Origin of the sequence: Streptomyces sp. CA-142005, from assembly GCF_050942335.1 — a bacterium.
Classification (GTDB): Bacteria; Actinomycetota; Actinomycetes; order Streptomycetales; family Streptomycetaceae; genus Streptomyces.
In genome coordinates, this window is sequence record NZ_CP192078.1 from 3,778,278 (window position 1) to 3,835,482 (window position 57,205).

Below are 57,205 nucleotides of genomic sequence, written 5' to 3' on the forward strand. Positions count from 1 at the left end.
TGGCGGGATGTCGGTGACCAGCAGGGGCCCGCGCCGCGCAGCACCCGGGGCAGGGACACCCGGTGGGTCCCCGACAGCGGAGGGAGGCTGCCGAAGTGCTCTTCGGGGATCCGCACACGGGGATCGCGGTGCACGATGCACACCCGCTCCACCCGCCCGCGCTCGCCGACGAGGTCGACCGCGCACCAGTCCGCCAGCTGCCGGGTCAGCACATGGCACGCCCGGCGCAGACCCTCGTCCGGATCGAGGGTGCCGGCCAGCGCTCGGCCGGCGTCGGCGAACAGGGTCAGCTCCGGCGCCGCCCTGTCGAAGCGTGCTCTCGTGACCTTCTTCGTGGTGGTCGGCAGGTGCACCGGGCCCGGCGACGGCCGCGTCGCGTACCCGCCGTCCTGCTCGGCGCGTGGCGGGGCGGGGAGAGTCGTCGCGATGAGCTGGGCGACGAACACGGTGCGCCCGTCGACCGCCTCCCGGGTCTGGATGTCCAGGCGGATGGGGATCAGCCGGCCGTCCCGGTGCAGTGCGGGAACCGGTATGGGCGGGGGGCTCGCCGGTCAGCAGCTCGGCGGTGTCCACCAGATCCGGTGCGACACCGTCCAGCACCGAGCGTACGAAGCGCCGGGCCACGGCGGCGTTCTCCGGCGCCGGAGACAGGCGTCGCGACGGCACCCCGGGAGGAATGGGGCTGCCCAGACCGGCCGGGTGCCCGGAAACCCCTGCACGAAAAGGGCAGAAGCCGCTGTCCAGGCCGGTCAGGGACCGTTGTTCTGCTGCAGGCCCTGCTCGGTCCAGATCGTCTTGCCGGTGCGGGTGTAGCGAGTGCCCCAGTGGTTGGTCATCTGGGCGATGATGAACAGGCCGCGGCCTCCCTCGTCATCGCTCGCGGCGTGCCGCAGATTGGGCGAGGTGTGCCCGGTGTCGGAGACCTCGCAGATCAGGGCCCGGTCGCGGATCAGGCGTACCTGGATCGGGCCGCCGACATAGCGGATGGCGTTGGTGACCAGTTCGCTGACGATCAGCTCGGTGGTGAACGCCAGGTCGCCCAGTCCCCAGTCGCCGAGCTGCTTGCTGACGGCGGTGCGGACGGTGGCCACCGCCGCCGGGTCCGGGACCACCGCCCACTCGGCGTACTGGTTCCGGTCGAGCAGGCGGGTGCGGACCATGAGGAGTGTCGCGTCCACGTCCACCGCCCCGGGCAGCAGGGTGGTCACGGCCCGGTCGCACAGCGCCTCCAAGGACGCCTCACCGTCGGCCAGGAGGCGGGAGAGCCGCGCGAGCCCGGCGTCGCGGTCGTCGGCCGACTGCAGGAGGCCGTCCGTGAAGAGGGCGACGAGGCTGCCCGGCAGGAGGTCCAGTTCCGTGCTCTGGTAGGGCAGGCCGGCGGTTCCCAGCGGCGGTCCTGCCGGCAGCTCCGGGTAGTCGACGGCGCCGGTGTGCGGCTGGACGACCGCCAGCACCTGCTCTCCGGCCCGCGCGACGCTGCACTTCCCGGAGAAGGGCTCGTACACCGCGTACAGGCAGCTCACGCTCAGGACCGGGTCGGCGTGCGGCCGCGGGTGGTCCGGGTCCGGGCCGGCCGCGCCCTCGTGCGCGGTCTGCTCGAACAGGTCGGCCAGGCGGGACAGGACCTCGTCCGGGGTCAGGTCCAGCCGGGCCAGAACACGCACCCCCGTACGCAGGCGCCCCATGGTGGCCGCGGCGCGCAGGCCATGGCCGAGCACGTCCCCGACGACCAGGCCGACCCGGGTCCCCGACAGGGGGATGACGTCGTACCAGTCGCCGCCCACCCCCGACCCGCTGTCCGCGGGCAGGTAGCGGCTCGCCGAGTCGACGGCGGCGTGCCTCGGCAGGCAGCGCGGAAGCATGCTGCGCTGCAGTTTGAGGGCCACGCTGTGGCCACGGGTGACCATCGGCATCAGCAGCAGACCGATCAGCAGGGCGCCCAGGCCGAGGACGGTGACCCCGCCCGTCCTGCCGATGAGCGGCAGGTCGACGGCGGTCGTGCCGTACCCGGGGTCGGCGTAGACCACGAAGGCGGCGTACAGGAACAGCGAGGCCATCATCAGCCCGCCGAGCCCCGGCAGTACGCCCCTGAAGACGAGGTTTCTGGCGCTGCGGGTCAGGACCTTGCGGTAGTGCCAGACGCAGGCGAAGCCGGTCACCCCGTACTGGAACGCGATCGCGAGACCGACCGAGTCGATCGAGTCGGCCAGGATGTTGTGGCTGACCGACGACAGCAGGACGAACAGGACGAGGGAGGCCGCTCCCATGCCGAGGGTCCCCCAGGTCGGGGTGAGGAACCTGCGGTGGACCCGGGCGAGCCGGGAGGGAAGCGCCTTGTGGACCGCCATGGAGAAGACGGTCCGGGCCAGGGGCAGGATGGTGGTCTCCGCGGAGGCCAGCGCCGAGGTCAGCACCATGAGGATCAGCAGTCTCGACAGCAGCAGCCCCGTGCCGTGACTCCCGAACACGGCCGCCCCCAGCCCGGACAGCACGTCGTCCGAGTTGTGGGTGTTGCCGAGCCCGACGCCCGAGGTGCCGACGCCCGCGAAGGCCTGGGCCGAGGTGGACACGAGCGCGTACATGATCAGCAGCAGCACGGTGGAGATGACCGCGGCACGCCCGGGGATGCGCGCGCTGTCGACGGTTTCCTCGTTGACCGCGAACGACGTGTCCCAGCCCCAGTAGATGAAGACCCCCGCGAGAAGGCCCGCGGTCAGGGCCCTCACCGAGGGCACCTCGAAGGGGTTGAACCAGGAGGCCGCGACGTGGATCGCCGTCGCGGGTGGGTCGGTGTAGACCCTGACCAGCGCGGCGACGGCGAAAAGGACCAGCATCGCCACTTCCAGGCACAGCAGCCAGCGCTGGACGGCCGCCGAGACCTCGATGCCGACGTAGCAGATCGCGGTCAGCACGGCGATCCAGACGATGCCGGCGAGCGTGGTGCACAGCCGGTTGTCCGCCAGTCCGTCCAGGCCCACCAGGCGGAAGCCGTAGGCGGCGGCGATCGCGGCGAGGTTCGCCATGACGATGATGTTGGCGACGATGAGGCCCCAGCCGCCCATCCATCCGGTGCGCGGTCCGAAGGCGCGGGTGGCCCAGGTGAAGGTGGTGCCGCAGTCGGCGTTGCTCGCGTTGAGCTCCCGGAAGGCGTACGCCACCAGCAGCATCGGTACGAACGCCAGCATCGTGATGATCGGGGCCTGCAGTCCGACCCCGGCCACGATGATGCCCAGCGTGGCGGCCAGGCTGTACGCCGGGCCGGTGGAGGCAAGGCCCATGGCCACCGAGGAGAAGGTGCCCAACGCGTTGTTCTTGAGCCCTTTCCGGCCGACCCCCGTCCCGGGAGCGGGGCGGCCGTCGAGCACGGCGCCGTCGAAGTGCCTCACACTTGATTCCAACGCCGGGCCGCTCCCCTCCGCAACAGCGCGGCGGCGGCCGCCGGGGTTCGGTTTCACGGGCCCGCACGTCCGGGTGGGTGAAAGCAACGGGGCATGTCCTGGAACCCCGCGCTCTCACACGCTCAGCGTGATCGCGGCGGCGACGCCTCCGAGCCCCAGAGCGAACGCGGCTTCGGGCCAGCCGCCGGCGCCCCAGGGGAAGAACCGGTCGACGGCCAGCCGGCCCGGGCCGGTCGCGGCGATGGAAAGGGCGACGACGGCGATGGCGACGCTGTACTCGACGCCGCCGTGGACCTCCCACAGTCCGTGGGCCCCGGTGACGGTCGCCATGGCGTTGATCATCGTGCCGATGAGGGCCGCGGCCGCGAGCGGCGTGAACAGTCCGACGGCCAGGCCGAGGCCACCGAGGAACTCGGAGAGACCGCCGATCACCGCGAAGACCTTCCCCGGGTGGTAGCCGAGCTGGGCGAACCCCTTGCCGGTGGCCGTCAGCCCCTGCCCCCCGAACAGGCCGAAGAGCTTCTGAGCGCCGTGTCCGGCCATGAACAGCCCGAACGTCAGCCTGATGAGCAGGAGTCCCCAGTCGCCGGCGGACAGCCACTGCGCGGGCTCCCGCCGTGTCGCGGATCGGGTGGCGGCCGAACGCCCACCCGAGTTGTCCTTCGTCATCTGAGTGCTCCGGTACGGAGGGCCGAATCGGGCGTTGCACACCGGCCTGAACAGGCATCGGCTCACCGGTCGGCGGTGAGGAACCCACACTCCCCGGCAGGGTGCGTACCGCCCCTACCGATGCTTCCGCACCAGCAACCACTCCGCACATCGGATGACCGGCCGGCAACCGACGTTCCGCCTCCCGGGTCTCCTGCTCACCCGCGCAGGGCGGAGGCGGGGGCGACGGCCAGGCGGGCGTAGCAGGCCGAAGGTCAGCCCACAGACCATCAGGAGTGCCCGGTGAGAGGCAGGGACCTCAGGACAGCGGGACGCCGGCGATCGCGATGCGCTCCATCACTCGACGCTGGGGGTAGTAGTCGTTGACGGCGTAGTGCTGGACGGCGATGTTGTCCCAGACCGCGATCGAGTCGGGCTGCCAGCGGAACCGCACCTGGAGCTCGGGAACGCGCGCCTGCAGGCCGAGTTCGTGGAGCAGTTCCCGGCTCTCGTCCTCGGGCAGTCCGACGATGCGGGTGGTGAACGGCTCGTTGACGTACAGGGTCCTGCGCCCGGTGCGCGGGTGCCGCACGACGACCGGGTGCTCCACCGGAGGCAGGAACACGCGCAGCGCCTCGATCTGCTGCGGGGTCATGAACGTGCCCCAGCTGGGCTCCCAGTCGTGTACGGCGGTGAGGCCCTCGATGCGCTGCTTCATCGCGTCGCCGAGGTTGTCGTAGGCGGCGCCCATGTCGGCCCACATGGTGTCGCCGCCGGCCGACGGGACCTCGACCGCGCGGAGTATCGAGCCCAGGGCGGGCGCGGCCATGAACGAGTGGTCGCTGTGCCAGATGTTCTCCTGGCCGATGGCCGTCGCGTCCTTCGCCAGCCGTGAGACGCCGACGGTGTCGCCCTGGGGGAAGAACGGATTCGGCTCCGGCTCCCCCCACACCGCGGCCAGGGCCAGGTGGGCTTCGGCGCCGAAGTCGTGCTGGTCCCGGAAGAAGATCACCTTCCATTCGAGCAGCGCCTGCCGCAGTTCCTCGGCGAGTTCCTCGCCGATCGGCCGGGACAGGTCCACGCCGCCGATCTCCGCACCGATGTGCGGAGTCATCGGCGCGATCCGCAGCAGCCGGTACTCGGCCGGCTCCGTACCGGGCGCGGTCCGCTCCAGGACACGCCGGCCGAAGTGGATCAGCGGCTTTTCCAGGAGCGGGTTCTTGTCGGCTCGGGTGGTCTCCATGCGGTCCTCCACGGTCGCATCAGAAAATCGTTACGCGCAGTATCGATATTTCACGAGGCCTCGGCAAGAGCTTCCCCATGACCATTTCGCCGCGCCCCCACCAGCCTGCAGCCGCACCCCGGATGAGTCGGCCGGAACAGCAGGCCTTCCGAATTCACGGCGAACGACCCTTGCCGTCTCACCGACCCGTATCGATACTGCACGTAACGATTCCCGGCCGCCGCGACCGACGGCCTAACCGGTGCGCCCTGATCCGCCGGCGCCCTCTCCCCATGTCGACGGTCGCGGTGACCACGGTCGCCGAAATCGTCCCGGCCCGCCGACGCGGCGGCGCCCTCGGCCTGATGAACGCCGTCGTCACCACGGGCGGACTGATCGCCCCCGCGCTGACGGGATACCTGGTCGACACCCAGGGCAGGACCGGCTACCAGCACGCGGTGCTCCTCGCGGCCGCACTGCTCACGCTGGGAGGCGCAGCCGCTGTGACACTGATCCACCCGGCCCGCGACGCTCGGCGCCTGGCCCCATGACGAACGGTCCTCAGGTACCCGGGTGACCGACCGCCCGGACGAGCAGATCCACCAGGTCCTCCACGAAGTGCGCGTTGGGCAGTTCGCGCTCCGCCAGCAGGCGGTACACCAGCGGCGCCGCCACCAGCGTGGCGGCCGACCGGATGTCGACCTCGGGCCGCACCTCCCCACGGGCGATGCCCCGCTGGAGGATGCGGCGCGTCTCGGCCATCAACCGCTCCGTGTAGTCCACGTACTCCCCGCGGGGCCCGCCCGCCTCGGCGGCCGAGGCCATCAGTTCCGTCAGCAGCCGCGCCGTACCCGGCAGCCGGTACGCCGCCAAGCGCGCCGTCAGCACCTCGCGCAGCTCGGCCCTGACATCACCCAGGTCCGGCACCGACAGCGGGCCGATACGCGACTCCGCCGCCGCGATGATCAAGGCCTGCTTGGACGGCCAGCGCCGGTAGATGGCGGGCTTGCTCACCCCGGCGCGCGCGGCGACGGCATCCATCGTCACCGCCTTCACGCCCTGCTCGGTCACGATCTCGATCACCGCCTCGAGCGTGTCGTCCGTGACCCGCTCCTGCCGCGGCCGCCCCGGCCCCCGCTCGGCCCTCTGTGTCTGTGCCCCGACCATGCTCCGAGAATACGGGGGCGCGGCAAGCGCCCCCATCGTGATCGGCAGGGCGAGGCCCCGGGCGCCCGACAACCGGGACGTGTGCCTGGAAGAGGATGGCTGGAACCCACTCCACCTCTACCGGAGGCCCTCAACCACCCGTTCGAGGGCCTACCTCACGTCAGTGCGCGCCGGTCGGGCCGATCGGCTCTGCCGGCACCCCGTCCCAGGTGAACCGGTAGCGATTCCACTCCCGGTCGAAGGTGAGACCGATGTCGACACCGGCAATGCCGTAGTTCTGCCGAAGGCACTCCACGACGGCAGCGGCGGCGGCTTCCTCCTGGTAGTCGGTCAGCAGGGGGACGTCCCAGTCGTCGACCCGCACCAGCAGGGCATCGGCTCCCCCGCTGAGGAGGTCGAGGCTCACCTACGCCGCGGTCTACCTCGCCTTCTGGCACCAACTCGCCACGGGCGACGAGTTCGTCGGCGACCCCACCGCCCGTACAGCCTGGTACGCCCTGTACATCACGGTCGGCGCCCTCCTCCTCTGGTATCGCGTGCTCACCCCGGTGCGGCTCAACCTCCGGCACCGCATGCGGGTCGAGTCGGTCGTGCAGGAGGCGCCGGGTGTGGTCTCCGTGCTGATCCGGGGTCGGCGGCTGCACCGGCTGGGCGCCGAGGCGGGGCAGTTCTTCCGCTGGCGGTTCCTCACCAGGGGGCTACGGTGGAGCGCCAACCCGTACTCGCTCTCGGCCCCGCCCCGCCCGGACCTGCTGCGGATCACCGTCAAGGCCGTCGGCGGGCACAGCGCGGCGCTCGCCAGGCTGCGGCCGGGCACGCGCGTGTGGGCGGAAGGCCCGTACGGGGCGATGACCGCGGCCCGCCGCAGCCGCGGCAAGGTACTGCTGCTCGCGGGCGGCGCCGGCATCACACCCCTGCGGGCCCTGTTCGAGACTCTGCCCGGCGCACCCGGCGACCTGACGCTCCTCTACAGGGCCCGCACGGCCGAGGAACTGGCGTTGCGGGACGAGTTGGAGGAGATCGCGGACGAACGCGGGGCCCAGCTGCTGTACGCGGTCAACAGCCCGGACGGGCGACGACCCGCGATCACCGCGAGGATGCTTCGCAGGATCCTGCCGGACATCGCCCGTCACGACGTGTACCTGTGCGGTCCTCCGGGACTGGCCGAGGAGTCCTACGCCGCACTCCGCGAGGCAGGGGTCCCGCACCGCCGCATCCACCACGAGTCCTTCGAGTTCTGAGGCGGAGCTGTGACACTCCATACCCCTGACGCGCTGGGGGTCTCATGAGGAAGAGGCATCCGTTCCGTCACGCGCTGCTGGCCACCGTCGGCACCGTCTCCGGCATTGTGCTGCTGCTCGCGCTCAAGCCGCCCACTGACCCCTCGCCGGCACAGGCCGAGCCCGCGATGACGTCGAAGGCCGCCGTGTCCCCGTCCCCGTCGGTGTCCTCGCACTCCGTGTCCTCGCACTCCGTGTCCGCGTCACCGTCGCCGTCGAAGACACCGAAGAAGCAGCACACCGCGTTCTCTTCCCCCTCCACGAGTACGTCGCACGCGACATCGGCCGCCCCCACGAGAACCAGCAGCGCTCCCTCCGCCCCGAAGACCACCTCGGCCGCCGCCACCACTCGTACCGTCACCGGCGCCACGGCCCAGACGAAGTACGGCCCGGTCCAGGTGCGGATCACCCTCACCGGCAGCAAGATCACCGGGGCCAACGCCGTCCAGTCTCCCGACGAGACGGCGCGCAGCAAGGACATCAACTCCACGGCCGTCCCCAAGCTCAATCAGGAGACGCTGCAGGCGCAGAGCGCGGACATCGACACGGTGTCCGGCGCCACGTACACCAGCGCGGGCTACAAGCAGTCCCTGCAGAGTGCCCTGGACCGGGCCGGCGCCTGAGCCGGGCAGCGCACTCAGCGGAGTGGCCGCCGCGGCGGCCCCGAGCCAGGCCGTCGGTGCGCTCGGCCTGGACAGACCACCGCTCATGGGCCCGGTAACGGCGCGCCGACAGCCCACCAGTGCCGCGCGTTCAGCGACCCGCACGGTCCGGGCAGAGGAACGCCTTCGCATGTCCCGCCGACGCGGTCTGCCGGGTGGGTGTCTAGCGCAAGATCCGGAAAGTCATTACCATGCGCACGATCCGGCCACAGTCGGATCGGTCAGACGATCTTCCCTGGAAGAGCGGGAGCACACTCAGCGGCGAGAGCCCCGTTCACCCCTAGGAGGGAATGGTGTCGCAGCCCCTTAAGCCCTCAAGTCGCCTCACTGGCTGGTTTCCATCGGCCACCACTACAGTGCGTGTCCAATCCGGTTGAGCACTGTTGATCCCTCAGAGGGAAGTAGTTCACGCCGCGGCAGGGAGATCTAGTGAAAGACGTCGGGTCGGTGCGAACTACCGCATTCCGGGAAGATGAGCCCGATTCCGGCGCCTTCCAGGCCAGCGCGAGCAGCGTGCAGGCGGGCTTCTACTCCTGGGAGATCGCCACAGGCGAGGTGAGCTGCGATCCGCTCACCCTCGCGCTGCACGGCATGCCCGAGAACGGCCCGTCGGACATCTCGAGCTTCCTGGCCTCCGTGCACGAGTCCGATCTGGCCGATGTGCGCGATGCCTTGGGTCTGATAGCGGAGTCCTGCGGCAACTACCAGATCGAGTACCGCGTCAGTTCCAAGGACGGCCGGCACCGGTCCCTGGAAGCCCGGGGCCGCGTCCTGCCCGGCGCCGACGGGCTACCGGCCCGCATGGTCGGAGTGGTCATGGACACCACGGCCGTCCATGAACGCCACGAGGCGGAGAAGCGGCGGTTGTACGAGCGCGCCACCCGCGACCGCTGGATGCGGGAGCTGACCTCGGCTCTGGCCGCCGCGGTGACGGTCAAGGACATCATGACCGCTGCACAGGCAGGATTGCGTACGTTCGGAGCGGACGCGCTGGCGGTGGTGGCCCCGGAGGGAAACCGGTTGACCGTCGTCGCCTCGTGCGCCGACGTCGAGCAAGATGAGGACTCCCTGCGAGTCCTCGACGCCACGGCCCGCACACTCGTGGAGGAGTCACTCGATTGCAGGGCGCCCATTCTCATCGGCTCCGCGGACGCACTGATCGCCGGTCATCCGCACCTGGCGCCGCTCGCGCATTCGGCCGCGCAGGCGTGGGCGGCACTGCCGGTCACGGACTCGCGCGGCCGCGTCAGTTCCTGCCTCGTCAGTTTCCCCGAGCCGCAGGAATTCCTGCCTGAGGAGCGGGCCCTCCTGGTCGCCGCCATGGGACTGCTCGCCCAGTCACTGGAGCGAGCCGGCATGTACGAGTCGGAGCACGCACTCGCCACTGAGCTCCAGCGTGGCATGCTGCCGCGCGGACCGCTCACGGTGCCGGGTGTGACCATCGCCGCCCGCTACCAAGCCGCCACCTCCGGCATGTGGATCGGAGGCGACTGGTACGACGCCATCAGCCTGCCCGACGGCGGCGTGGCTCTGGTCATAGGAGATGTGCAGGGACACAGCGTTCACGCCGCATCTCTCATGGGGCGGCTGCGTACCGCCGTACACGCCTACGCGAACGAAGGACACGCGCCCGCGGCCGTCCTCGAACGCACCAACCGCCTGCTGGCCGAACTGAACGCCGACCCGGACAGGGCGCTGTTCGCCACATGCTGCTACATGGCACTCAACCCCCTCGACGGAACGCTCCGGGTGTGCCGGGCGGGTCATCCGGCTCCAGCGCTGATCACGCCCCGCAAGCCGCCGCGCCTCCTGGAGGTCCCCGGCGGTCTCCCTCTGGGAATCGACCGGGAGCAGCGGTACCCCACCGCCCGCCTGCGCATCGCCCCGGGCAGCGTGCTCGCGCTGACCACCGACGGACTGCTCGAGGCCGTGAACAAGGACATCGATCAGGGCACCGAGAGGTTTCTTCGAGGTCTGCAAGGCGCCCCCACGGCAGACCTGGAGACTCTTGTCGACGACCTCCTCGACGGTACGCAGAAGGCTCATGGCCTGGGCGACGACGTCGCCCTGCTCCTGGCTCGTCTGAACCGGCCCGGCCACCGCAGCTGACCCGGCCCATACCCCGCCTGTTCACAACAGGTCCGGATCGCTGGACACTTGTATCAGCCGCCAACCGAATTCGCCCGGTCTGCGGTGCCGCCCCGCGCAGGGAAATGAGCGCCGCCCGAAACGAGACCTCTGTCGAACGCCGTGAGCAGGCAGGGTAATTTACGTCGGTGGCTAGGGCTGCCCGGTCATGCTCCATGCCGGCCTTGGGCATGCAGCATCGCCAATGTCGCTGGATGTCGCGAATGGCAGAGAACTACCGAGAAGCGAGCTGACGTATGGACAAATTCCGGATTCCGGACCTCCATATACCCGTACCGGCAGCGCTCAATCCGGAACTACAGGAGGCCACGGCGGCCGCTGAGGCGTGGCTGGACGAGTTCGGCCTGGTGCCCACCGAGGAGGCACGCCGACACGTGCACCGCACCCGCGTGGACCGGCTCACTGCGTGGCTGTGCCCGAACGCCTCACGGGAGGCGCTGACGCTGATCACCCAGTGGAACGCATGGCTGTTCCAGTTGGACGACCAGTTCGATGACGACCCGGTGCGCGGTTACCAGCCCGAGCGGTGGCGGGAGGCGTTCGGGCCGCTGTTCGCCGTCTTCGACGGAACCGTTGCGGCCGGGCGACTGGCGCGCTCCCTGGCCGATCTGTGGCGCCGTACGACGGCTGTCCGCTCTTCCGCATGGCAGCGACGATTCATCCCGCACCTGTTGTGGTATTTCGACAGCTACCGGGCCGATATGATCCATCGGGAGGAAGGGCGCGTACCCGGCCTGCAGCAATATCTCGCCCACCGCCGCGCCTCGTTCGCGTTCGACGCCGTTCTGGACCTGATGGAAATGGGTACCGGCGTCGACCTGTCCGACCAACTGCATGCGAACCCGGCCTTCGCGGACATGCGAGAGGCGGTGATCTACGCGAATGCCTGCATCAACGATCTGTACTCGCTACCCAAAGAACTCGCGCATGACTATGCGTTCAACGCCGTCACGGTGATCTGCCATCATCACCGGTGCAGCCTCCAGGAGGCGGTGGAGCGAGTGGCAGTGATGCAGGCCGGATATGTCCAGCGCATCCTCGATCTCGAACAGGTCCTACCCGAACGGCTGACGCGTTCCGGCCTCGTCGACGACGTCGTCGACGAGGCGCTGCGCTGCGTCAGGGACTTCCACGCGCTCACCGCCGGGAACGTCGCCTGGTCGAAGGAGACCGGGCGGTATGCCGAGATAGAGGCCAAACCGACCTACCTGGCGGACCTGTTCATTCCGTAGGACCCGACGGTCACCCCGCGGCCGCTCCACAGGGCGCGCAGGCGTGCCGCGCTGAGACATCGGTCGGATGGAAAGTTCCGCGCACGCCTCTTGACCACTGATACCTACCGGTCAGTACGCTCACGCCACCCTCGATGACACCGGTGTCCTCTCTCCCGTGCGGCTACGGCGACCGGCCCCTCGGCATGCCGCCGCACGCCTGTAGGCACAGTTCCCGTGACCCGGGAAACGCCCCAGCGCTGTCCTTTCCCAGAATGCGCCGTCGAGCGCTGTCCCGAACCCCACCCGAGAGTCCGTCGTGAACAGAACCCTTGCGAGCGTAGCCGTCGCCGCGGCTGGCGCCCTTTTCGCCGTACAGGCCGCCCTTCCCGCCCAGGCGTCAAGCAGTTCCACCTTCAACTCGACCAGCAACCCCATCCTGTTCGTCCACGGCTACACCGGTGACGCCAGCAACTGGAACACCATGGCGGGCCGCTTCAGAACCGACGGCTGGCCGTCCTCGTACCTCGACCAGTGGTCCTACGACTGGCGCCAGTCGAATGCCACGACCGCCCAGCAGCTGTCCACCGAAGTCGACCGTCTCCTCACGGCCACCGGCGCCAGCAAAGTCGACATCGTCAGCCATTCCATGGGAGGGCTTTCCTCGCGCTACTACCTCAAGAACTTCGGCGGGACCTCCAAGGTCGACGCCTGGGTGTCACTGGGCGGACCGAACCACGGCACCGACAGCGCCAATAGCTGCTTCGACACCTCCTGCACCGAGATGCGTATCGGCTCCAGCTTCCTCGCCGCCCTCAACTCCGGCGACGAGACACCAGGCTCATCCCGTTACGCCACCTGGTGGTCGCCCTGCGACACGGTGATCAACCCCGACAGCTCCGTCTCCCTGACCGGCGCGGACAACACCCAGACCGCCTGCCTCAGCCACACCGACCTGCTCACCGACGCGACGGTCTACGCCCAGACCCGGGACATGATCAATCATTGACCGCTCCCCCCTGCCGGCAGGGGCCGCTCACCGCGGCCCCTGCTACCGTCTCCAGCGCCGGCACAACAGTCCACCCGCGGCACGGTGACCGTGAGCAGCTCGCGGTCTTCACCCAAGGGCTCGCAGCCATCCTCGAGGTGACCGAGGCGGAGCAACTGTTGGATATCCCCGGCTACCTGCTGCGGACCCCCTACCAGCGGATTGACCGGAGGGGTCCCGCTGCAGTACTACGCCGTTGACGCCGCCATCTAGCTGACAAGCCTGCAGGGGGCGGTCGCGGCGATCCGCCGGACCTCGGACGCTCGGGCAGTGGCGCCTGGTGGACCACCGCGAAGATCGTGGCGTCGCCCTCACGGGACATGGCGGCCGGAATGATCGCGCGAGCGCCGCGGTACTCGGCCGCCAGCCGCAGCTGCTGCTGCTCTGCGGCGTGTCGACGGTCAGAGGCAAAAGCCTTCATTCCGGTTGGCCCCACCTGGATCTGCGTGTCCATGACCGGACAAGGTCAGCACTATGTAGGAGCCCCGTGTCGTCACTCCACTTCGATGCCGTACTCCTGGACGAGCTGCTCCAGCCCACCTGTGTACCCCTTCCCTCCAAGCACGAAGTCCCAGTCGCCATTGGGCCTGAGCCGGAAGGAGCCGAGCACCAATGCGGTCTCGCCGGAACGGCCATCGGAGACTTCGAGCCGACCGAGCTCAGTCATTGCCGGGTCCAGCAACCGAATACATGCATCGGTGAATCCGGATAGGTCGGCTTCCGGGTCCACCTCCGGATCAACGGCCGCCACAAGCACGAACCGATCAGCCGCTTCCGGGAGCGCGTCGAAGGAAACACGGAGCGCTGCCTTGTCCGGTGCCGCAGCTGGCACTGTGCGTACCGAGCCGTCCGGCGTCTGCGGGTTGTTGAAGAAGACGAAGTGGTCTTCGCTCAGGACTCGGTTACCACGGCAGACGAGAGCGCATACGTCCAGTGCGTCACTCCCGGACCACGTCATGCCCAACACGTTGTGGTTGTCGGGCGCTGTTGCAGGACTGGACGGCGACGGCTGCGCTGGAGTCGCTCGCCCTCCCTCCCCCAGGCGCCCACGAAGCCCGTGCCGGTGCAGGAGGTCGACGAGTTCACCGCCCGAGATGAGCTCCAAGGGCTTGCCCCGGGCGAATGCGTGTGAGCCGGGGCCGAAGCCCGCCGTGGTCACCAGCACTCCCTTGTTGGCGCCGACGTCCTGGACCGTCCCGTACAGGTCACGCACCGCGGTGGGCGGCACCGTGCTGCGGTAGCGCTTCACCTGTACGACGATCTTGCCGCCTCGTATGGGCGTCGGGTCCAGCGCATCCACATCCACGCCACCGTCATTCGAGCGCTGGGTCATCACAGCCTGCATGCCCATGGCACGGAACAGGTCGGCAACGAGCGACTCGAATTCGATCGGATCCATGTCATACAGATCCGGCTCCTCATCACCGCCGTGCGCGATGACATGGTTTCCGACATCCTGAGGCTTGCGGCCCGGGCGTACGGAAGTGAGCTGATCAGGGCGGGACGCGAGCTGACCCCTCAACGCGTCGGTCAGACAGCTGACCGCGTCCACCTGTTCCAGGTGCAGGCCGGTGAACGCCGCCCGCTGGGCCATGACGGTCGCAAGGAAGATGTGCGTGCGTCGGCCCGTGGCCGGATCGTGGGCGTCGACGAAACCGTTCAGGGCCACCGAGTCGAGGATGCTGTACTCGTCCGCCGCGAAGAGCTGATGCAGGACCAGCAGCAGGCTCTGTGCGAGCACCTCTCGATACAGCCCACGACGCTGGGTAACAGGACGTGCGGTTTCCTTGTCCTCGTCCTGGGCGGGCGCGTACCTCACGGATTTCGCCTCGGGGACCACGTCATATCCGGGCAGCTCCCAGTCCAGCACAAGCTGTCGCGCCGCCGAGTCGAAGGCTGCCGCGACCTGCCGAGGGAACCCTTCCGGCCAGGCAGGCGAGGAGTAGAGAGCCGCTGAGAAGTACTCGACCACGGAGTCAGGGTCTCCCCGCCTGACACCCTCGGTCACCTCGACGATGCTGGCATTGTGCCGACGCACCTCCACACGCTGAGCCCCAGTCCTCTGCTCGTAGTCCCGCTGGAGGGCAGCCAACTGCTGCTGTCGCTGGGCCTCGGCAGCTTGCGCAGCGTGCCAGTCCCGTTCAAAACGAGCCCGTGCCTCCGCCTCGGCCTGTGCACGCCTGTTTGCGGTCCAACCCCCCTGCGCCTGGTACTGACTCGGATCCGGCATGCGCACGGGCCAGGCGAGCTGTCCCGGATCGAACGGCGGGATCTCTTCCGCGCGCATCAGGGACGAGGCTCTGAAGGCCGGCGCCTGGCAGCCCGCGGTCAGCAGCCCTTGCAAGGTGGCGACCTGCGCGTCCAGCTCCTCCGTGCGCCGCCTCGCCTCTGCCTGTCGGTACTGCCGGTACTCCTGCGTGGCACGTCGTTGATAGGCCCGCGCCTGCCGTGCCTCTTCCCGGCGCCGTCTGGCTTCGGCTTCCACTTGACGCTGGTGCTGACGCTGCGCTTCTGCCCAGGCACCGACAAAACCAGCAGAGCGACGACTCATGCGCTACAGGCCCTCCCCAGGATGTCGGCAGAGCCGACCAAGCTCTGGTTGCCCCCACAACCAGTAGTAACCAAACGACTTTACCCAGCAATCGCTGGTACGGACATCAACTTGCCAAAGGCAACTTGCACCGGCAGGTCCGGCAGGTCACGACACAACTGTGCCCCCTCCGAAGCGAAGGGGGCACACATGGTCGCCACGTGGCCTGTGCGCGGCCGCACAGGCTCAGACCCACTCCACTTCAGAGTGGATGCCCCACGACCTTCCAGGACCCGGCAGAGGCGTGCGAGGGCGCTCCTGCGGCGCCTGCCGACGGCTCGAAGCTTGAGTTCCGAGAGCAGCCAATGCAGCAGCCAACTCGTCCTCGCTCGCCCCCGCCGGCGCCTCCATCACCCGATCGAGTGCCTCGCCCACCTCAGTGCGCGTGACCACTCGAAGCCGGCGTCTGACCTGCGTTCTTGACCGTCAGCGGCAGCAGCTTCTTGCCGGTCGGGCCGATCTGGATGTGGGTGTCCATCTGAGGACACACGCCGCAGTCGAAGCAGGGCGTCCAGCGGCAGTCCTCGACCTCTGTCTCGTCGAGGGCGTCCTGCCAGTCCTCCCAGAGCCAGTCCTTGTCCAGGCCGGAGTCGAGGTGGTCCCAGGGCAGGACCTCCTCGTAGCCGCGCTCGCGGGTGGTGTACCAGTCGACGTCCACGCCGAAGGGCGCGAGGGCCTTGTCGGCGCAGCTCATCCAGCGGTCGTAGGAGAAGTGCTCGCGCCAGCCGTCGAAGCGGCCGCCGTCGTCGTACACCGCGCGGATGACGGCGCCGATTCGGCGGTCGCCCCGGGACAGCAGGCCTTCCACGATTCCCGGCTTGCCGTCGTGGTAGCGGAAGCCGATCGAGCGGCCGTACTTCTTGTCGCCGCGGATCTTGTCGCGGAGCTTGGCGAGGCGGGCGTCCGTCTCCTCCGCGCTCAGCTGCGGGGCCCACTGGAAGGGGGTGTGGGGCTTGGGGACGAAGCCGCCGATGGAGACCGTGCAGCGGATGTCGTTCGAGCCAGAGACCTCGCGGCCCTTCTGGATGACGTGCGTCGCCATGTCGGCGATCTGGAGGACGTCGTCGTCGGTCTCCGTCGGCAGACCGCACATGAAGTACAGCTTCACCTGGCGCCAGCCGTTGCCGTAGGCCGTGGCGACCGTGCGGATCAGGTCGTCCTCGGAGACCATCTTGTTGATGACCTTGCGGATGCGCTCCGAGCCGCCCTCCGGGGCGAAGGTCAGGCCCGAGCGGCGGCCGTTGCGGGTCAGCTCGTTCGCCAGGTCGATGTTGAAGGCGTCGACGCGGGTGGAGGGCAGGGAGAGGCCGATCTTGTCGTCCTCGTAGCGGTCGGCGAGGCCCTTGGCGATGTCGCCGATCTCCGAGTGGTCCGCGGAGGAGAGGGAGAGCAGGCCCACCTCCTCGAAGCCCGTCGCCTTCAGGCCCTTGTCGACCATGTCGCCGATGCCCGTGATCGAGCGCTCGCGCACCGGGCGGGTGATCATGCCGGCCTGGCAGAAGCGGCAGCCGCGGGTGCAGCCGCGGAAGATCTCCACCGACATGCGCTCGTGGACCGTCTCGGCCAGCGGGACGAGGGGCTGCTTGGGGTAGGGCCACTCGTCCAGGTCCATGACCGTGTGCTTCGACACGCGCCAGGGGACACCGCTCTTGTTCGGGACGACACGGGCGATACGGCCGTCCGGCAGGTACTCGACGTCGTAGAACGCCGGGATGTACACCCCGCCCGTCTTCGCCAGGCGGAAGAGGACCTCCTCGCGGCCGCCGGGGCGGCCCTCGGCCTTCCACTCGCGAATGATCCGGGTCATGTCGAGCACGGCCTGCTCGCCGTCGCCGATCACGGCCGCGTCGATGAAGTCGGCGATCGGCTCCGGGTTGAACGCCGCGTGGCCGCCGGCCAGGACGATCGGGTCGTCGTCCGTGCGGTCCTTGGACTCCAGGGGGATTCCGGCCAGGTCCAGGGCGGTGAGCATGTTGGTGTAGCCCAGCTCCGTGGAGAAGCTCAGCCCGAGCACGTCGAAGGCGCGGACCGGGCGGTGGCTGTCCACCGTGAACTGGGGTACGCCGTGCTCGCGCATCAGCGCCTCCAGGTCCGGCCACACGCTGTAGGTGCGCTCGGCGAGGACGCCCTCCTGCTCGTTGAGGACCTCGTAGAGGATCTGGACGCCCTGGTTGGGCAGGCCGACCTCGTACGCGTCCGGGTACATGAGCGCCCAGCGGACATCGCACTCGTCCCAGTCCTTGACGGTGGAGTTGAGCTCTCCGCCGACGTACTGGATCGGCTTCTGCACGTGGGGGAGCAGAGCTTCGAGCTGCGGGAAAACCGACTCGACAGGCATCTCGCGAACCTTCATGAGCTGACAGGGGTGACCATCAAGCGTAACCCGGCCGAAGGGCTCCCCCGAACGCTCAGCCGGCCGCCCCGGAGCGGATCTCCTTCCACAGTCCGGGCAGCTCCGCCTCAGCCTGGGCCGCCCGTGCCTCCTCGCGTCCGTACAGCACCCCGTATGTGAAGGTGCTCTCCCCCGTCGCATGGGCCACCGCGGACAGCTCGCGCAGGGTCAGGCGGGTCATGACGCTGTCCTGGTGGTCGCCGAGGAGGGTGGTCAGGGACTTCATGGCCTTGGTGAGGAAGCCGGCCGGTTTTCCGAGGGCCGGGGTGGCGGCCTCGGCCGCGTACCGGGTGCGCTTGGCCTTCTTGCGGGCCTCGTGCACGGCGACGTCGCGTTCCGCGCCGGGCGGGACGCCGATCGCCCGCTCGACCAGGGCGGACAGGGTCGCCAGGTCCTTGTCCATGGCCTTGGCGAGGACCTTCTCCGGCTTTTTCCCGGCGGCCTTGCGCAGTGGCGAGTCGGCGAGGAGCGCGTCCAGGGTGTCCAGCAGGGTCAGATAGCGGCGGGAGTCCAGCACGCCGGTCAGATGGGCCTGGGCGCCGCCGCCGCCGGCCTCGGCCCAGGAGGCGAGGCGTTCGGGGACCGGTCCGACGACCAGGTCGGGCGGGAGGGCGTCCAGGTCGGCCGTCAGGCGTTCGGCCATCACCTCCTGGTCGCGGTCCACGCCCAGCTCGCCCGCGAGCCACTTCAGCTCGTCGGCGACGGGGTCGGTGACGGTGCGGTCGAGGACGGAGCGGAAGCTGTGCAGGGTGCTGCGGGCGCGGCGGGTGGCGACCCGCATGCGGTGCACGGAGTCGGGTACGTCCCGGCGGACGGCGGGGTCGAGCTCTACCAGCACGTCCCGCTGGGCGCGCAGATAGGCGAGAACGTGGTCGCCGGCCGTCACCGGCGGTGCGGGCTTGGCCTTCCTGTGGCGCGCTCCCCCTGTCTGCTCCAGGGCCCGGGCGAGCTTGGACGGCGACTTCGAGGGGCGCACGCCCGCCCTGCGCAGCCGTTTCTCCACCAGGTCCAGGAAGGCGGGGTCACCGTCGTCGGCCAGTTCCACCTCGATCTCGGTCCACTGGGCGGCCCCGCCCTGCGCCCCGAGCCGCTCGGCGGTGACGGCGTCGACGCTCGCCTCGGCCAGCAGGGTGCCGTCCGCGTCGACCAGGTGGCGCACATCGCGGGCGGAGCGCAGCCGGACCAGCGGGACCAGTTCGGCGTCCCTGACCCGGGACCGGGCCAGGGCGGCGATCTCCTCCGGGACGGTGTCGGAGAGCGGGGCCCTGATCTCGTCCCGCACGCCCGGTTCGACCGGGAACTTCAGATGCCAGCCGGCGTCCGAGCCGCCGGTGCGGCGGCGCAGGGTGAGGGCGGCGGCGGTCAGGCGCTGGTCGGCGGTGTCGTAGTAGGTGGCGTCGAGCTCCACCAGGCCCTTGTCCAGGACGGCGGCCACTCCGCCGACGCCGGTCAGGTCGGGCAGCCCGCTGTCGTCGGACTCGTACTTGCGCTCGATCTCGCGTTTCGCATCCGCCATGGATCGAATCTAGTTGTCCGCGCGGTGGTGCGGCAGGGGTGGTCCCGGGTGAATGGCCGGAAAACTCCCGTCATCCACCCGGTGAACCTCCACGCGCATCATCCGTATCGCCGGGTAACCGCAGGCCACCGCCGGACCGCCGGAGGCCTACGCCGACATGGGTCTTTGGACCTTGATCGACTGCAGCAGTCCCACGGCCATCCAGACCGCGAACATCGACGAGCCGCCGTACGACACGAACGGCAGCGGCAGTCCGGTGACCGGCATGATGCCGAGGGTCATGCCGATGTTCTCGAAGGCCTGGAAGGCGAACCAGGCGACGATCCCGGCGGCCACGATGGTCCCGTACAGCTCGGTGGAGTCGCGGGCGATGCGGCAGGCCCGCCACAGCACCACGCCGAGCAGGAAGATGATGAAGCCGGCGCCGACGAAGCCCAGCTCCTCCCCCGCGACCGTGAAGACGAAGTCCGTCTGCTGCTCGGGCACGAACTGGCCGGTGGTCTGCGAGCCGTGGAAGAGGCCGGCGCCGGTCAGGCCGCCGGAGCCGATGGCGATACGGGCCTGGTTGGTGTTGTAGCCGACGCCCGCCGGGTCCAGGTCCGGGTTGGCGAACGCGGCGAAGCGGTTGATCTGGTACTCGTCCAGGATGTGCAGCTGCCAGATGGCGACACAGCCGATCACGCCGGTGATGAGCAGGCCGAAGACCCAGCGGTTGGAGGCGCCGGAGGCGAGCAGCACGCCCAGGATGATCGCCACCATGGCGAGCACCGAGCCGAGGTCGGGCATGAGCAGCAGGATCAGGCACGGTACGGCCGCGAGGCCCAGGGACTGCGCCACCGTCCGGTGGTCCGGGTACGGCTTGTCGCCGGCGTCCACCCGGGCCGCGAGCATCATCGCCATGCCCAGGATGATCGTCACCTTGAGGAACTCGGCGGGCTGCAGCGAGAAGCCGCCGATGACGAGCCAGTTGCGCTGGCCGTTGATGGTGGCGCCGAGCGGGGTGAGGACCACCAGGGCCAGCAGGACCGACAGGCCGTAGAGCATCGGCACGGCGTTGCGCAGGGCGCGGTGGCCCAGCCAGAGCGTGCCGAGCATGAGGGCGAACCCGATGCCGAGGTTCATCAGGTGCCGTTCCAGGAAGAAGTAGGGATCCCCCTGGTTGATCTCGGTGCGGTTGCGGGTCGCCGAGAACACCAGCGCGGACCCGATCAGGGACAGCGCGAGGGCGGCCAGCAGTATCGGCCAGTCGAGCCTGCGGGCCAGCGAGTCACGGGCGAAGATCCTCGTCCAGCCGGCCCGCTCGGGGCCGTACCCGGAGACGGAGAAGCTGTTCGCGCCGGTCATGAGGGCATCCTCCGGCTTCCCCGCTTGGGGATCCTGCGTGGTCGCCTGCGGGTGTCGCGGTTGCCCGTGGTGGGCGGGGGCGAGGTGGCGGGCTGCTGGTCGGCGCCGTTGCTGGGGTTGTCCTGCTGGGAGGCCTCGGCGTCCTTCGCCGGGTCGCCCGCGACCTTCGGGGCGTCGATGGTGCCGTCGGTGCGGACCTTCGGCAGGCCCTTCTGCGGCTCGGGCAGCAGCGCCTTCTTGTTGTCGATGGAGCCGTCGCCCTGGACGCCGTACAGCGCGCTGTAGATGTTGCGCACGGCCTCACCGGCGGAACCGGAACCCGTACCGGCCTGGGAGATCGTCATGATCACCGAGTAGTCCTTGGAGTACGTGGCCAGCCAGCCGGTGGTCTGCTTGCCGTAGACCTCCGCCGTACCGGTCTTGCCGTGCAGGGGGATCTTGTCCTGCGGCCAGCCGTTGAACTTCCACGCGGCCGTACCGCGGGTGATGACGCCCGCGAAGGCGTCGTTCATGCCCTTGAGGGTGGCCTGGCTGACCGGCAGCTTGCGCTGCGCCTTGGGCTTGATCTCCTGGACGCTCTTGCCGTCGGCGCTGATGATCGCCTTGCCGATGGTCGGGACGTACTCGGTGCCGCCGTTGGCGACGGCGCCGTAGATCATCGCCTCCTGTATCGGCGTCACGAGGGTGTCGCCCTGGCCGATGGAGTAGTTGATCTCGTCACCCTCGCGCATCTTGTTGCCTTCGAGGCAGTTCTCGTACGCGATCTTCTCGACGTAGGAGCCGTCCTTCTTGCCGCTCTTGCACCAGGCGTCCTTGTTGGCCTTCCAGTAGTCCAGCTTCCACTGGCGGTCGGGGACACGGCCGGTGACCTCGTTGGGGAGGTCGATGCCGGTCTCCTTGCCGAGGCCGAACTGGTGGGCGGTCTTGAAGAAGTAGTCCTTCGGCTGGCCCTTCTTGGGGTTGATGCCGCCGTCCCGCTTCCACTCCTTGTCGGCGAGGCCGTAGAAGACGGTGTCGCAGGAGACCTCCAGGGCGCGGCCCAGGGAGATGTCGCCGAAGTTCTCGCCCTCGAAGTTCTTGAAGACCTGGCCGCCGACCGAGTACGAGCTGGTGCAGGGGTAGCCCCCGTCCCAGGCGTAGCCGGCCTGGACCGCCGCCGCCGTGGAGACCACCTTGAACGTCGAACCGGGGGCCGCCTGGCCCTGGATGGCCCTGTTGAGCAGCGGGTAGTCGGAGTCCTTGCCGGTGAGGGCCTTGTAGTCCTTGGCGGAGATGCCGCCCACCCATACGTTCGGGTCGTAGGTCGGGGCCGAGGCCATCGCGACGATCCGGCCGGTCTTGGCCTCCATGACGACGACGGCGCCGGAGTCGGCCTTGTAGTTCTCCTGGGTGATCTTGTCGTACTGCTGGCGGGCGGCCTTCATCGCCTTGTCCAGTTCGTACTCGGCGACGCGCTGGACGCGGGAGTCGATGCTGGTGACCAGGTTCGAGCCGGGCTCGGCGGCGTCCGACTTGGCCTTGCCGATGACCCGGCCGAGGTTGTCCACCTCATAGCGGGTGACGCCGGCCTTACCGCGCAGCTCCTTGTCGTACTGCCGCTCCAGACCGGAGCGGCCGACCATGTCGGAGCGCAGATAGGGCGAGTCGGTGTCCTTGGCCTGCTGGATCTCGGCGTCGGTGACGGGCGAGAGATAGCCGAGCACCTGCGCGGTGTTGGACTTGCCCGGGCCCGGGTAGCGGCGCACGGCCTCGGGCTCGGCGGTGATGCCGGGGAAGTCCTCGGCGCGCTCACGGATCTGCAGGGCCTGCTTGGGCGTGGCCTCGTCGGTGATCGGGATGGGCTGGTACGGCGAGCCGTTCCAGCACGGCTTGGGGGTCTTGGCGTCGCACAGCCGGACCTTCTGGATGACCTCCTCGGGCTTCATGCCGAGGACGCCCGCCAGCTTGGTGAGGACGGCCTTGCCGTCGTCCTTCTGCTTGAGCAGGTCGGTGCGGGAGGCGGAGACGACCAGACGGGTCTCGTTGTCCGCGAGGGGCACCCCGCGGGCGTCCAGGATGTCGCCGCGCACGGCGGGGTCGACGACCTGCTGGACGTGGTTGCCGGACGCCTCCTTCTGGTACTGGGCGCCCTCACGGATCTGCAGGTACCAGAGCCGGCCGCCGAGCGTGCCGAGCAGGGAGAGGACGAGGATCTGGATCACGACGAGCCGGATCTGGACCCGTGGGGTCCGGCCGGTCTCGGGGATGTTGGTCACTGCGGTTGTCTCCCCCTCTCAGTGCGCGGGCGTGTGTGCGAGCGGCGCGTGTGTGCGCACCGGCTGCGCGCGTACGAATGATGAACGACCAGCCTGTGAACCCGCGTTCCACGAAAGCTGCCCCGTTCGGGTGAACTCCCCGGACTCCTCGGCTGCCTGACTCGCCCTCACAGTCGCTTGACCCCCTTGATGCGGCCGACCCGCGCGGAGCGGGTGCGGGCCTTGGCCTTCAGCCCGCCCAGGCCGCCGCGCTGGCTGCCGATGCGCAGGCCGGTGCCGGAGGAGAGCCAGCCGGTGGAGATGTCACCGGCCTTGGCGGCGGGGCCGCTCTCGGCCAGCGGGTCGTTGTCCGCGCGGCGGGCCAACCACATGATCGCGGGGACCACGAACGGGGCGAGCAGCAGGTCGTACAGGGCCGCCGAGAACAGCAGTCCGGTCAGGCCGACATGGCGGGCGGCCGTGTCGCCGACGAGGGCGCCGACGCCCGCGTACAGCAGCGTGGAGCCGACGGCGGCGGCGACCACGACGGCCATCGGACCGGTCGCCGACTTCAGGCGGCCGTTCTCCGGCTTGATGAGCCCCGCGAAGTAGCCGGTGACGCACAGCACGAGGGCGTAGCGGCCGGCCGCGTGGTCGGCGGGCGGGGCCAGGTCGGCGAGCAGGCCGGCGCCGAAGCCGACGAGGGCACCGCCGACATGGCCGTACACCATGGCGAGGCCGAGGACGGTGAGCAGCAGCAGGTCCGGGACGGCGCCCGGCAGATGCAGGCGGGCGAGGACGCTCACCTGGATCACCAGGGCCACGACGACCAGCGCGCTGGAGAGCAGGATCCGGTTGAGGCGCATGGAAGAGTCAGCTCCTACTGCTGCTGGCCGGTCGGGTCGTTCTCGTCGGCGGAGGGGGTCACCGTGACGGTCACCGTGGGCGTCGGGACCGGCTTGGGCTGGGCCGGCAGGACCGTGTCGCGCGGGTCCTTCTTCGGGGCCTGGACGACCACGCCGACGATGTCGAGCTTGGTGAAGCCGACGTACGGGGTGACGTAGATCGTGCGCGTGAGGCCGCCGTTGGAGGGCTCGACGCGGGAGACCACGCCGACCGGCACGCCGGGCACGAACGGCCGGTCGGCCTGCGAGCCGAAGGTGACGAGGCGGTCGCCCTTCTTCACCTCCGCCTGGCCGTTGAGCAGTTCCACGCGCAGCGGGCGGTCGCCCTGCCCGGAGGCGAAGCCGAGCTCGTCGCTGCCCTCCATGCGGGTGCCGACCGTGAAGTCGGGGTCGTTGGCGAGCAGCACGGTGGAGGTGTCCGGACCGACGGTGGTGACGCGGCCGACCAGGCCGTCGCCGTTGAGGACGGTCATGTCGCGCTTGATGCCGTCGTTGGCGCCGGCGTCGATGGTGATGGTCCAGGAGAAGCCCTGGGCCGCTCCTATGGCGATGACCTGGGCGCCCTTGATGCCGTACTGGCCCTCGCCGGCGATCTTCAGCATCTTGTCGAGCTGGCGCAGCCGGCTGCGGTTGCGGTCGTCGCTGCCGAGCTTCGCCTTGAGGGCCGCGTTCTCCTTCTCCAGCCGGGCGAGCCGGTCGTGGCGGCCGCCGGAGTCGCGGATCGCGGAGACGGCATTGCCGACCGGATCGACCGCCGAGGACAGCCCGTTCTCGACGGGGCCGAACACCGCGGCCGCGGCATGCCGGGCACCGTCGACCGGGGAGTTCCTGCCCCCGCGGATGTCCACCGTGATCAGCGCGAATGCGATGGCAACCAGCAGGACCAGGAGCAGCCGGCTCTCTTTCGTGTCCCTCACGTGCGGCGGCCGTGCCCTTCCTCAATAGGAATTCGGGAGCCCCTCTTTGCGGGCGCTTCACGCGAAACGCGAACCCGAGGGGCCCATTTGTGGGAGCTTATGCCTCTAATCAACGATCCGCCGCACGAGAGGAGAACGTCTCGTACGGCGGAATCGAAGAGTTACGTCATCTGCGCGGCTGGGCGTCCAGGACCTGCTGCAGCGCCTCGAACTCCTCGACGCATTTGCCGGAACCGAGCGCGACGCTGTCCAGCGGGTCCTCGGCGATGTGGATCGGCATGCCGGTCTCCCGGCGCAGCCGCTCGTCGAGGCCGCGCAGCAGGGCTCCGCCGCCGGTCAGAACGATTCCTCGGTCCATGATGTCGCCGGACAGCTCCGGCGGGCACTTGTCGAGGGTCGTCTTGACCGCGTCCACGATCGCGTTGACCGGCTCCTCGATCGCCTTGCGGACCTCGGCGGCCGAGATGACCACGGTCTTGGGCAGCCCGGACACCAGGTCCCGGCCGCGGACTTCGGTGTGCTCGTCGGAGTCGAGGTCGTACGCCGAACCGATCGTGATTTTGATCTGCTCGGCCGTGCGCTCACCCAGCAGGAGGCTGTACTCCTTCTTGATGTACTGGATGATCGCGTTGTCCAGTTCGTCGCCCGCGACCCGGATGGACTGGGCGGTGACGATGCCGCCGAGCGAGATGACCGCGACCTCCGTGGTACCGCCGCCGATGTCCACCACCATGTTGCCCGTGGCCTCGTGGACCGGCAGGCCGGAGCCGATGGCGGCGGCCATGGGCTCCTCGATGATGTGCACCTGGCGCGCACCCGCCTGGGAGGACGCCTCGATCACGGCGCGGCGCTCGACGCCCGTGATGCCCGAGGGCACGCAGACGACCACCCGCGGGCGGGCGAGATACCGCCGCTTGTGGATCTTCAGGATGAAGTAGCGGAGCATACGCTCGGTGATCTCGAAGTCGGCGATCACGCCGTCCTTCAGCGGGCGGACCGCCACGATGTTGCCCGGCGTCCGGCCGATCATCTTCTTCGCTTCGGCACCGACCGCGAGGATCCCACCCGTGTTGGTGTTGATCGCGACGACGGACGGCTCGTTGAGTACGATTCCGCGACCCCTGACGTACACCAGCGTGTTGGCGGTCCCGAGGTCGACAGCCATGTCACGGCCGATGAACGACATTGAGTTCCCCATCCGGATTCATCTGGCCTTCCCGAGCTTTTGAGGGCATATCAGGTCGGCGAGGCGGGTGCGGTGACGCGAAGGCTTCCATCGTAAACGCGCCTTCGCGAACACTGCGCGAGGGTCTCCGCCATTGTCACCATGTGGCGGCCCGCCCCGCTTGTGGAGACGCTCCATCGGTGGCACGCGTTCCCCCGAACGGCAAGGCATATGCCAAGGGACGGCCGGAAATGTACGGCCGTCCCTGGTCAGGCGCCACCGGAGCGGACTGACGCCTCGTCAGAAAAATTATCGAAAATTCAACTCGCGCGAGCTCACGCCCGGCCCGGGAAGAAGATCTTCACCTCGCGCTCGGCGGACTCCTCGGAGTCGGAGGCATGGATCAGGTTCTCGCGGACGATCACACCGAAGTCGCCGCGGATGGAGCCCGGCGCGGCGGCGATCGGGTCGGTCGGGCCGGCGAGCGCGCGCACGCCCTCGATGACCCGCTCGCCCTCGACGATCAGGGCGACCACCGGTCCGGCGGACATGAACTCGACCAGGGGCTCGTAGAACGGCTTGCCGACGTGCTCGGCGTAGTGCTGCTCCAGCGTGGCACGGTCCAGGGTGCGCAGCTCCAGCGCGGTGATCTGCCAGCCGGCCTTGCGCTCGATACGGCTGATGATCTCGCCGGTCAGGCCCCGACGGACGGCGTCGGGCTTGAGGAGGACGAGGGTGCGCTGGCTCACGGGAGGACTCCTTCTGCGGACGTCTGCGGTGGTGGGACGAGGTTACAGGGCGTGTCCGGCCGCCCGTCACACAGCGTCAGGTGTAGAGGAGCCGGACTCCGCCTGGGCGGCGAATCTGGCCTTGGCCTCGTCCACCTTTCTGCCGAAGTGCACCGAGGCCCACCACAGCGCCCCGAACACCGCGCCCATGAAGTACATGGTCGGGACGAAGACGCCGGAGGCGACCAGCGCGATCTGCAGGGCCCAGCCGAGGGCCACCCCGCCGGGCCGGGTCACCATGCCGCACAGCAGCACACACAGCAGCATGGCGATGCCGCTGACCAGCCACACCGTGGAGACCGACAGGCTCGGGTCCTTCATCGCGACGAGCCCGGCGAACCCGATGATGAAGAACTCGCCGATCAAGGTCGATGCACAGAGCGTACGCATCTTCGACTCTCAGCCCTTCCCCAGCAGCAGCCGGGCCTCGCCGACGGTGATGACGGAACCGGTGACCAGCACGCCGCCGCCGGCGAACTCGCCCTCCTCCTCGGCCAGCGTGATCGCGGCCTCCAGGGCGTCCGGCAGCCGCGGCTCGACCTGCACCCGCTCCTCGCCGAACACCTCGACGGCGATCGCGGCCAGCTCGTCCGCGTCCATCGCCCGCTGGGTGGAGTTCTGCGTGACGACGATCTCGGCGAAGATCGGCTCGAAGGCCTCCAGCAGCCCCCGCACGTTCTTGTCGCCGCTCGCGCCGACGACGCCGATCAGCCGGCTGAAGTCGAACGCCTCCCGCACCGCGTCCGCGGTCACCCGCGCGCCCGCCGGGTTGTGCGCGGCGTCCAGCACGATGGTCGGGGAGCGCCGTACCACCTCCAGGCGGCCCGGCGAGGACACGGCCGCGAAGGCCTTGCGGACGGTGTCGATGTCCAGCGGTTCGGCGCGCTGCGCGCCGACGCCGAAGAACGCCTCGACGGCGGCGAGCGCGACGGCCGCGTTGTGCGCCTGGTGGGCGCCGTGCAGCGGGAGGTACACCTCCGTGTACTCGCCGCCGAGGCCGCGCAGGGTGAGCAGCTGCCCGCCGACGGCGACCTGCCGGGCGACGACCCCGAACTCCAGCCCCTCGCGGGCCACGGTGGCGTCCACCTCGACGGCCTTCTTCAGCAGCACCTGCGCCGCGTCGACCGGCTGCTGGGCCAGGATCACGGTCGCGTCCTGCTTGATGATCCCGCCCTTCTCGCCGGCGATCTCCGCGGGCGTCTCGCCGAGGCGGTCGGTGTGGTCCAGGTCGATCGGGGTAATCACGGCGACGTCACCGTCGATGACGTTGGTGGCGTCCCACGAGCCGCCCATGCCGACCTCGACGACGGCGACGTCCACGGGGGCGTCCGCGAAGGCGGCGTACGCCATGCCGGTGAGCACCTCGAAGAAGGACAGCCGGTACTCCTGCCGGGAGTCCACCATCTCGACGTACGGCTTGATGTCGTTGTAGGTCTCGATGAACCGCTCGGCGGTGATCGGGGCGCCGTCCAGGCTGATGCGCTCGGTGATCGACTGCACGTGGGGGCTGGTGTAGCGGCCGGTGCGCAGCTCGAAGGCGCCGAGCAGGGCCTCGATCATGCGGGCGGTGGAGGTCTTGCCGTTGGTGCCCGTGATGTGGATCGAGGGGTACGACCGCTGGGGCTCGCCGAGGAAGTCCATCAGCGCGGAGATACGGCTGACCGAGGGCTCCAGCTTGGTCTCGCCCCAGCGGGTGGCCAGCTCCGCCTCGACCTCGCGCAGGGCCTTGTCGACCTCCGGGTCCTCGGGCCGTGCGGGCACGTCGGCGTGCGGCTGCCCGCCCTGGGTGCGCAGGGTGCGGCTGCCGGCCTCGATCACGGCGAGGTCGGGGTCGCGGGTGGTCTCGGCCTCGATGATCTCGTCGAAGCTGTCGAGGGAGTCGGGCTGGTCGGTGCCGTTCGGGTCGCTCACGGTGCCAGTCTACGGAGCGGCACCGACATAGGTGGGCGAAGGCCCCCGGAGCTGATGCAGTTCCGGGGGCCTACACCTCACGCCACACGACTTATGCCTGCGGCAGCTTCTCCAGCTGGGCGGTGATGCGGGCGATGTCCTCGTCCGCCTTGGCGAGGCGCGTGCGGATCTTGTCCACCACGTGGTCCGGCGCCTTCGCCAGGAACGCCTCGTTGCCGAGCTTGGCCGTGGCCTGGGCCTTCTCCTTCTCGGCGGCGGCCAGGTCCTTGGCGAGGCGCTTGCGCTCGGCGGCCACGTCGATCGTGCCGGAGAGGTCGAGGGCGACCTCGGCGCCGGCGACCGGCAGGGTGGCCGTGGCCGTGAAGGAGTCGCCCTCCGGCTGCAGGCGCAGGAGCTGGCGGATGGCGGCCTCGTGCGGGGCGAGGGCCGTACCGTCCAGCGTCAGGCGGGCCGGGACGCGCTGGCCGGGCTGCAGGCCCTGGTCGGCGCGGAAGCGGCGGACCTCGGTGATGACCGACTGGAGGGTCTCGATCTCCCGCTCGGCCGCCGTGTCACGGAAGCCGCTGTCCTTGGGCCACTCGGCGATGACGACGGACTCGCCACCCGTCAGCGTCGTCCACAGGGTCTCCGTGACGAACGGGACCACCGGGTGCAGCAGCTTGAGGGTGACGTCGAGGACCTCGCCCAGGACCCGCTTGGAGACCTCGGCCGGCTCGCCGCCCGCCTGGAAGACCGTCTTGGACAGCTCGACGTACCAGTCGAAGACCTCGTCCCACGCGAAGTGGAAGAGGGTGTCCGACAGCTTGGCGAACTGGAAGTCGTCGTAGTGGGCGTCGACTTCGGCCACGACCGAGTTGAGGCGGGAGAGGATCCAGCGGTCCGTCGCGGACATACGGGACGGGTCCGGCAGCGGGCCCTGAACCGTCGCGCCGTTCATCAGGGCGAACCGGGTGGCGTTCCAGATCTTGTTGGCGAAGTTGCGGGAGCCCTGGACCCAGTCCTCGCCGATCGGGACGTCGACGCCGGGGTTGGCGCCACGGGCCAGGGTGAACCGGAGCGCGTCGCTGCCGTACTTGTCCATCCAGTCCAGCGGGTTGACCGCGTTGCCGAAGGACTTCGACATCTTCTTGCCGAACTGGTCGCGGACCATGCCGTGCAGGGCGATGGTGTGGAACGGCGGGGTGCCGTCCATCGCGTACAGGCCGAACATCATCATCCGGGCGACCCAGAAGAAGAGGATGTCGTAGCCGGTGACCAGGACGGAGTTCGGGTAGAACTTCGCGAGCGACTCGGTCTGTTCGGGCCAGCCGAGGGTGGAGAACGGCCACAGGCCGGAGGAGAACCAGGTGTCGAGGACGTCGGTGTCCTGGTGCCAGCCCTCGCCGGTCGGGGCCTCGTCGTCGGGGCCGACGCAGACGACCTCGCCGTTCGGGCCGTACCAGACCGGGATGCGGTGACCCCACCACAACTGCCGCGAGATGCACCAGTCGTGGAGGTTGTCGACCCAGTCGAAGTACCGCTTCTCCATCTCCTGCGGGTGGATCTTGACACGGCCGTCGCGGACGGCGTCGCCGGCGGCCTTCGCCAGCGGGCCGACCTTGACCCACCACTGCATCGACAGGCGCGGCTCGATGGTGGTCTTGCAGCGCGAGCAGTGGCCGACGGAGTGGACGTACGGCCGCTTCTCGGCGACGATCCGGCCCTCGGCGCGCAGCGCGGCGACGATGGCGGAGCGGGCCTCCAGGCGGTCCAGGCCCTGGAAGGGGCCGTGGGCCGTGATGACGGCGTGCTCGTCCATGATCGTGATGGACGGCAGGTCGTGCCGCTGGCCGATCTCGAAGTCGTTCGGGTCGTGGGCCGGGGTGACCTTGACGGCGCCGGTGCCGAACTCGGGATCGACGTGGGTGTCCGCGACGACCGGGATGGAGCGGTCGGTCAGCGGGAGCCTGATGAGCTTGCCGACGAGGTGCTTGTAGCGCTCGTCGTCGGGGTGGACGGCGACCGCGGTGTCGCCGAGCATCGTCTCGGCACGGGTGGTGGCGACGACGATGGTGTCGTCCCCCTCGCCGTACTTCATGGAGATGAGTTCGCCGTCGTCGTCCTGGTACTCGACCTCGATGTCGGAGATCGCGGTGAGGCACCGGGGACACCAGTTGATGATGCGCTCGGCTCGGTAGATCAGCTCGTCGTCGTAGAGCCGCTTGAAGATGGTCTGGACGGCCTGGGACAGGCCCTCGTCCATGGTGAACCGCTCACGCGACCAGGCGACGCCGTCACCGAGGCGCCGCATCTGCCCGCTGATCTGGCCACCGGACTCGGCCTTCCACTGCCAGACGCGCTCGACGAAGGCCTCGCGGCCGAGGTCGTGCCGGGACTTGCCCTCCTTGCCCAGCTCCCTCTCGACGACGTTCTGCGTGGCGATACCGGCGTGGTCCATGCCGGGCTGCCACAGCGTCTCATAGCCCTGCATGCGCTTACGGCGGGTCAGCGCGTCGATGAGGGTGTGCTCGAAGGCGTGGCCCAGGTGCAGGCTGCCCGTGACGTTCGGCGGCGGGATGACGATCGTGTACGGCGGCTTGTCGCTCTTCTCGTCCGCCTCGAAGTAACCGCGCTCTACCCAGCGCTCGTACAGCGGCCCCTCTACATCGGCCGGCGCGTACTGGGTCGGCAGTTCGGTGTCGGGCGCGGGTGGCTGCTGCTGAGCATTCTCGGTCACGGGGGTCAGTTTAGAGGTGTCACGGGGTGGTCCCGAAACGCGTTTGTTGTGTAACGGTGCGGCCCCCGGTGCCATGCGTTTGCCATGCCTGGTCCAGGATGTCAGGAACACTTAAGCATCTGGAGGGGAACCCAGAGATGAGCAACAACCAGCCGGGCCCGTACGGAGGCCCGCCCCAGCAGCCGGGTCCGTACGGCCAGCCGGGGCAGCCTGGTCCGTACGGCCAGCCGGGGCCCTACGGTCAGCCGGGCCCCTACGGCCAGCAGCCGCAGGCCCCGCAGCCCGGTTACGGCTACCCCCAGCAGGCGCCTCCGGCCGCTCCGCCGCAGCCGGGTTACGGCTACCCGCAGCAGGGCGGCGTGCCGCAGCAGCCGAACCCGTACGGCCAGCAGCCGGGTCCCTACGGCCAGCAGCCCTACGGCATGCCCCAGCCCCCGGCCCCGGCGGGCGGCAAGAAGAAGACGGGCCTGATCATCGGCGCGGTGGCCGTGGTGGCGGCCGTGGCGGTGGGCGTGTACTTCGCGGTCGGCGGGAGCGGCGGCAGCGACGTCGCGGACGACGGCCCGCACAAGCTGATCACGCCGGCGAAGGTGATCAACGGGACGTACAAGAAGTCGGACCAGGACTCGGCCGACCAGGGCATGAGCCAGAGCGACCTGAAGAAGACGGAAGCGCTGGGCGTCGAAGACCCCAAGGACGTGAGTGCCGGCTACAGCTACGGCTCGGGCCTCACCGGGAAGAGTCTCGGTTTCTCCGGGGTGTACGGCACCATCAACGACCCGGAGAAGGTCGTCGACGGGCTGTTCACGATGATGAAGGAGGACTCCGAGAAGGACACGTCCTCCAAGGGCAAGCTCGTCGGCAGCCCGCAGAAGATGTCGCCTTCCGGCTTCTCGAACGGCGTCATGAAGTGCCAGTCCGTCGAGACGAAGGAGTCGGGCAAGACGATCACGACGCCGATCTGCGCGTGGGGCGACCACAGCACGGTCGCGTACGTCGTCTCGTTCGACTTCGCGGGGATCGCCACGGGGAAGAGCACCTCGCTGGAGGATGCCGCCCAGCTGGCCGCGAATCTCCGCAACGATGTACGGGTGAAGGCCTGACACCACAGGCCTTGACGCGGAAGGCCCCGGTCGGTTGACCGGGGCCCTTCGGCATGGCGGAGGTTACGCCGACTTCTGCTCCCCGGACCCCCGGCCCCGCGCGTCCCGCGGGATCAGGGTCGGGTTGACGTTGGAGAGGACCACGTCCGCCGTGATGACCACGCGGGCCACGTCCTTGCGGGACGGGACCTCGTACATGACGCCCTGGAGGACTTCCTCCATGATGGCGCGCAGGCCTCGGGCGCCGGTCTGGCGGAGGATGGCCTGGTCGGCGATGGCCTCCAGGGCCTCGCGCTCGAAGTCCAGCTCCACGCCGTCGAGTTCGAAGAGGCGCTCGTACTGCTTCACGAGCGCGTTGCGGGGTTCTACCAGGATCTTGAGCAGGGCCTCGCGGTCCAGGTTGTGGACCGACGTGATCACCGGGAGACGGCCGATGAATTCCGGGATCATCCCGAACTTGACCAGGTCCTCGGGCATGACGTCCTCGAAGACGTCCTTCGACTCCAGCTCGCGCTTGGAGAGGATCGTTGCGCCGAAGCCGATGCCCTTCGCGCCCGCCCGGGCCTCGATGATCTTCTCCAGGCCGGCGAAGGCACCGCCCACGATGAACAGGACGTTCGTCGTGTCGATCTGGATGAACTCCTGGTGGGGGTGCTTGCGGCCGCCCTGGGGCGGGACGGAGGCCGTGGTGCCCTCGAGGATCTTCAGCAGTGCCTGCTGGACGCCCTCGCCCGAGACGTCACGGGTGATCGAGGGGTTTTCGCTCTTCCTCGCCACCTTGTCGATCTCGTCGATGTAGATGATCCCGGTCTCGGCCTTCTTCACGTCGTAGTCGGCCGCCTGGATCAGCTTCAGGAGGATGTTCTCGACGTCCTCGCCGACATAGCCGGCCTCCGTGAGCGCGGTGGCGTCGGCGATCGCGAACGGCACGTTCAGCATGCGCGCCAGGGTCTGCGCGAGGAGGGTCTTGCCGGAGCCCGTGGGGCCCAGCAGGAGGATGTTGGACTTCGCCAGCTCGATGGCGTCGTCACGGCCCCCCGGACCGCCGTTCTCGCCGGCCTGGACCCGCTTGTAGTGGTTGTACACCGCGACGGAGAGGGCTTTCTTCGCCGCCTCCTGGCCGACCACGTAGCCCTCGAGGAACTCGTAGATCTCGCGCGGCTTGGGCAGCTCCTCCCAGCGCACCTCGCTGGTCTCCGCGAGCTCTTCCTCGATGATCTCGTTGCAGAGATCGATGCACTCGTCGCAGATGTACACACCGGGCCCTGCGATGAGCTTCTTGACCTGCTTCTGGCTCTTGCCGCAGAACGAGCACTTGAGCAGATCGCCGCCGTCACCGATGCGTGCCACGGTGTGCTTCCCCTTCGCCTGGGAGACGCCTGGATGCTTTCGAATCCAGCGGCTCCTGGTGCTGCCTTATGTCCGACGGTACCTTGCCGGGCCGGGTGTTCGGGCCCCCCTTGGCAGGGTTCACTTTGACGTGCACCGTGCCAAGAGGGGCGAAGAGTGTGCCGCTCCGCGTCAGCGGACCGCGGCGTTGTTCAGCTTGCGGGTGGAGATGATCTGGTCGACGAGGCCGTACTCCAGCGCCTCCTCGGCCGTGAGGATCTTGTCGCGCTCGATGTCCTCGCGGACCTGTTCGATCGGCCTGTTCGAGTGCTTGGCCAGCATGTTCTCCAGCTGCTCACGCATCCGGGTGAACTCGTTGGCGATGATCTCCAGGTCGGAGAGCTGACCGCGGCCGGTGGAGCCCGCCGGCTGGTGGATCAGCACACGCGAGTTCGGCAGGGCCATGCGCTTGCCGGGCGTACCGGCGGCGAGCAGGATGGCCGCAGCGGAGGCCGCCTGGCCCATGCAGACGGTCTGGATGTCGGGCTTCACGAACTGCATCGTGTCGTAGATCGCCGTGAGGGCGGTCATGTCGCCACCGGGGCTGTTGATGTAGATCGAGATGTCCCGGTCCGGGTCCATCGACTCCAGGCACAGCAGCTGCGCCATGACGTCGTTGGCGGAGGCGTCGTCGATCTGGACGCCCAGGAAGATCACGCGCTCCTCGAAGAGCTTCGCGTACGGGTCGTACTCGCGGATGCCCTGGGAGGTGCGCTCGACGAAGCGCGGAATAACGTAGCGGCTGTCGGGGCGGGGCCCTTCGTACATGCCGCTGGCGGCGCCGGGGAAGTTGCTCATGGGGTGTTCACCGTCCTGGTGGCGTTCTGGGGGCTTCGGTCTCGGCGGTGCGTGGCGCGGCCGGGCCGGTCAGGCACCGGTGCCGCCGCCTCCCGGAACACCCGAGGCGTGCGTGATGATCTCGTCAATGAGACCGTACTCCTTGGCCTCTTCCGGGGTGAACCAGCGGTCGCGGTCGCCGTCGCGGATGATGGTCTCGACCGTCTGGCCCGAGTGGCGCGCGGTCAGCTCGGACATGCGCTTCTTGGTGCGCATCAGGTACTCGGCCTGGATCTTGATGTCCGAGACCGTACCGCCGAGGCCCGCGGAGCCCTGGTGCATCATGATGTCCGCGTGGGGCAGGGCGAAGCGCTTGCCGGCGGTGCCGCCGGTGAGCAGGAACTGGCCCATGGAGGCGGCCATGCCCATCGCGATCGTGACCACGTCGTTCGGGATGTACTGCATGGTGTCGTAGATCGCCATGCCGGCCGTCACCGAGCCGCCGGGGCTGTTGATGTAGAGGTAGACGTCCTTCTCCGGGTCGGCGGCGAGGAGCAGCAGCTGTGCGGTGATCTTGTTGGCGATGTCGTCGTCAACCTGCTGGCCGAGGAAGATGATCCGCTCGTTGAGCAGCCGGTTGTAGACCTGGTCGCCGAGGCCACCACCGATGGAAGGCTCGCCGGCGGCGGAGGGCATCAGATTCGTCACGTATCCACCTGCTCGTCTTACGACGGCGCCGGGCCGTCTCATTGTTCTGCCTTTCATGGACCCTAACGCGAGGGTCCCTTCGGGGAATCCCGGAGATGGTGGTGTTCGCCGGGGGCGTAGCGCTCCGCCCGGGGCCGGGAGCCCGCTCGCCGTGAGGTGTGCGGCGCGTCGGCTGCCGCAGGTCGTCCGTGGTTGCTCAGGCGGTTCCCCACGCCCCCTCGGCGGGGCACCGCCCGGGTACGACAGCGGGCCCCGGGGAAACTCCCCGGGGCCCGCTGTACGCGCCTTACAGACGCCGTGGGGCCGCTCAGCCCTCGGCGTTCTCCTCGGAGGTCTCCGACGCCTCGGCGGCCTCGGTCTCCTCCTCCTCGTCGTCCAGGTCGACGACCTCGCCGTTGGTGTCCTTCACCGTGGCGGCCTCGACCACGACGGCCAGGGCCTTGCCGCGGGCGACCTCGCCGACCAGGAGCGGCACCTGGCCGCCCTCGACGACGGCCTGGGCGAACTGGTCGGGGGACATGCCGGAGGACGCCGCACGCCGCATGAGGTGCTCGGTGAGCTCCTCCTGGTTGACGTTGAGGTTCTCCTTCTTGACCAGCTCGTCGAGGACGAACTGGGTCTTGATGCCCTTGACCGCGGCCTCGCGGGTCTCGGTGTCGAACTCCTCGGCGGTCTTGCCCTGGATCTCCAGGTACTTGTCGAGGGTCAGGCCCATCTGGGCGAGCTGGTGGTGCTCCAGGTTGTGCTTGCGGGTGTTGATCTCGTCCTCGAGCAGCTTCTCGGGGACCGGGACCTCGACCAGCTCGAGGAGCTTGTCCAGGACGCGCTCCTGGGCCTGGGTGGCCTGGTCGAACTGCTTCATGTTGGCCAGGCGCTTGCGGCTGTCGGCCTTGAGCTCGTCCAGGGTGTCGAACTCGGAGGCGAGCTGCGCGAACTCGTCGTCCAGCTCGGGCAGTTCACGGGCGGCGACCTGGGTGACCTTGACGGTGACCTCGGCCTCCTTGCCCGCGGCGGAGCCGCCCTTCAGCTCGGAGGTGAAGGTGGCCTCCTCGCCGGCGGACAGGCCCTTGACGGCGTCGTCGATGCCGTCGAGGAGCTCACCGGAGCCGATGGTGTAGGAGACGCCGTTGGCGATGCCGTCCTCCAGCACCTCGCCGTCGACCTTGGCCTGCAGGTCGATGGTGACGACGTCGCCGTCCTCGGCGGCGCGCTCGACCGGGGAGGTGGAGGCGAAGCGCTCGCGCAGCTGCTCGACCGACTTCTCGACGTCCTCGTCGGTGACCTCGACGGCGTCGACCTCGACCTCGATACCGGAGTAGTCCGGGATCTCCAGGGCCGGGCGGATGTCGACCTCGGCGGTGAAGTTCAGCGTCTCGCCGTCCTTCAGCTCGGTGATGTCGACCTCGGGCTGGCCCAGCGGGCTGAGCTCGGCCTCGTTGACCGCCTCGGTGTAGAACTTCGGAAGCGCGTCGTTGACGGCCTCCTCCAGCACGGCGCCACGACCGAACCGCTGGTCGATGACCCGGGCCGGGATCTTGCCCTTGCGGAAGCCCTTCACCGTGACCTGCTGGTTGATCTTCTTGTACGCCGCGTCGAGGCTGTCCTTGAGCTCCTCGAAGGGCACCTCGACAGTGAGCCGAACCCGGGTCGGGTTCAGGGTCTCCACGGCGCTCTTCACGGTTCGGTCTCCTTGTGGCTGACTTCTTGGTTTCTGCCGGGGCCAGACTGGTCCGGCGGATTCGCCGCCCGGAGGAGTTCGTAGGCCGAGTGGGCCGGGACACACGGGCGCGCAGCTTGCATAGTAACCGCAGCCGGTCAGCGCCCCAAAAGGCGATCATCACGACGTCGTGAGCAGGTGCGTGGGCAGGTGGTCGGGGTGGCGGGATTTGAACCCACGGCCTTCCGCTCCCAAAGCGGACGCGCTACCAAGCTGCGCCACACCCCGTCTGGTGCGACACGTAGGGTACATGCCCCGGCCGGTTGCGTCGGCCGCATTCTCCTAGGCGGCGCGCGCGGGCTCCGGGGATCAACTCGTTGGCCTCCACGGCGGGCGACCCGCTACGATGCCTGCAGTGCCGCGGTCACCGACCTGCGGCGCACTGTTGCGGGCGTAGCTCAATGGTAGAGCCCTAGTCTTCCAAACTAGCTACGCGGGTTCGATTCCCGTCGCCCGCTCCATACGACTCAGGGCCAGGTCAGAGGGTTAGTCCTCCGCCTGGCCCTGATCGTTTCCGAGATCGTTTCCGCCCCGGCATGCCTAGACTCGGCGGATGACCTTGGAATGGGAACAGGTAATCGTTCACTCGGCGGATCCGGTGACCCTGGGGCAGTGGTGGGCTACGGCCCTCGGCTGGGTCGTGGTCCACTCCTCGGACGACGAGTTCGAGATCCGCCCGGAGCCGGACCGCCTGCCGGGGCTGGACTTCGTCCGGCTCGACGAGGCCAAGACGGCCAAGAGCCGGCTGCATCTCGACTTCCGGCCCGACGACCAGGCCGCCGAGGTGGCTCGCCTCGAGGCTCTCGGCGCGAAGCGTGTTGACATCGGGCAGGGTGAGCAGTCGTGGGTCGTGATGGCGGACCCCGAAGGCAACGAGTTCTGCGTCCTTGGCCAGCGACGTCCTTGAGAACCCCCTTGGGAGCGCGCGTGTCCTAGCGCGTCCACCGTTGCAGGACCGCAAAGTCCGCGGCCGGCGCGGGCTCCGTCCGGACCCGATGGACGGCGTCCGCCGGTCCGCGCGATGCCTTCCAGACCGTCCTTCAACCCCGATCGATCGCATGTGACACCGTCGTGGGTGACGGCGGCGGGCGCCGCTGGGCGGCGGACACCCGTCCGCTGAGCATCCCGGCCTACCGGCACGTGTGGACGGCGACCGTCGTCACCGCCGTCGGCAGTTCCCCGCCGGGCTGCCCTCCGGCGGGGAACTGCCGGTGCGGGACGAGGCCGCGGCGGCCGACCCGGCCGGTTGCTCAGGTCGAGGGCGGCCGGGTGGCGGAGGCGGTGGGCGGGCCGGGCGGCTCGGCGCTGGAGTTGCCCTCCCACGGCTCGCATGCGGTGGACGGGGCGACGGCACGGACGCTGCCGCTGGAGAAGGCGAGGGTGCGGTACAGGGGGCCGCGTACCTGGCCGGCCGTACCGTCGTCAGGGCCCGTGAGGAGACACAGATGTCGGTGCGCCGCGCCGAGCAGGTGGACCCCGCCCTTGGACCCCTCCGCGACCAGTGTCGTCTGTGCGGCGGCGCCGCACCTCGCGGCTGGACCGCGGGACGGCGGCCGGAGGCGGACCGTAGCCGCCGATATCCGCCGGGTCCGTTTCGCGCAGCGCCGTCCCCGTACGTCCCCCGTTGTGTGAAGTTGTTCAGCGTCTGAAGCTGTTCAGCGCGTTCCGGTCCGCCGGCCCCGCTCCGGTCAGAAATTGATCGAGCTGATGGAGTCCGCTATCGAGTTCAGGAAGCGGTCGATGGACGGGGCCATGCCGGTCGAGGCGAGGAAGAAACCGAACAGGACCGCGACGATCGCGGGGCCCGCCTTGATGCTCCCCCCTCGCAGCAGCACTACAAGGATGATCGCCAACAGCAGCACCACAGACAGTGAAATGGCCACAACTGATCACACCCTCGGTCGGTCCGCTCTCCCGGCCCGGGGGTACGCCCCGCGCACCCCCGCCAGAACCATCGTGCCACCAACCCGGCCCGCCCATGCGGCCCGTGACACAACGTCGGACATCCGGCCGGCGCGGACGATCCGCCGCAGGGTAATTCGAGCGACCCGCCCGCACATGACTCCCCCGGGAATTACGCGACTTCGTTTCCGCCTCCACACATCCTGTGCGCAGGTAATTCGAATTGATGACACAGAGACGCCGTATGCCCCATTTAGTCGGGATGAATCGGGACATCGAGGGTGAGTTGACGGCCCCTGTGTGCGCACCATCACGTAGACAGAGATGGCAAGTTCTGTAAATCGGCGGGTACCCGAAGACGTTAACCAGGAATGACTGCGGGGGTTTTACGAAATCCCACAGACGACGCTAGGGTGCCTGAGATGTTTGACGCCGCCTCCTCCTCCGGCCAGAACCGCAGGCCACTCCCCCCGGCACAGTCGCCGGCGGACGGAGTGCCCAGTCCGCGTACCCCGCTGAGTGCGCGGGCGCGGCAGACGAAGGCGGACAGACCCGGCAAACAGCACGACGGCGCACAGCACGGCGGCGCACAGCACGGCGGCGCACAGCACGGCGGCAAGCAGCGCGACTCGTTCTTCGACAACGCCAAGTACCTGGCGATCGTGCTCGTCGCGATGGGTCACTCGTGGGAGCCGCTGAAGGGCGACAGCCGGATCCTGGAGGGCGTGTACACGGTCGTGTACTCCTTCCACATGCCGGCGTTCATCATCATCTCCGGCTTCTTCTCGCGCAGTTTCGACATGCGCCCGGACCGGCTGAAGCGGCTGATCACCGGTGTCGTCGTGCCGTACGTCCTGTTCGAGAGCGCGTATCCGACGTTCAAGAACCTGGTCACGGGCTCGCACGAGGAGATCAGCCTCCTCGATCCCTGGTACCTGACCTGGTTCCTGGTCGCGCTGTTCATCTGGCGGCTGACGACGCCCATCTGGAAGCTCGTGCGCTCGCCGTTCGCGGTCGCCCTCGGCATCGCGATGCTGGCGTCCGTCACCCCGAACATCGGTGACGACCTCGATCTGCAGCGCGTCCTGCAGTTCCTGCCGTACTTCGTGCTCGGCCTGTGCATGAAGCCCGAGCACTTCCAGCTGGTGCGCCGCCGCTCGGTGCGGATCGCCGCGGTGCCGGTGTTCGCCGCCGCGCTGGCCGTCGGCTGGTGGGCGGTGCCGCGCATGAACACCGCGTGGTTCTACCACCGGGACTCCGCGCAGGAACTGGGCGCGCCCTGGTGGAGCGGGCCCGTGATGACGCTCGCGATGATGGGCTGCTCGCTGCTGCTGACGGCCTGCTTCTTCGCCTGGGTGCCGCGCCGGAGGATGTGGTTCACGGCGCTCGGCGCGGGCACCCTGTATGGCTATCTGCTGCACGGCTTCCTGGTGAAGCTCGCCGACTACCGCGGCTGGTTCGACCACCCGTGGCTGCACCGCCCGCTCGGCGAGATCCTGGTGACCCTGGCCTTCGGCGCCGCCGTCACCGTGCTGTGCACCAAGCCCGTGCAGCGGGTCTTCCGGTTCGCGATGGAGCCGAGGATGGAGTGGGCATTCAAGCAGGACGCGGCGGAACTCGCCCGCGAACGGCAGCGCAGGGAACGCGAGCGCGAGAAGGTCGGCGCCTAGGACCCCGGCTGCTCCCCCAGACCGAGAAGCGCGCGCATCCGGGCGTACTTCTCGGTCAGTCGTCTCCGGGTCGGCTCGTCCAGGACCGCCAGCCGCTCCGGGTCGGCGTTGTGCGCCAGGTCGGCCTCCTTCACCAGCCGCGCGCCGTCCGTAGCGAGGATCCGCCCCGCGTACGCCTCCGGGTCCTCCGCCGGCCGTTTGGTGAGGGCGTCCACGATGGCCTTGGTACGGGCGCTCAGGGCCGCCTGTTCCAGCCACTCACGCGTGAGCGCGTCGTCCTCGACGGAGTCGTGCAGCCAGGCCGCCGCGATCTGTTCCGCGTCCCCGCCCCGGGCCCGCACACCGGAGGCGACGGCGGCGAGATGTTCGGCGTACGGCCGTCCCGCCTTGTCGGTCTGGCCCTCGTGGGCGGCACGGGCGAGGGCCTCGACCTCGGCGAGCGTGAGCTGAGTCATCGGCCCAGTGTCTCGCGGCGCGGGGGCCGCGCGAGCGGTCGGGGTCCAAAAGCCGACCGGCCGACGGCCGGAATCCCACCGCCCCGGATCCGTCGGCGGATCGGCGGGTCAGCGGGTCAGCGGGGTCGGCCGACGGCAGATCAGCAGCAGGGCCCGGTCGTCGTTGACGTCCTTCGCGACCGCCTCGATGAGGTGCCAGGCGGCCCCGTGGAAGCCGCCGGCGACATAGCGGTCGGCCTCGCCGGTGAGCCGGTCGATGCCCTCGACGATGTCGCGGTCGGAGGTTTCCACCAAACCGTCCGTGAACAGCATCAACACGTCCCCGGGCCGCAGCGAGCCCTTCACGGAGTCGAACTGCGCGCCGTCGTACACACCCAGCAGCGGCCCCTCGGCGGCCTTCTCCTCCCAGCGTCCGCTGCCCGCGCTGAGCTGCAGCCCCGGCGGATGGCCGGCCGAGTACAGCTCGTAGTCGCCGGAGTCGAGGTCCAGCACGAGATGGATGGAGGTGGCGAAGCCCTCGTCCCAGTCCTGGCGGAGGAGGTAGCCGTTCGCGGCGGGGAGGAAGGCGTGCGGGGGGAGGGAGCCCAGCAGGCCCCCGAAGGCGCCGGACAGCAGCAGGGCGCGCGACCCCGCGTCCATGCCCTTGCCGGACACGTCCGTGAGGACGACCTCCAGCGTGCGGCCGCCGTTGGTACGGGCCGCGACCACGAAGTCCCCGGAGAAGGACTGCCCGCCGGCCGGCCGCAGCGCCATCTCGTGGTGCCAGCCCTGCGGCAGCTTCGGCAGCTTGCTCTGCACCCGGATCCGCTCGCGCAGGTCGAACAGCATGGTGCCGCCGCGCCGCCAGGGCACCCCGACCCGGCTGCGGAACTGCGCGGTGAGCAGCCCGAAGAAACCGCAGGCGGCCACCACTAGCACCACGCCCGGAGTGACCCGGGACGGGCCCTCGGTGTACGGGCCGAGCCGTACCGACTCCACGATCAGCGCGGTGGCCCCCGTCGCGTACAGGCCGAGCAGGCTCGCCGGGCGCAGCAGCAGGCCGCCGGCGATGATCGGCAGCACCAGGGTGGCCGGGGAGCACCAGACCGAGTCGACCAGGGTCATGGCCATGAGGACGGGGATGGTGATCAGCAGTCCGGCGAACGCGATCCAGTCGGAGCCGTCGCCGCGGAAGTAGTCCACGGCGCTTCTGCGCAGGCCGGTGCGGGCCCGGTGCCACTGCATCTTGCACCGGGCCGTGAACGTCTCGGCCTTCGCGCGCCGCTCTCGTCCTGCTGCCATTAGTTCGCGACCCTATCCATCGGACCGGCTGCTTGGCACGGGAGGTCCCACTTGTCCCTCGTGCGAGGCTCGACTTCGCGGTTCGTCGTCGTCTGTCCTCGGTTCGTCCTCACAGTGAACGGCACGCGGGGCCATCGCGCCGCCGTCCGGGGGAAATTCGCTGGCTCGTCCCGCGACGCCCTGGTACGCATGGTTCATGGGGACTGACCGGGAAACCGAGTTGAGGGTGCTGCGCGAGTCCGACTGGGACCGGTGGTACGACGTCCTGTACCGCGCCTTCGGCGCCTCGGCGGCACCGCCCGAGGAACGGGAACTGGACAAGTCCCTCACCGAGTTCGACCGTTCCCTGGCCGCATGGGACGGGGACACGATCGTCGGTACGACGGGGGCGTTCAGCTTCCGGATGACCGTGCCGGGCGGGGCCGCGGTCCCTGCGGCCGGCGTGACCATGGTGAGCGTGGCGGCCACCCACCGGCGGCGCGGGGTGCTGACCTCGATGATGCGCCGGCAATTGGACGACGTACGGGCGCTGGGCGAGCCGGTGGCGGTGCTGACCGCGTCCGAGCCCGCGATCTACGGCCGCTTCGGGTACGCCGCGGCCACCTTCCGTACGGCCGCCGAGATCGACACGAGCCGGGTGACGCTGTCCCTGCCGCCCGGCGTGGACGACGTACGCCTGCGCTACGCGGCGCCCGCGGACGTCCTCGGCGCCTGCGAGGCGGTCTACGCGGCGCTGGTGCCGCTGCGGCCCGGGATGCTGGCCCGGCGGCCCGGCTGGGAGCGGCTCGGTCTCCTCGACCCCGAGAGCGAGCGGGGCGGGGCGTCGGCGCTGCAGTGCGCGGTCGCCGAACGGGACGGCGAGGTCACGGGATACGTCCGCTTCAGCACCAAGATCGGCTGGGGTGAGAGCGGACACGACGGCACGGTGCAGCTGAAGGACCTGGCCGCGCTCGATCCCGTCACCGAGGCGGCGCTGTGGCGGTTCCTGTTCGGCATCGACCTGATGACCACGCTGTCGGTGCGATCGCGACCGCTCGACGACGCCTGGCGGTACCTGGTCTCGGACCCCCGCCGCTGCCGGCCGCGCCTGAAGGACGATGCGTACGTGCGTCTCGTCGACGTGGGTGCGGCACTGTCGGCGCGCACGTATCAGGCATCCGTGGACGTCGTGCTGGAGGTGGAGGACGCCTTCTGCCCGTGGAACGCGGGGCGCTGGCGCCTGACCGGGGACCCGAAGGGCGCGTCCTGCGAGCGTACGGCCGACGCCGCCGATCTCTCCCTGTCCGTGCGGGAGTTGGGCGCGTCCTATCTCGGCGGCGTGACACTGCTGTCGCTCGCGGCGGCCGGGCGGGTACGGGAACTGCGGCCGGGGGCACTGACGGAGGCGTCGGTGGCGTTCGGCTCACCGGTGGCCCCGTGGCTGCCGCACGGCTTCTAGTGCCCGGTCACCGCTGCTGACAGGTGGGGCACCAGAAGAGGTTGCGGGCGGCGAGGTCGGCGGTGCGGATCCCGGTGCCGCAGATGTGGCAGGGCAGGGTGGCGCGGCGGTAGACGTACACCTCGCCGCCGTGGTCGTCCACGCGCGGTGGCCGGCCCATGGCCTCCGGGGTGTGCTCGGCCCGGACGGTGTCGATCCGGTTGTTCCGGACTCCTTCGTGCATCAGCTCGACGAGGTCGGCCCATATCGCCTCCCACTCGGCGCGGCTGATGTCCCTGCCCTCGCGGTAGGGGTCGATGCCGTGCCGGAACAGCACCTCGGCGCGGTAGACGTTGCCGACGCCGGCGACGGTCTTCTGGTCCATGAGCAGCGCGGCGACCGTCGTACGGCTGCGGGAGATCCTGCGGTACGCCACCTGCGGATCGGCGTCCTCGCGGAGCGGGTCGGGGCCGAGGCGGGCGTGTACGGCCCGCTTCTCGGGGTCGGTGATCAGCGCGCAGGTGGTGGGGCCGCGGAGGTCCCCGTACGCCGTGTCGTTCGCGAGCCGGAGCCGGACGGTGTCGGCCGGCGGGGGTGCGGGGGTGTCGCCGAAGCCGACCTTGCCGAAGAGGCCGAGGTGGATGTGGACCCAGTCGGTGTCCCGGAAGCGGAGGAAGAGGTGCTTGCCGTGGGCTTCGGTGGCCGTCAGTTCGGAGCGGTCCAGGAGGGCGGCGGCGTCGGAGAACTTGCCCTGGGGGCTGGTGACGCGGGGCGCCGTGCCTTGGAAGCGCTCGGCGTAGTCCTGGGCCAGCCGATGGATGGTGTGCCCTTCCGGCACGGCGGGGATGTCCTTTCCTTCGCGAGCAGTGGCCCCGAGAGCGCGCCCTCGGGGCGGAGCCCAGGGGTGCCCTACGCCTGGCTGTCCTGCGGGTGGTGTGCCGGGATCGGCGGCAGGTCGCCCGTCGTCTCGTAGTCCGACAGCATGTCGATCCGCCGGATGTGACGCTCGTCACCGGAGAACGGCGTGTTGAGGAAGACCTCGACGAACTTCGTCGCCTCCTCCGTGCTGTGCATGCGCGCACCCACGGCCACCACGTTGGCGTTGTTGTGCTGCCGCCCCAGCGCCGCGGTCTCCTCGCTCCAGGCCAGCGCCGCCCGCACGCCCTTCACCTTGTTCGCGGCGATCTGCTCACCGTTGCCGGAGCCGCCGATCACGATGCCGAGGGCGTCGTCGTCCGCGGCCGTCCGCTCGGCGGCCCGGAGGCAGAAGGGCGGGTAGTCGTCCTGGGCGTCGTAGATGTGCGGCCCGCAGTCGACGGGCTCGTGACCCGCCGCCTTGAGCCACTCGACGAGGTGGTTCTTGAGTTCGTAGCCAGCATGGTCGGAGCCGAGATACACGCGCATGCCATGAGTGTGACACGCCCCATTGCGGGCAGCAGCCTCGGGTGGCGGCACCTTGCCGGGCCCTCAGGAACCCCTGCCAGGCCTCGGAAAATGTGACCGGGACCATAGAACCTCAAGGGAACCTCAAGTAACGATACGGATTCAGAGGTTCCCGAATTCGTTCGCCTCGGATTCACTGGACCGACTCGTACACCGCTCATACGAGCTGCTCCTCCTGGCGCAAAGGAAATCCGTCCAATGACCCCTGGTTCGGGCCTCCAAGCAGGACTCAAGAACCGCCACCTGACGATGATCGCGATCGGTGGTGTCATCGGAGCCGGCCTCTTCGTCGGCTCCAGCTCCGGCATCGCCTCCGCGGGACCGGGCATCCTCCTGTCCTACGCCCTCGTCGGCACCCTCGTCGTGCTCGTGATGCGCATGCTCGGCGAGATGTCCGCCGCGAACCCCACCTCCGGCTCCTTCTCTGCGCACGCCGACCGTGCGCTCGGCCGCTGGGCCGGGTTCTCCATCGGCTGGCTCTACTGGTTCTTCTGGGTCGTCGTGCTGGCCGTCGAGGCCACCGCCGGCGCCAAGATCCTCTCGGGCTGGGTGCCGGGCGTACCGCAGTGGGGCTGGGCGCTCATCGTGATGACCGTGCTCACCGCGACCAACCTGGTCTCCGTCGGCTCCTACGGCGAGTTCGAGTTCTGGTTCGCCGGCATCAAGGTCGTGGCGATCGCCGCGTTCATCGCCATCGGTGTGCTGGCCGTCTTCGGCGTGCTGCCGGGCGTGCACACGGACAAGGCCTCCTTCGGCAACCTCACGGATCACGGCGGCTTCCTGCCGCACGGGCCCGGCTCGATCCTCACCGGTGTCCTGCTGGTCGTCTTCTCGTTCATGGGCAGCGAGATCGCCACCCTGGCGGCCGGCGAGTCGGAGGACCCGCAGCGTGCGGTCACCAAGTCCACCAACAGCATCATCTGGCGTATCGGCGTCTTCTACCTCGGCTCGATCCTCATCGTGGTCTCGCTGGTGCCGTGGAACGACCCGTCCATCGCCGAGCAGGGCTCCTACGTCGCCGCGCTGAACTCGCTCGGCATCCCCAACGCCGGTCAGATCATGAACGTCATCATCCTGACCTCGGTGCTGTCCTGCCTCAACTCCGGCCTGTACACGGCCTCCCGCATGGCCTTCTCCCTCGGCCAGCGCGGTGACGCCCCGAAGACGTTCGCCCGCACCACCTCCCGGGGCGTGCCGATGGCGGCGATCCTGTCGTCGGTCGTGTTCGGCTTCGTGGCGGTCTTCTTCAACTACAAGTACCCGGACTCCGTCTTCCTCTTCCTGCTCAACTCCAGCGGTGCGGTGGCCCTGTTCGTGTGGCTGGTCATCTGCTTCTCGCAGCTGCGGATGCGCAGGATCATCCAGCGGGAGGCCCCGGAGAAGCTCGTCGTGAAGATGTGGCTGTACCCGTATCTCACCTGGGCCACGGCCGCGCTGATCGTGTTCGTCCTGGGTTACATGCTCACCGACACCGAGGGCGCGAGCAGCGGGCGCAAGACCGTGCTGCTGTCGGTCGCGGTGGCGGCGGTCGTGGTGGTGATCGCCGTGGTGAAGCAGCAGATCGAGTCCCGCCGTGCCGCGACGGCCCCCGCCGCCGTCGAGGCGGCCGAGAAGGTCACCACCGGCTGAGGCCACCGGCCCGGCCGATGAACATGGCCGCATAACCTGACGGCACCTGTCAGGTTATGCGGCCATGCTGCATGCCATGACCTCTGTGGACGACGCCCTGGACCTGACCCTCCTGCGCCCCGGCGACGCCGGTTACGGCGACGAAATCGCCGGTTTTCAGCTCGGTTTCGCCCAGCGGCCCGCCGCCGTGGTGCCCGCCCGCTCGGCGGCCGACGTGGTGGCCGCCGTACGGTACGCGGCCGCCGAGGGCCTGCCCGTCGGGGTGCAGGCGACCGGGCACGGGCTGCCCGGCGGCTACGAGGGCGGGCTGCTCGTCGGCACCCGGCGGATGGACGGGGTCGCGGTCGATCCCGGGGCCCGCACCGTCCGGGTGCAGGCCGGGGCGCGCTGGGGGCAGGTGGTCGCGGCCGCCGAGCCGTACGGGCTGGCGCCGCTGGGGGCACCTCCCACCCTTTAGGCAGTGGGGGAGGGTCGGCACCCAGCGTGGGCGCGGTGTCGTACACCCTGGGCGCCGGACTGGGGATCCCCGCCGCGAGTTCGGCTACGCGGCCGACCATGTGCGGTGGCTGGAGCTCGTCACGGCCGACGGGGAGCTGCGGCACGTCACCGCCGCCTCCGACCCCGAGCTGTACTGGGCGCTGCTCGGCGCCGGGCAGAACCTGGGGATCGTGACCGAGCTGGAGATCGGGCTCGTACCGGTGCGGACGCTGTACGGCGGCTCGCTCGCCTTCGACGGGCGCGGTGGACCCGGCGGCCGCGCTGCGGGCGTACGAGGCCTGGACGCGGACCGTGCCCGACGGGCTGACCTCGTCCTTCGCCGCCGTACCGTATCCGGACCTGCCCGCGCTGCCCCCGCACCCGCGCGGCAGGTACGTCGTCTCGGTCCGCGTCGCCCACACCGGCGCCGACGGCGAGCGGATCGTCGCCCCGCTGCGAGAGACCGGGCCGGTGCTCGCGGATTCCCTGCGCGAGATGCCGTACGCCGAGAGCCACACCATCCACAGTGACCCGGACTTCCCGCACGCCTACTACGGCGACGGCGCGGTGCTGCGGGAGCTGGACGTGGAGCGGGCCGGCGAGCTGCTGCGGGCGACCGGGCCGGAGGCGGGCCCGATGTGCGTCGTGCAGGTCAATCACCTGGGCGGCGCGCTCGCCCGGCCGGCGCCGAACGCGGTGCCCTACCGCGACGGGCGGTTCCTGGTGCGGCTGTTGACGGTCGGGGAGCGGGAGCGGGCCCGGGCCGTGCTCGACCCGGCGTTCGCGCTGCCGGCCGAGGACACCCTGGGACGGTCCCTCAACTTCGCCTTCGGCGCCGGGGACCGGAACACCGGCCTGTACGGCCCCGGAACGCGAAAGAGGCTCGCCCGGGTCAAGGAGACCTACGACCCGGCGAACCTCTTCCGCAGGAACTACGGCGTCTAGCGCTTGTTCGCGAACTTCCACGCGGTGGGCAGGGCGCCCATCGCCAGGGCGGCCTTGAGGGCGTCGCCGATCAGGAACGGGGTGAGGCCGAGCGCGACGGCCTGGGAGAGGGAGAGGTGGGCCGCGACGGCGAGGTACGGCACGCCGACGGCGTAGATGATCGCCTCGCCGAGGAGCATCGTGCCCGCCATGCGCAGCGGCGAGCGGTCGGCGCCGCGCCGGGCCAGGGCGCCGACGGCAGCCGAGGCGAGCAGCATGCCGAGGATGTAGCCGAAGGAGACCGAGGCAGCGCCGGAGGTGCCGCCCGCGAACCACGGCATGCCCGCGACACCGGCGAGCGCGTACAGGGCGAGGGAGAGGAAGCCGCGGCGGGCGCCGAGCGCGGTGCCGACGAGCAGCGCGGCGAAGGTCTGGCCGGTCACCGGCACCGGGGAGCCGGGCACCGGGACGGCCACCTGGGCCGCGAGTCCGGTGAGCACGGCACCGCCGGCGACGAGGGCCGCGTCGCGGACGCGGGACGCGGGGAGCAGGTCGGCGAGGACTGCTCCGGGGCGAGCGGTGGCGGTGGCGGTGCTCATGGGGACTCCGCGGGTGACGGGGACATGCTGGGACACCGTGACGCTATCCCAGCCGCCTCGGGCCGATCACCGTCAGCGCTCGACAAAGGGCGGAACGACAGCTTGGTGGGCTTCGAACAAAGAGTGCGGGCTACACCGATCAGGGCGTGACACTGGTCACTGAGGCGGGGACGCGTGGCTCACTCGGCGGGATTCCGAGGGGACTGTGGGGTCTCACCAAATGAATCCTGGTCATCTGGTCGGATTCACCTTTCCTGCCCTACTCTTCCAGCCATGGTTGCCCAGGCCCGGAACTTCACCTCGCGTCGCTATGTCGACCTGCGACGCCAGGGCACGGCCACCTGTCGCCGCCCGGGGTAGGGGCGGACCACCCGGCACGCCTCTGCTCGCGGAGTTCCGAGACGTGTCGGCCCCGTTTCCCGAGGACGGTCCTCCATGCCCCGTACCGCGGTATCCACCCTTGTCTCGCCCGTTCCGCGTGCCGCCGACAGCGACCGGCGGCGCACCAGCGCCAGTGTCGTGCTGCGGTCCGTGCTGGAGCACGGGCCGGTGGCGCGCAGCACCATCGCCCGGCTCACCGGGCTGTCGCCCGCGTCGGTGACCGAGCACTGTGCCCGGCTCGCCGACCTCGGGCTGATCCGGGAGTCCGCACAGCCGCGCCGCTCGGGCGGGGTCGGCCGGCCGCACGTCCCCGTCGACCTGGACGACACGGGGTTCCTGGTCGGCGGGGTGCACGTGGCCGTGCCGTACACGACGGTCGCTCTGCTGGATCTGCGCGGCCGGGTGGTGGCCCGGCGTGAGCTGAAGCACGAACGGACCGATCCCGGCTGGGTACTGGCGCGGGCCGCCGAGGGACTCGCCGGGCTGCTCGCCGGGGCGCCGGGCCGCCGGCCGCTGGGGGTCGGGGTGGCCGTCGGCGGCTGGGTGGACCGGGAGACCGGCAGCGTGGTCGAGCACGAGCTGCTGGGCTGGCGCGAGGTGCCGGTGCGGGAGCTGCTCGGCGCCCGCACCGGGCTGCCGGTCCATGTGGACGGGCACGCGCGGGCGTTGGTGAACGGGGAGCGGCTGTTCGGGCGGGCCCGGGGCAGCGCGAGCGTGCTGCATCTGTTCGTGGGCAATGTGGTCGACGCGGCTTTCGCCACCCATGACGAGGTGCACCACGGACCGCGTTCGGCGGCCGGGGCGATCGCGCATCTGCCGGTGCCGGGCGGCACCGAGCCCTGCCCGTGCGGCCGTACCGGCTGCCTCCAGGCCGAGCTGAGCGAGCGGACGTTGTGCCGGCGGGCCAGGGTCGCGGGGGTGACCGGTGCGGCCGACCCGATGCGGGTGGTGGCCGCGGCGGCGGCCGGGGACGCGGTGGCCCGGCGGCTGCTCGTCGAGCGGTCCCGGACGACCGGGCGGGCGGCCGGGCTGCTGCTGGACGTGCTCAATCCGGAGACGGTCGTGGTGACCGAGGTGGGTGTCATCCACTTCGAGGACTGCCTGAGCGCGCTCAGGGAAGCGGCCGGAAAGGACCGGTCCACGGCGGTGGAACCGACGAGTTTCCCGGATTCGGTGCTGGCGGTGGCGGGCGGTTCGGTGGCCCTCGACGTAGTGTTCCGTGATCCGCTGGGCGTGTCAGCTGAGGCTATTTAATTCAGAAACTCGGAATGTTGACAGGGAGTGTTCGTGGCCGGGAACATGCTGGTCATGAACCCGCTCACGAGCTGTCGCACCCTCTGTTGCTGACACGTTGCCGCGCATGAAGCGCGTGTTTCCGTCTGCGTGAGTTCTTTCTTCTCCGGTATTTCCCCACCCGGAATTCCGTCTGCCTTTCTCCGCTTTTTTCGTCTGGAGAGCCTCCCATGCACCGTCGTCTCTTTCTCACCTCCCTGCTGGGCGCGTCCGCCGCCGTGACGGGCCTGGCCGGCTGCGCCAAGGGGGCTGCCTCGGCCGACACCGCCGGCGCCGCGGCCAAGCCGCTCACGGACAAGGTCCCGGCGGGCACCAGCCTGAAGATCGCCTCCTACCAGGGCCAGCAGCAGTTGCAGTTCCGGCTGGCGAAGCTGCCCAGGCTGCCGTTCACCGTGTCGAGCTGGCTGAACATCGGGGCGGGTCCGGACGTCATCAACGCCTTCCGCGCGGGGTCCCTGGACCTCGCCAACAACGCGGGCATCCCGCCCATCCAGGCGCACTACCAGGGCTTCGACGCGAAGATCGTGGCGATCGACCTCACCCGCAAGCCCAACTACCTCTTCGCGACCAAGCCCGGCAGCGACGTCCACACCGTCGACGACTTCAAGGGCAAGCGGCTCGCCTTCTCCCAGGGCCAGGCCCAGGGCGTCGTCCTGCTACGGGCGCTGAAGAAGGCGGGCCTCGCGTACGACGAGGTGAAGCTGGTCCCGCTGACCAGCAACCAGTTCCTCACCGCCCTGCAGTCCGGGCAGGTCGACGTGGCCCCGCTCGCCAACAACCAGGCGCCCGCGTATCTGAAGCAGTACGAGGCGAAAGGCGCCCGCACCATCCCCACCGATGTCGTCGACCTGCTCAACCTGCTGTGGGCGCCGCAGTCCGTGCTGAACGACCCCGCGAAGGCCGCCGCGATCGCCGCCTACATCCCGCAGTGGGCCCGGGGCCAGGTGTGGCAGTACGAGCACCCGGACGTGTGGAACGAGGAGTTCTACGTCAAGACGCAGAACCTGACCCTGGAGCAGGCGCGGGGCATCGCCCGGCTCGCCAACAAGCCGCTGTTCCCGCCCGGGTGGGACGAGGCGATCACATGGGAACAGGAGACGGCCGACCTGCTCGCCGAGGGCGGGTTCGTGAAGAAGTTCGACGTCTCCTCGCTCTTCGACCACCGCTTCGAGTCGATCGCCGCCAAGGCCGTACCCGAGGAGTACCGGAAATGACCGCCGTGACCACGACGACGACCGCCGTCGCGGCGCCGGGGGCCGGGAAGGTTCCCCAGGTCCGCAGGCCGAGGCGCCTCTCCCCCGGCCGCCGGCTGCCCGCCGCCCGGCTGATCGGCCCGCTCGTGCTCCTCGCCCTGTGGACCGCCGCGTCCGCCGCCGGAGCGCTCGACACGGGTGCCATTCCCGCGCCGTGGACGGTCGTGCGGACGGCCGGTCATCTGTGGACGGACGGCACCCTGCCCACCGACGTCCTGACCTCGCTGCGGCGGGCCGGGTACGGCTTCGCGATCGGTCTGGCCGCGGGCGTGCTGCTCGCGCTCGCCGCCGGGCTCAGCCGGGCCGGGGAGGCGCTGATCGACGGGACCGTGCAGTTCAACCGGGCGATCCCGACCCTCGGCCTGATCCCGTTGTTCATCCTCTGGCTGGGCATCGGGGAGACCTTCAAGGTCGCCATCATCGCGATCGTCGTCTACATACCGATCTATCTGAACACGCATGCCGCGCTGTCCGGCATCGACGGCCGGTATGTCGAACTCGCCGAGGTACAGGGCCTGTCGCGGCTCACCTTCGTCCGCCAGGTGGTGCTCCCCGGCGCACTGCCCGGATTCTTCGTGGGACTCCGGCTCGGTGTGACGAGTTCGTGGCTGGCCCTGGTGGTGCTGGAGCAGATCAACGCCACCAGCGGCCTCGGCTACATGATGTTCCAGGCGCAGAACTACGGCCAGACCGACGTCATCCTGGTCGGCCTGCTGATCTACGGCGTCTTCGGCCTGGTCTCCGACAGCGTGGTCCGTCTCGTCGAACGGAGGGTGCTGTCGTGGCGCCGCACACTGAGCAGCTGACCCGCCCCGCCGTGCGGCTGCGCGGCCTGACCCGGTCGTTCCAGGGCCGTACGGTCCTCGACGGCATCGACCTCGACCTGCCCGCCGGCCAGTTCACGGCCCTGCTCGGGCACAGCGGCTCGGGCAAGAGCACCTTGCTGCGGGCCATCGCCGGACTCGACCACGAGGTCGCGGGCGGCGGACAGCTCACCGCCCCGGAGCGGGTCTCGGTCGTCTTCCAGGACTCCCGGCTGCTGCCGTGGCGCCGGGTACTGGACAACGTCCTGCTCGGCACGGATGGCAGGGACGCCGAGGAGCGCGGTCGGGCCGCGCTGGAAGAGGTCGGTCTGAAGGGCCGCGAGCGTGCCTGGCCGGGCGAACTGTCCGGCGGCGAGGCCCAGCGGGCCGCGCTCGCCCGCTCCCTGGTACGCGAGCCCGAACTCCTGCTCGCCGACGAGCCGTTCGGAGCGCTGGACGCACTGACCCGCATCAGGATGCACAACCTGCTGCGCGACCTGTGGCAACGCCACCGGCCGTCGGTGCTGCTGGTCACCCACGACGTGGACGAGGCGATCGTGCTCGCCGACCGGGTCCTCGTCCTGGACCAGGGCCGCATCGGCCTCGACCTGACCATCGACCACCCCCACCCGCGCTCCCACCGCGAACCGGTCCTGAGCGAACACCGCGCCCGACTACTGACCGCACTGGGCGTCACGGAGAACCACCGATGACCCCCCACACCCCCCACACCCGCCACCAGCCCCGCCCGCTGCCGCGCCCCAGGCACCCGAGGGACGAGGCGACCGTGCCCGCCGACCGGCTCCTCGTCCTGGACCAGGGCCGCATCGGCCTCGACCTGACCATCGACCACCCCCGGCCTGTTCCGCGAGGAGTACGGCCACGCCGGACCCTCCGGGAGCGCTACGGCCTTCCCCGCCCCGCCAACCAGCACACCGCAGCCCTCGTCTGAAAGGACCCGCACATGTCCCTCGACATCACCAAGGTCACCGCACGCATCGGCGCCCGTGTCTCCGGCGTCGACATCACCAGGCCCCTCGCCCCGGAAGAGGTCGCCGCGATCCGCGAGGCCCTGAACGTCCACAAGGCTCTCGTCTTCGAGGCGGGCGGTCTGGACGATGCCGGCCAGCAGGCCTTCGCCCGCCACTTCGGTGATCTGACTACCGCGCACCCGACGGTCGGCGCGGTCGACGGCGCCCCGAACGTGCTGCCCGTGGACAGCGAGCGGGGCCGCGCCAACCACTGGCACACCGACGTCACCTTCGTCCTGAACCCGCCGCAGGCCAGCACCCTGCGCTCGATCACCGTCCCGCCGTACGGCGGCGAGACTCTGATCGCCAACGCGGCCGCCGCCTACCGGGACCTGCCCGAGCCGCTGCGCCGCCTCGCCGACACCCTGTGGGCCGAGCACACCAACGACTACGACTACGCCGTGCCGGACGAGGAGGTCGACGAGGAGAAGGCCGCACAGCGCGCCCAGTTCACCTCCATCACGTACCGCACCGCCCACCCGGTGGTCCGGGTCCACCCCCTGACCGGAGAGCGCGGGCTGTTCGTCGGCGGGTTCGCGCAGCGGATCGTGGGCCTGTCGGTCGGCGAGTCCCGCAAGATCCTCGACCTGCTCCAGGCGTACGTCACCCGTCCGGAGAACATCCTGCGCCACCGCTGGGCGGAGAACGAACTCGTCCTCTTCGACAACCGGATCACCCAGCACTACGCCATCGACAACTACGACGGACGGCCGCGCCGGCTGCACCGGGTGACCGTCGCCGGTGACGTCCCGGTCGGCATCGAGGGCAAGGAGAGCTACTCGATCGAGGGCGACGCCTCGCACTACACGCCGGTCCTCGCGGCGGCGTAACCGGATCCTCACCCTCCGCACAGAGGGTGTCCGGATACTGGGCGGCCCCGTCGTCTGAGCGGACGGGCCGCCCAGACTGGCGGCGTTTTTGCCCGCCCATTGCACGGGAGAGCCGCACCCATGCCCACCAGCACGACCACCGGGACACCGCCACAGCACCAGGAGGGCGGTGCTTCCCTCTCCCACGGCCTCAAGCAGCGCCATCTGTCGATGATCGCCCTGGGCGGGGTGATCGGCGCGGGTCTGTTCGTCGGCTCCGGCGCGGGCATCGCCGCCGCCGGTCCGTCCATCGTCATCGCCTACGCGCTCTCCGGACTGCTGGTGATGCTGGTGATGCGGATGCTGGGCGAGATGTCGGCCGCCTACCCGTCCTCGGGCTCCTTCTCCGCGCACGCCGAGCGGGCGATCGGCCCCTGGGCGGGCTTCGCCGCCGGCTGGTCCTTCTGGGTGCTGCTGTGCACGGCCGTCGGCCTGGAGGGCATCGGTGCCGCGCACATCGTCCAGGGCTGGCTGCCGGGCACCCCGCAGTGGATGTGGGTGGCCCTGTTCATGGTGGTGTTCTGCGGGGCGAACCTGGCCGCCGTGAAGAACTTCGGCGAGTTCGAGTTCTGGTTCGCCGCGCTGAAGGTCGGCGCGATCAGCCTGTTCCTGATCCTCGGCGTGCTGGCCATCGCCGGTGTGCTCCCCGGCACCCACTCCCCCGGCGCGGACAACCTCGGCGACTTCATGCCGCACGGCAACCAGGGCCTGCTGGTCGGCCTGCTCGCCTCGGTCTTCGCCTACGGCGGCCTGGAGACGGTCACCATCGCGGCCGCCGAGTCCGAGAACCCGGTCAAGGGCGTGGCGTCCGCCGTCCGCACGGCCATGTGGCGCATCGCCCTGTTCTACATCGGCTCGATGGCGGTCGTCGTCACCCTGGTCCCCTGGAACTCCAGCGAGGTTCTGGAGAAGGGCCCGTACGTCGCCACGCTCGACCACCTCGGCATCCCCGGCGCGGGCCGGCTGATGAACGTGGTCGTGCTGGTCGCCCTGCTGTCCGCGATGAACGCCAACATCTACGGCTCCTCACGCATCGCCTACTCCCTGGTCGAGCGCGGCCAGGGCCCGAAGGCGCTGGTCAAGCTGTCCGGCGGGGTCCCCCGGATCGCGGTCCTCACCTCCTGCTTCTTCGGCTTCGTGTGCGTGCTGCTCAGCTACTGGCGCCCGAACGACGTCTTCCCGTGGCTGCTGAACATGATCGGCGCGGTCATCCTGGTCGTCTGGATCTTCATCGCGGTCTCCCAGCTGCTGCTGCGCCGCCGTATCGAGCGCGAGGCCCCCGAGAAGCTGGTCGTGCGCATGTGGGCGTTCCCGTGGCTGACCTGGGTCGCGCTGGCCGGCATGGTCGCGATCTTCGTCCTGATGGCCCGCGAGCCGGACACCCGCGTCCAGCTCTGCTCCACCGGCGGGATGACCCTGTTCCTGGCGGCCGTGGGCTACCTCTGGCAGCGGGTCCGCGCCAAGCGCTGACACCCCGACGCCGAGAAGGCCCCCGCGTACCACACGCGGGGGCCTTTCCGTTGCCCTGCGCCGGGCCCGGCTCCCGGATGGTCATGATGTGCGCCTGGGGCCGGCCCATGTACACGCTGGTCGAAGAGGAGCTGAAGGAGCGGGCCCATCTGCGGGCCCCGCGATCCCCCTACTGACCCGATCCTGGAGGCCAACCATGTCGAACGGCGATCCAGCGGCAGGCGGCGCCGAACGCCGGCCCCGCTCGGAAGCATGGAAGACGGCGCTCACCGTGCTGCAGTCGGCGAAGCCACCGTCCATCCCGCACGGGGCGGAGGTGATGACCGCTCTCGTCGAGTTCCCGCCCGGCGATCCCGGCACCCCTCCGCACCGGCACTCGGGACCTGCCTTCGGCTATGTGCTGGAGGGCGAGATGCTCTTCGAGCCGGAGGGCGAGCCGGAGCGGGTGATCAAGGCCGGCGAGACGTTCTGGGAACCCGGCGGTGATGTCATCCACTACCAGGACGGGAACAACCGGACGGATTCCTGGAGCCGTTTCCTCGTCACCATGCTGTGCGAGCCGGGTCAGCCCATGCTCACCCTGGTCGACGACGAGGAGCTGGCCCGGCGTCAGCACCTGCGAGCTCCCCGTCCCGGAGCGTGATCCGCCGCTGCGCAGGGCACGTTCAGCGAGAGCAGCGCGGTGTGCTCGCCGTCGACCCGGATCTCGCTCACCGCCGCGTTGCGCAACTGCGGGAAGACGCGGCGGTATTCGCCGAGCGGAACGCCGAGCAGTGAGCACAGCACCAGCCGCAGCAGGGTGTTGTGGGCGACGACCAGGACCCGCCCGCCGGGGTGGGCGGCGGCGACGCGGCGCAGGGCGGCACTCCCGCGCCCGGCCGCCGCGCGGGGGTCCTCGGCGCCGGGGAAGGGGTGTGCCACCGGGTCGGCGCGGAACGCGTCCGCCGCCTCCGGGTCCTCCGCCGCGAACTCGGCGAGCGTACGGCCCTCCACCACCCCGAAGTCGCACTCCCGCAGGTCGGGTTCCCGGTGCGGGGTGAGCCCCAGGGCCCGGCAGGCGGGGTCGGCCGTGGCGATCGCCCGGGACAGCGGCGAGGTCCAGACGGCGTCCACCGGATGCGCGGCGGCCCACCTTCCCAGCGCCTCGGCCTGGGCGTACCCGGTGTCGGTGAGCGCGACGTCGCTGACTCCGGCATACCGGTTCTCGGCATGCCACACGGTCTGTCCGTGGCGGGCGAGGAGCAGGGTGGCGGGGGTCATGGGCAGCAGTATCCCCGCGGGCTCGCCGCGGGCCGAAAGCCCTGGTCGTGACCGTCCGGCATGCGAGGGGCGGGCGAGTGGCGCACGATGAA

Annotated in this window: 47 protein-coding genes, 2 tRNA genes and 2 pseudogenes (1 of these 51 running past the window's edge); 21 read left to right on the forward strand and 30 right to left on the reverse strand. The window is 69.8% G+C overall.

Going from position 1 to position 57,205, the window contains the following annotated elements:
• From ACQPXS_RS17825 to ACQPXS_RS17840, 4 genes are all read right to left on the reverse strand, one after another.
• Positions 1–666, reverse strand: partial view of a PP2C family protein-serine/threonine phosphatase gene (locus ACQPXS_RS17825; protein WP_433450298.1) — the 5' end (the start) only. 939 nt of this gene lie to the left of the window's left edge; the window shows 666 of its 1,605 coding nt (coding positions 1–666); its start codon is at positions 664–666; its stop codon lies beyond the left edge, outside the window.
• 83 nt (positions 667–749) lie between these two features.
• On the reverse strand, positions 750–3,386 hold the full coding sequence (locus ACQPXS_RS17830; protein WP_433450299.1) for an amino acid permease: 2,637 nt from the start codon (positions 3,384–3,386) through the stop codon (positions 750–752).
• Between the two features lie 126 nt (positions 3,387–3,512).
• Positions 3,513–4,067: a DoxX family protein gene (locus ACQPXS_RS17835; RefSeq protein ID WP_433450300.1), complete on the reverse strand. Its 555-nt coding sequence runs from the start codon at positions 4,065–4,067 to the stop codon at positions 3,513–3,515.
• Positions 4,068–4,365: 298 nt separating this feature from the next.
• The gene (locus ACQPXS_RS17840) at positions 4,366–5,289 is read right to left on the reverse strand and encodes a TauD/TfdA dioxygenase family protein (RefSeq protein WP_433450301.1); all 924 of its coding nucleotides are present in this window, start codon (positions 5,287–5,289) and stop codon (positions 4,366–4,368) included.
• Positions 5,290–5,561: 272 nt separating this feature from the next.
• Between ACQPXS_RS17840 and ACQPXS_RS17845 the strand changes: the two genes are divergently transcribed.
• Positions 5,562–5,819, forward strand: coding sequence for an MFS transporter (locus ACQPXS_RS17845; RefSeq protein ID WP_433450302.1), 258 nt, complete (start codon positions 5,562–5,564; stop codon positions 5,817–5,819).
• 10 nt (positions 5,820–5,829) lie between these two features.
• On the opposite strand, the gene ACQPXS_RS17850 is transcribed toward ACQPXS_RS17845, so the two are convergent.
• Together ACQPXS_RS17850 and ACQPXS_RS17855 are read right to left on the reverse strand one after the other, a co-directional pair.
• Entirely contained in the window at positions 5,830–6,435 is a 606-nt protein-coding gene (locus tag ACQPXS_RS17850) for a TetR/AcrR family transcriptional regulator (RefSeq protein WP_356317870.1), read from the reverse strand.
• Between the two features lie 160 nt (positions 6,436–6,595).
• A complete protein-coding gene (locus ACQPXS_RS17855) occupies positions 6,596–6,841 on the reverse strand; it encodes a hypothetical protein (protein WP_433450304.1) in 246 nt (81 codons plus the stop codon).
• Between ACQPXS_RS17855 and ACQPXS_RS17860 the strand changes: the two are divergent.
• The 5 genes and pseudogenes from ACQPXS_RS17860 to ACQPXS_RS17880 all read left to right on the forward strand — a co-directional run.
• Positions 6,837–7,676 (forward strand): annotated as a pseudogene (locus ACQPXS_RS17860) (ferredoxin reductase family protein); the annotation flags it as partial. The gene ACQPXS_RS17855 and the pseudogene ACQPXS_RS17860 overlap by 5 nt on opposite strands.
• A 44-nt stretch (positions 7,677–7,720) precedes the next feature.
• Positions 7,721–8,338, forward strand: a complete 618-nt coding sequence (locus ACQPXS_RS17865; RefSeq protein ID WP_433450305.1) for an FMN-binding protein — start codon at positions 7,721–7,723, stop codon at positions 8,336–8,338.
• Positions 8,339–8,824: 486 nt separating this feature from the next.
• Positions 8,825–10,486: a SpoIIE family protein phosphatase gene (locus ACQPXS_RS17870; RefSeq protein ID WP_433450307.1), complete on the forward strand. Its 1,662-nt coding sequence runs from the start codon at positions 8,825–8,827 to the stop codon at positions 10,484–10,486.
• Between the two features lie 275 nt (positions 10,487–10,761).
• Positions 10,762–11,757: a terpene synthase family protein gene (locus ACQPXS_RS17875; protein ID WP_356317861.1), complete on the forward strand. Its 996-nt coding sequence runs from the start codon at positions 10,762–10,764 to the stop codon at positions 11,755–11,757.
• Between the two features lie 298 nt (positions 11,758–12,055).
• The gene (locus tag ACQPXS_RS17880) at positions 12,056–12,745 is read left to right on the forward strand and encodes an esterase/lipase family protein (protein ID WP_433450308.1); all 690 of its coding nucleotides are present in this window, start codon (positions 12,056–12,058) and stop codon (positions 12,743–12,745) included.
• Between the two features lie 532 nt (positions 12,746–13,277).
• Here ACQPXS_RS17880 and ACQPXS_RS17885 read toward each other — a convergent pair.
• From ACQPXS_RS17885 to ACQPXS_RS17940, 12 genes are all read right to left on the reverse strand, one after another.
• Entirely contained in the window at positions 13,278–15,335 is a 2,058-nt protein-coding gene (locus ACQPXS_RS17885) for a restriction endonuclease (protein WP_433450309.1), read from the reverse strand.
• 415 nt (positions 15,336–15,750) lie between these two features.
• Positions 15,751–17,712, reverse strand: coding sequence for a TIGR03960 family B12-binding radical SAM protein (locus ACQPXS_RS17890; RefSeq protein WP_433450310.1), 1,962 nt, complete (start codon positions 17,710–17,712; stop codon positions 15,751–15,753).
• Between the two features lie 70 nt (positions 17,713–17,782).
• Positions 17,783–19,282, reverse strand: a complete 1,500-nt coding sequence (locus ACQPXS_RS17895) for a CHAD domain-containing protein (RefSeq protein ID WP_433450312.1) — start codon at positions 19,280–19,282, stop codon at positions 17,783–17,785.
• Between the two features lie 147 nt (positions 19,283–19,429).
• Positions 19,430–20,626: a rod shape-determining protein RodA gene (rodA, locus tag ACQPXS_RS17900; protein ID WP_433450314.1), complete on the reverse strand. Its 1,197-nt coding sequence runs from the start codon at positions 20,624–20,626 to the stop codon at positions 19,430–19,432.
• Complete coding sequence (gene mrdA / locus ACQPXS_RS17905) at positions 20,623–22,881, reverse strand: penicillin-binding protein 2 (protein WP_433450315.1); 2,259 nt, start codon at positions 22,879–22,881, stop codon at positions 20,623–20,625. Before mrdA ends, rodA begins: the two co-directional genes overlap by 4 nt.
• Before the next feature lie 167 nt (positions 22,882–23,048).
• On the reverse strand, positions 23,049–23,726 hold the full coding sequence (mreD, locus tag ACQPXS_RS17910) for a rod shape-determining protein MreD (protein WP_433450316.1): 678 nt from the start codon (positions 23,724–23,726) through the stop codon (positions 23,049–23,051).
• A 14-nt stretch (positions 23,727–23,740) separates the two neighbouring features.
• The gene (gene mreC, locus ACQPXS_RS17915) at positions 23,741–24,682 is read right to left on the reverse strand and encodes a rod shape-determining protein MreC (protein ID WP_433450317.1); all 942 of its coding nucleotides are present in this window, start codon (positions 24,680–24,682) and stop codon (positions 23,741–23,743) included.
• A gap of 166 nt (positions 24,683–24,848) precedes the next feature.
• The gene (locus ACQPXS_RS17920; RefSeq protein ID WP_020940056.1) at positions 24,849–25,868 is read right to left on the reverse strand and encodes a rod shape-determining protein; all 1,020 of its coding nucleotides are present in this window, start codon (positions 25,866–25,868) and stop codon (positions 24,849–24,851) included.
• 314 nt (positions 25,869–26,182) lie between these two features.
• Entirely contained in the window at positions 26,183–26,596 is a 414-nt protein-coding gene (gene ndk / locus ACQPXS_RS17925) for a nucleoside-diphosphate kinase (RefSeq protein ID WP_351797736.1), read from the reverse strand.
• A gap of 66 nt (positions 26,597–26,662) precedes the next feature.
• Complete coding sequence (locus tag ACQPXS_RS17930; RefSeq protein ID WP_351797735.1) at positions 26,663–27,025, reverse strand: DUF4233 domain-containing protein; 363 nt, start codon at positions 27,023–27,025, stop codon at positions 26,663–26,665.
• Positions 27,026–27,034: 9 nt separating this feature from the next.
• The gene (folC, locus tag ACQPXS_RS17935) at positions 27,035–28,546 is read right to left on the reverse strand and encodes a bifunctional tetrahydrofolate synthase/dihydrofolate synthase (RefSeq protein WP_433450319.1); all 1,512 of its coding nucleotides are present in this window, start codon (positions 28,544–28,546) and stop codon (positions 27,035–27,037) included.
• A 91-nt stretch (positions 28,547–28,637) separates the two neighbouring features.
• Entirely contained in the window at positions 28,638–31,262 is a 2,625-nt protein-coding gene (locus ACQPXS_RS17940) for a valine--tRNA ligase (protein ID WP_433450320.1), read from the reverse strand.
• 137 nt (positions 31,263–31,399) lie between these two features.
• On the opposite strand from ACQPXS_RS17940, the gene ACQPXS_RS17945 reads away from it, so the two are divergent.
• Positions 31,400–32,365 carry a hypothetical protein gene (locus ACQPXS_RS17945; RefSeq protein WP_433450321.1) on the forward strand — a complete coding sequence of 322 codons (966 nt, stop codon included), beginning with the start codon at positions 31,400–31,402 and terminating at the stop codon, positions 32,363–32,365.
• 63 nt (positions 32,366–32,428) lie between these two features.
• On the opposite strand, the gene clpX is transcribed toward ACQPXS_RS17945, so the two are convergent.
• From clpX to ACQPXS_RS17970, 5 genes are all read right to left on the reverse strand, one after another.
• The gene (clpX, locus tag ACQPXS_RS17950) at positions 32,429–33,715 is read right to left on the reverse strand and encodes an ATP-dependent Clp protease ATP-binding subunit ClpX (protein WP_433450323.1); all 1,287 of its coding nucleotides are present in this window, start codon (positions 33,713–33,715) and stop codon (positions 32,429–32,431) included.
• 171 nt (positions 33,716–33,886) lie between these two features.
• Positions 33,887–34,552 carry an ATP-dependent Clp protease proteolytic subunit gene (locus ACQPXS_RS17955; RefSeq protein WP_059249543.1) on the reverse strand — a complete coding sequence of 222 codons (666 nt, stop codon included), beginning with the start codon at positions 34,550–34,552 and terminating at the stop codon, positions 33,887–33,889.
• A 69-nt stretch (positions 34,553–34,621) separates the two neighbouring features.
• Positions 34,622–35,227: an ATP-dependent Clp protease proteolytic subunit gene (locus ACQPXS_RS17960; protein ID WP_208903621.1), complete on the reverse strand. Its 606-nt coding sequence runs from the start codon at positions 35,225–35,227 to the stop codon at positions 34,622–34,624.
• Between the two features lie 319 nt (positions 35,228–35,546).
• Positions 35,547–36,917: a trigger factor gene (tig, locus tag ACQPXS_RS17965; protein ID WP_433450324.1), complete on the reverse strand. Its 1,371-nt coding sequence runs from the start codon at positions 36,915–36,917 to the stop codon at positions 35,547–35,549.
• Between the two features lie 190 nt (positions 36,918–37,107).
• Positions 37,108–37,184 (reverse strand) — tRNA-Pro (locus ACQPXS_RS17970).
• 159 nt (positions 37,185–37,343) lie between these two features.
• On the opposite strand from ACQPXS_RS17970, the gene ACQPXS_RS17975 reads away from it, so the two are divergent.
• Positions 37,344–37,417: transfer RNA gene (locus ACQPXS_RS17975), tRNA-Gly, on the forward strand.
• Between the two features lie 92 nt (positions 37,418–37,509).
• On the forward strand, positions 37,510–37,863 hold the full coding sequence (locus tag ACQPXS_RS17980) for a VOC family protein (RefSeq protein WP_433450326.1): 354 nt from the start codon (positions 37,510–37,512) through the stop codon (positions 37,861–37,863).
• Between the two features lie 781 nt (positions 37,864–38,644).
• Here the strand turns inward: ACQPXS_RS17980 and ACQPXS_RS17985 are convergent.
• The gene (locus ACQPXS_RS17985; protein ID WP_433450327.1) at positions 38,645–38,839 is read right to left on the reverse strand and encodes a hypothetical protein; all 195 of its coding nucleotides are present in this window, start codon (positions 38,837–38,839) and stop codon (positions 38,645–38,647) included.
• Between the two features lie 441 nt (positions 38,840–39,280).
• On the opposite strand from ACQPXS_RS17985, the gene ACQPXS_RS17990 reads away from it, so the two are divergent.
• On the forward strand, positions 39,281–40,528 hold the full coding sequence (locus ACQPXS_RS17990; RefSeq protein WP_433450328.1) for an acyltransferase family protein: 1,248 nt from the start codon (positions 39,281–39,283) through the stop codon (positions 40,526–40,528).
• Here ACQPXS_RS17990 and ACQPXS_RS17995 read toward each other — a convergent pair.
• Positions 40,525–40,983: an HD domain-containing protein gene (locus ACQPXS_RS17995; RefSeq protein ID WP_433450329.1), complete on the reverse strand. Its 459-nt coding sequence runs from the start codon at positions 40,981–40,983 to the stop codon at positions 40,525–40,527. The two genes, ACQPXS_RS17990 and ACQPXS_RS17995, sit on opposite strands and share 4 nt — an antisense overlap.
• A 108-nt stretch (positions 40,984–41,091) precedes the next feature.
• The gene (locus ACQPXS_RS18000) at positions 41,092–42,264 is read right to left on the reverse strand and encodes a PP2C family protein-serine/threonine phosphatase (RefSeq protein WP_433450331.1); all 1,173 of its coding nucleotides are present in this window, start codon (positions 42,262–42,264) and stop codon (positions 41,092–41,094) included.
• 196 nt (positions 42,265–42,460) lie between these two features.
• Here ACQPXS_RS18000 and ACQPXS_RS18005 point away from each other — a divergent pair, with 196 nt between their 5' ends.
• Positions 42,461–43,702, forward strand: coding sequence for a GNAT family N-acetyltransferase (locus tag ACQPXS_RS18005; RefSeq protein ID WP_433450333.1), 1,242 nt, complete (start codon positions 42,461–42,463; stop codon positions 43,700–43,702).
• 7 nt (positions 43,703–43,709) lie between these two features.
• Here the strand turns inward: ACQPXS_RS18005 and ACQPXS_RS18010 are convergent, their stop codons facing one another.
• Entirely contained in the window at positions 43,710–44,519 is an 810-nt protein-coding gene (locus ACQPXS_RS18010) for an Fpg/Nei family DNA glycosylase (protein WP_433450334.1), read from the reverse strand.
• Positions 44,520–44,590: 71 nt separating this feature from the next.
• The gene (locus ACQPXS_RS18015) at positions 44,591–45,085 is read right to left on the reverse strand and encodes a ribose-5-phosphate isomerase (RefSeq protein WP_433450335.1); all 495 of its coding nucleotides are present in this window, start codon (positions 45,083–45,085) and stop codon (positions 44,591–44,593) included.
• Between the two features lie 237 nt (positions 45,086–45,322).
• Between ACQPXS_RS18015 and ACQPXS_RS18020 the strand changes: the two genes are divergently transcribed.
• Both ACQPXS_RS18020 and ACQPXS_RS18025 read left to right on the forward strand, forming a co-directional pair.
• Positions 45,323–46,753: an amino acid permease gene (locus ACQPXS_RS18020; protein WP_433450336.1), complete on the forward strand. Its 1,431-nt coding sequence runs from the start codon at positions 45,323–45,325 to the stop codon at positions 46,751–46,753.
• Between the two features lie 76 nt (positions 46,754–46,829).
• Positions 46,830–48,175: pseudogene (locus ACQPXS_RS18025) on the forward strand (FAD-binding oxidoreductase).
• Here the strand turns inward: ACQPXS_RS18025 and ACQPXS_RS18030 are convergent.
• Positions 48,172–48,753 (reverse strand): biotin transporter BioY, encoded by a 582-nt coding sequence (locus ACQPXS_RS18030; RefSeq protein ID WP_433450338.1) that lies wholly within the window; start codon positions 48,751–48,753, stop codon positions 48,172–48,174. The pseudogene ACQPXS_RS18025 and the gene ACQPXS_RS18030 overlap by 4 nt on opposite strands.
• Before the next feature lie 435 nt (positions 48,754–49,188).
• Here ACQPXS_RS18030 and ACQPXS_RS18035 point away from each other — a divergent pair, with 435 nt between their 5' ends.
• The 8 genes from ACQPXS_RS18035 to ACQPXS_RS18070 all read left to right on the forward strand — a co-directional run bounded on the left by ACQPXS_RS18035 (position 49,189) and on the right by ACQPXS_RS18070 (position 56,496).
• The gene (locus ACQPXS_RS18035) at positions 49,189–50,388 is read left to right on the forward strand and encodes an ROK family protein (RefSeq protein ID WP_433450339.1); all 1,200 of its coding nucleotides are present in this window, start codon (positions 49,189–49,191) and stop codon (positions 50,386–50,388) included.
• A gap of 209 nt (positions 50,389–50,597) precedes the next feature.
• Complete coding sequence (locus ACQPXS_RS18040; RefSeq protein WP_433450341.1) at positions 50,598–51,641, forward strand: ABC transporter substrate-binding protein; 1,044 nt, start codon at positions 50,598–50,600, stop codon at positions 51,639–51,641.
• Positions 51,638–52,486 carry an ABC transporter permease gene (locus tag ACQPXS_RS18045; RefSeq protein WP_433450342.1) on the forward strand — a complete coding sequence of 283 codons (849 nt, stop codon included), beginning with the start codon at positions 51,638–51,640 and terminating at the stop codon, positions 52,484–52,486. The genes ACQPXS_RS18040 and ACQPXS_RS18045 overlap by 4 nt, the downstream gene beginning before the upstream one ends.
• Positions 52,462–53,196, forward strand: a complete 735-nt coding sequence (locus ACQPXS_RS18050) for an ABC transporter ATP-binding protein (RefSeq protein ID WP_351797704.1) — start codon at positions 52,462–52,464, stop codon at positions 53,194–53,196. The genes ACQPXS_RS18045 and ACQPXS_RS18050 overlap by 25 nt, the downstream gene beginning before the upstream one ends.
• Entirely contained in the window at positions 53,193–53,435 is a 243-nt protein-coding gene (locus ACQPXS_RS18055) for a hypothetical protein (RefSeq protein WP_433450343.1), read from the forward strand. Before ACQPXS_RS18050 ends, ACQPXS_RS18055 begins: the two co-directional genes overlap by 4 nt.
• A 12-nt stretch (positions 53,436–53,447) precedes the next feature.
• The gene (locus tag ACQPXS_RS18060; RefSeq protein WP_433450344.1) at positions 53,448–54,344 is read left to right on the forward strand and encodes a TauD/TfdA dioxygenase family protein; all 897 of its coding nucleotides are present in this window, start codon (positions 53,448–53,450) and stop codon (positions 54,342–54,344) included.
• 120 nt (positions 54,345–54,464) lie between these two features.
• A complete protein-coding gene (locus ACQPXS_RS18065; RefSeq protein WP_433450345.1) occupies positions 54,465–55,853 on the forward strand; it encodes an amino acid permease in 1,389 nt (462 codons plus the stop codon).
• A 196-nt stretch (positions 55,854–56,049) separates the two neighbouring features.
• Complete coding sequence (locus tag ACQPXS_RS18070) at positions 56,050–56,496, forward strand: cupin domain-containing protein (RefSeq protein ID WP_433450347.1); 447 nt, start codon at positions 56,050–56,052, stop codon at positions 56,494–56,496.
• Here the strand turns inward: ACQPXS_RS18070 and ACQPXS_RS18075 are convergent.
• Positions 56,463–57,113, reverse strand: a complete 651-nt coding sequence (locus ACQPXS_RS18075) for a histidine phosphatase family protein (protein WP_433450349.1) — start codon at positions 57,111–57,113, stop codon at positions 56,463–56,465. The genes ACQPXS_RS18070 and ACQPXS_RS18075 overlap by 34 nt on opposite strands.
• Between the last annotated feature and the right edge of the window lie 92 nt (positions 57,114–57,205).

Coding starts and splice junctions, on each gene's coding strand:
- ACQPXS_RS17835 (WP_433450300.1), bottom strand. CDS start 4,067: ATGACGAAGGACAACTCGGGTGGGCGTTCGGCCGCCACCCGATCCGCG.
- ACQPXS_RS17840 (WP_433450301.1), bottom strand. CDS start 5,289: ATGGAGACCACCCGAGCCGACAAGAACCCGCTCCTGGAAAAGCCGCTG.
- ACQPXS_RS17845 (WP_433450302.1), top strand. CDS start 5,562: ATGTCGACGGTCGCGGTGACCACGGTCGCCGAAATCGTCCCGGCCCGC.
- ACQPXS_RS17850 (WP_356317870.1), bottom strand. CDS start 6,435: ATGGTCGGGGCACAGACACAGAGGGCCGAGCGGGGGCCGGGGCGGCCG.
- ACQPXS_RS17865 (WP_433450305.1), top strand. CDS start 7,721: ATGAGGAAGAGGCATCCGTTCCGTCACGCGCTGCTGGCCACCGTCGGC.
- ACQPXS_RS17875 (WP_356317861.1), top strand. CDS start 10,762: ATGGACAAATTCCGGATTCCGGACCTCCATATACCCGTACCGGCAGCG.
- ACQPXS_RS17885 (WP_433450309.1), bottom strand. CDS start 15,335: ATGAGTCGTCGCTCTGCTGGTTTTGTCGGTGCCTGGGCAGAAGCGCAG.
- ACQPXS_RS17890 (WP_433450310.1), bottom strand. CDS start 17,712: ATGCCTGTCGAGTCGGTTTTCCCGCAGCTCGAAGCTCTGCTCCCCCAC.
- ACQPXS_RS17895 (WP_433450312.1), bottom strand. CDS start 19,282: ATGGCGGATGCGAAACGCGAGATCGAGCGCAAGTACGAGTCCGACGAC.
- rodA (WP_433450314.1), bottom strand. CDS start 20,626: ATGACCGGCGCGAACAGCTTCTCCGTCTCCGGGTACGGCCCCGAGCGG.
- mreD (WP_433450316.1), bottom strand. CDS start 23,726: ATGCGCCTCAACCGGATCCTGCTCTCCAGCGCGCTGGTCGTCGTGGCC.
- ACQPXS_RS17920 (WP_020940056.1), bottom strand. CDS start 25,868: ATGTCGTTCATCGGCCGTGACATGGCTGTCGACCTCGGGACCGCCAAC.
- ACQPXS_RS17930 (WP_351797735.1), bottom strand. CDS start 27,025: ATGCGTACGCTCTGTGCATCGACCTTGATCGGCGAGTTCTTCATCATC.
- ACQPXS_RS17945 (WP_433450321.1), top strand. CDS start 31,400: ATGAGCAACAACCAGCCGGGCCCGTACGGAGGCCCGCCCCAGCAGCCG.
- ACQPXS_RS17955 (WP_059249543.1), bottom strand. CDS start 34,552: ATGAGCAACTTCCCCGGCGCCGCCAGCGGCATGTACGAAGGGCCCCGC.
- ACQPXS_RS17960 (WP_208903621.1), bottom strand. CDS start 35,227: ATGCCCTCCGCCGCCGGCGAGCCTTCCATCGGTGGTGGCCTCGGCGAC.
- ACQPXS_RS17980 (WP_433450326.1), top strand. CDS start 37,510: ATGACCTTGGAATGGGAACAGGTAATCGTTCACTCGGCGGATCCGGTG.
- ACQPXS_RS17990 (WP_433450328.1), top strand. CDS start 39,281: ATGTTTGACGCCGCCTCCTCCTCCGGCCAGAACCGCAGGCCACTCCCC.
- ACQPXS_RS17995 (WP_433450329.1), bottom strand. CDS start 40,983: ATGACTCAGCTCACGCTCGCCGAGGTCGAGGCCCTCGCCCGTGCCGCC.
- ACQPXS_RS18000 (WP_433450331.1), bottom strand. CDS start 42,264: ATGGCAGCAGGACGAGAGCGGCGCGCGAAGGCCGAGACGTTCACGGCC.
- ACQPXS_RS18005 (WP_433450333.1), top strand. CDS start 42,461: ATGGGGACTGACCGGGAAACCGAGTTGAGGGTGCTGCGCGAGTCCGAC.
- ACQPXS_RS18015 (WP_433450335.1), bottom strand. CDS start 45,085: ATGCGCGTGTATCTCGGCTCCGACCATGCTGGCTACGAACTCAAGAAC.
- ACQPXS_RS18020 (WP_433450336.1), top strand. CDS start 45,323: ATGACCCCTGGTTCGGGCCTCCAAGCAGGACTCAAGAACCGCCACCTG.
- ACQPXS_RS18030 (WP_433450338.1), bottom strand. CDS start 48,753: ATGAGCACCGCCACCGCCACCGCTCGCCCCGGAGCAGTCCTCGCCGAC.
- ACQPXS_RS18035 (WP_433450339.1), top strand. CDS start 49,189: ATGCCCCGTACCGCGGTATCCACCCTTGTCTCGCCCGTTCCGCGTGCC.
- ACQPXS_RS18040 (WP_433450341.1), top strand. CDS start 50,598: ATGCACCGTCGTCTCTTTCTCACCTCCCTGCTGGGCGCGTCCGCCGCC.
- ACQPXS_RS18045 (WP_433450342.1), top strand. CDS start 51,638: ATGACCGCCGTGACCACGACGACGACCGCCGTCGCGGCGCCGGGGGCC.
- ACQPXS_RS18055 (WP_433450343.1), top strand. CDS start 53,193: ATGACCCCCCACACCCCCCACACCCGCCACCAGCCCCGCCCGCTGCCG.
- ACQPXS_RS18060 (WP_433450344.1), top strand. CDS start 53,448: ATGTCCCTCGACATCACCAAGGTCACCGCACGCATCGGCGCCCGTGTC.
- ACQPXS_RS18065 (WP_433450345.1), top strand. CDS start 54,465: ATGCCCACCAGCACGACCACCGGGACACCGCCACAGCACCAGGAGGGC.
- ACQPXS_RS18070 (WP_433450347.1), top strand. CDS start 56,050: ATGTCGAACGGCGATCCAGCGGCAGGCGGCGCCGAACGCCGGCCCCGC.
- ACQPXS_RS18075 (WP_433450349.1), bottom strand. CDS start 57,113: ATGACCCCCGCCACCCTGCTCCTCGCCCGCCACGGACAGACCGTGTGG.